The following is a 57,671-nucleotide window of genomic DNA, read 5'->3' as shown; positions in this document are numbered from 1 at the left end:
ATGGCCATTGGCGCTGCACGCCATTGGCGATGTCGCCATTGACCTGGCGATGGACCTCATCGAGGAGGCACAGGATAGGTACGGCCGCGGTGAGGCGCCCTGCCGCATTGAGCATTTCGGTATCGCCCGCCCGGACCAAGTCGAACGCGCCGGAATCCTTGGCATCGCAGTGGCCCCCCAGGCAGGATTCATTGGTCCCCTAGGCGATCAGATAGCCACTTTGGTTGGCCCTGAACGGGAATCCTGGCTGTACAGGGGCCGGTCCGTAATCGACGCAGGTGCCCTTCTTGCAGGGTCTTCTGACCTGCCGGTAGCAGATAACAACCTGCGCAGGGGCATGCAGTCAGCCGTTGACCGGCGGACGGACAAAGGCTTGCCCTTCGCCGCAGGAGAGGCCATCACACCTGAGGAAGCGCTTCGAACGCACACAGAGTGGGCTGCCCGCGCCACCGGTCAATTCCGAGACAAGGGAACGCTCGAACGCGGCAAACTCGCTGATTTCACGGTGTTCTCGGAATCGCCCCTGATTGCCCGCAATATCGCCCAGATCGACATCGTGGCCACGATACTTGGCGGCCGGCTGAGCTATGACGCAAGGGAAGCTCATAGGAACTCCACACCAGAGTTGCAGCTCCTGTCGGTCATCAACTGACGACCGAACATCCCAACCCAAATTCACACAACAAAGAGGATCTAACGGTGCATAAAGTAAGAAATCTAACGCGTTCGCTACCGGATGCAGACCCGGTCGAAGGGCCCGCACCGACGATCGCCGCGGATCTGGCCCTCGCGCGCGAGGGACAGGTGAGCTTTGACCGGCTAGTCCGCGATCTGGACCCCGAGAACCTTCAGGGCGAATCGCTCCTGCCCGGATGGACCCGAGCACACGTCATTGCGCACATCGGCTACAACGCCCGAGCACTTGCCCGGCTGGTCCAGTGGGCGCGGACAGGTATCGAGAATCCGATGTACAAGTCGGCTGAGTCACGGGCGGATGAGATCGACCTCGGATCGACACTCTCCCATACGGGTCTGACCCGACTCTCATCGCAGGAGGCTGCACTGCTCGAAAAAGCATGGACGAATCTGCCGGAGGATCGCTGGGCTTACAAGGTAAAGAACGCGCAGGGGCGCACGATTGCCATCTCCGAGACCATTTGGATGCGGGCCCGCGAACTATGGCTGCATGCCATCGATCTCAACAACGGGGCAACCGTCCAGGACATTCCACGGCCAGCCGCGGCCCGCATTGTGCAGGATGTTCTTACTACCTGGGAGGGTCGGGACGGCCATTACGTACGCTCTGTTGCAACAGACGCTCACGCGAACTTTCAGCCTGTTGGTGAAGGACCAAGCGAACCGGCAAGCGACATTCTGACAGTCTCCGGCACACTGACGGACCTCCTGACCTGGGCCACCGGACGTGGCCACCATGGCGTGGTGGAGATCAATGAAGATGGACGTGAGATCGGCCGCGCGCCGGCGGCGCACCGCTGGATCTAGTCACCACTGCCGAAGAAGCCCAACAGAGACTGCTCTCCGGATCAGGAACACCGCACGTGCGGGCATTCGGTGTGCATTGGCTGAAGCATCTGTCTCGTCCAGCCGGAAATTGCGCAGACGCCCCATGCATGTAGGCAATGACAAGTCTCCTCGACAACTCTTGAAAGAAGAGGTCAACCATGTCAGCTCCACCAATAATAGGCGGCCCCACTCTCCCACAGGTGCGGAAGCTCGTGAGCACTATCCCCGGCCCGAAATCGCAGGAACTGCTGGCCCGCAAGGAAGCGGCCGTCGCAACTGGTACTGGTGGGGTGCTCCCTATTTCAGTTGTAGCTGCTGGAGGAGGGGTGCTGATCGACGCAGACGGCAACTCCTTTATTGACCTCGGTTCCGGCATCGCCGTGACCGGTGTAGGAAATTCAGCTCCAGCTGTGGTGCGAGCGGTGCAGCGACAGGTCGAGCAGTTCACGCACAGTTGTTTCAGCCTCGCCCCCTATGACGGCTACGTCAAAGTCGCCGAGAAGCTCAACGCCATTACCCCTGGTGATCACGAAAAGCGCTCGGCGCTCTTCAGCACTGGTGCTGAAGCCCTTGAGAATGCGGTCAAAATCGCTCGCCACTACACCGGTAGGCAGGCGGTAGTTGTCTTTGACCACGCGTTTCATGGGCGAACAAACCTCACCATGGGAATGACCGCAAAGAACATGCCCTATAAAAACGGGTTTGGTCCTTTCGCCCCCGAGATCTACCGGGTTCCCGCTTCCTATAGCTACCGAGACGGTCTCACGGGGTCTGAGGCCGGTGCACGATCGATACTTCAAATCGAGAAGCAAATTGGTGCCGAAAATGTCGCTGCCGTCATCATCGAACCCATTCAGGGTGAAGGCGGCTTCATGGCCCCTGCGTACGGTTTTCTACCGGCCCTACAGGAATGGACATCCCAAAACGGCGTCATCTTCATCCTAGACGAAGTGCAGACCGGCTTTGCCCGTACCGGTGACATGTTCGCTGCGAACCATGAGGGAATAGTCCCGGACTTGATGACGTTCGGCAAGGGACTGGCCGGTGGCCTCCCTCTTTCAGCAGTCACTGGCCGTAAGGACATCATGAACTCCGCCGTGGAGGGCGGACTTGGGGGTACCTATGCAGGGAACCCCATCGCTTGTGCTGCCGCCCTGGCAACGATCGAAATCTATGAGCAGGAAAACCTGACGGAACGTGCACGGGAAATTGGTGCCATCATCACCGATTTCTTCGCCGGTCTCGGTGAGGACGATGACCGTATCGGCGATATCCGCGGCCGCGGCGCATGATGGGCATCGAGTTCGTCAAAGCTGGCACTCAGAGACCGGCCGCTGGGCTCACCTCTGCGATCGCGAAGAAGGCAGGCCAGGACGGCGTGCTGGTACTCACGTGCGGCACGTATGGCAATGTGCTCCGGTTCCTGCCGCCGTTGTCCATATCAAACGACCTGTTGCGCGAGGGCCTTCAGGTCGTGGCGAATGCCCTCCAAGCAAATGCTTAAACCACAGCAAACCAACTTACGTACTTAGAAGGACAGAAATGACTTTAGAGCCCCACGAGCAAGAACTGATCAACCAGGTGCAAACCGGTCTTGGCATCGGAGGGACGTGGCAGCCCTCTTCGGCCGGTGCGACATTTGACGTGCAAGACCCGGCAACCGGGGAAGTCATCAAAACGATCGCCGACGCGACAGTCGACGATGCCCTCAGGGCGCTCGAAGCTGCCGTAACCGCACAGGAGGCATGGGCTGAGACCTCTACGCGCGAACGCTCAAACATCCTGCGCCGAGCCTTCGACCTTCTAATAGATCGCCGCGAAGACTTTGCTTTGCTCATTAGCATCGAGATGGGCAAGCCCATCTCCGAAGCCCGCGCCGAAGTGACCTATGGAGGCGAGTTCCTGCGCTGGTTCTCGGAAGAGGCCGTCCGTGTCCGCGGCGACTATCGCCCTACTCCGGAGGGCGCTGGCAACATCGTCGTATCGCACCTCCCGGTCGGACCCACCTATTTCATCACGCCCTGGAACTTCCCATTGGCCATGGCAACCCGCAAGATAGCCCCGGCCCTGGCGGCCGGCTGCACGGTTATCATCAAACCCGCCGAACTGACTCCGCTAACGACCATCTTCTTGGTACAACTGCTCGAAGAAGCGGGCCTGCCTGCAGGAGTTGTAAATGTGGTTCCGACCACATCGCCGGCGGACCAGTCCAGCGCTCTGTTAAAGGATTCCCGCCTCAGGAAACTCAGCTTCACCGGTTCGACCCCTGTGGGTGTGAAACTCCTTGAAGCCGCAGCCCAGAATGTACTGCGAACGTCAATGGAGCTGGGTGGAAACGCCCCGTTCATCGTCTTCGAGGATGCAGATTTGGATCGAGCCGTTGAAGGCGTCCTATTAGCGAAGTTCCGCAATATCGGCCAGGCATGCACGGCGGCGAACCGCATCATTGTCCATGAATCCATCGCAGATGCTTTTGCCCAACGCGTGAGCAACCGAGTGGCGCAAATGAAGATCGGCAGGGGAGCTGAGGAAAGTACCGACATCGGCGCTTTGGTCGACGACCGTGCGGTCGCAAAGGCTGAGCGTCTGGTTGCTGACGCCGTAGCGACCGGCGCAACGGTCCTCACTGGAGGTAAGTCCATTGAAGGTCCGGGCAACTACTTCCAGCCAACGGTCCTGGACCGGCTCAGTCCCCACTCAGCTCTGATGTCTGAAGAAATCTTTGGACCTGTCCTTGGCATCATCCGATTCACTACTGAAGCGGAAGCAGTCAAAATCGCCAATGACACAGACTATGGACTTGTCAGCTATGTGTTCACCGAGAACGTTCATCGCGGACAACGCATGATTGAGAAACTGCAGACGGGAATGATGGGCTTGAACACCGGACTCATCTCCAACGCCGCAGCACCCTTTGGCGGTATAAAGCAATCCGGAATTGGCCGGGAAGGCGGTTTTGAGGGCATCAGCGAGTTCCTCTCGACCAAATACACCCTCATTCCGCGCTGACAAATGCAGCTGTACCGGTCCCACAGGACTCGTCGATAGCCACTGAAACTGACAGAAAATTGAGTGCCTCCACGTTCCGCAGTCCCTGGCTGGCGAGTGGGGGAGTGTTTGAAGGGGGCTCACGGCCGGTAAACGGAGTGCCTTCGCGGTCTTCGCCGCTAGTCTTCCTTCGTTTCTTCCAGGACGGCACGTGCGGCTGCGGCATCGTGAAGGTCCGACAGGTACTTTTCCTGCTCTTCGATCTTGCGCCGGTAGAAGTCGTGGGCGGCTTGTTTCGTGATCCCCAGCGCTTCGCCGATCTGGGCCCACGTCGCGCTGGCCTCGCGTGCGGATTTGATGACGTACCAGCGCCTGGCCGTGAGCAGCTCGACAGCCTTCGCGTTTGCACGCAGCGCCTCCAGCGCTGCGACTTCTCTTACCTCTGCGAGGAACTGCGCTGCGGCCACCCGGGCTGGGTCACTGCCGGTGGCAGAAACTTCGCGCCAGGTCTCGCCGCGGAATGACTAGGCAGGCATAGCATGGACGTCCCATGAGAAATGAGGTATTCGACGATCCGTTTCGGCGAGGGTCCTGGTTCCAATGTGCCGCCGTTCGGCTGATTCGAAGAAAGGCCAATGAGCCTCCCAAAGGTCTGAGTAAAAGTTGCGGAATACGAAGTCGACGAACCGCAGGGCATGCATTGGGGCGATACAACCGATGCGGCAACTAGTCGCATTCAGAGTCATATGTGTTGCGGGATGACCAGGCTTAGCGGCGGCTGGATCAAAATCAAAGCGAATCGGTGACCGTAGAACGGGGACCTGACCAATGTGTAGTTCCACGATGTCAGCTATCGGCTCTCCCTCAGCCAGCAGATCTAGGTCCAGTTCATATGGACAAGGGATATACGCCAAGCGGTGACCGCTGACCGCGCCTCCTGACACGTCATAGGTCAGTTGCAGCAGACTTCCATCAAAGAGGATGACGGAATAGGCCCCGGACTGTATCCAGGCAAGATACTGGTCCAGAGTTGGGTGAGCACGGCTTGTCAAGAAGTCTGCTGTTGGGTCGTAAACGTGGAAGGATACACGAGACGGACTCATTGACACTTCATTCGCAAATAGTGCCAGTTCCGCTTCGACTAGAAAATCAAGAATATTCTTTATGTCGTCGCGAACTGTCCTAGTAGTCGTCACTAGGACCGCCCTCCTGCACCTTCCTAGCGAGTCGTGTCCGGAGCGCGGGGGGAAGATCGTAGAAATCCAGGTCACCACGTTCGATCGCCTCTAGGAACGAAGCCAAGCCCTGAGTTGCTTTTTTCACCGCTTCTTCATCTCCTTCTGGCCTGTCTCTATGCACATGGCGCAGCGTCGCCAGTTCGTCGGCAGTCGGAATCGTGAAGTCTAGGTGATACTTCCTGTCCACTACTTCGGCGACTTCGGACACAATGGACTCCATTTGTTCCCCATGTCCCGTTATGCGCACCCATGCCCGGCTGCGCGTAATGGCAGTGAATAAACTGTTCCTTCGGGTGACGGCATTGAAATGTGAAGCGGCATGTTGTGTATCAACGGCATATACCATGGGCGCCTCATTACCTTTGGCTCGATATATATGCGCTAACGCCACTGAACCTGCTCTGAATACTTCATCCACACTCGTGTTGACACCCACCAGATGGGACGGAATTCCTCTGGCAGATAGTTCGCGCATAATTCTCGGGGCACGACTCTTAGCTCTATATGAGTCGGGGAGGACGACAAGGATGTCATCGTGCTCCAGTTCATCCACGTTCAAGTTGATTGCTATCTGATCGGCAACCCAAGCATCCTGCTTGTCTTCCGATTCAAAGGGCTTAAGAAGCACAGCATCGGCTGGATCTACAAGCTCCGTGAAGTAAGCAGGGTAACTGGAGTCTGAGCGCTCAAGGGAGACTGCGTCACCCTCTTCAAGGGACCCCCGTAAGACGTTATAGCCGATTTCCTTCCACAAGAGAGGTTCGTCGAAGTGCTGGAGAAGGCCTCCCTCACGATAGATACCGAAGCCCAATGCATGAGCGGTAGCAAGCGCCCAAGGCGTGTTTCGGTAACAAACGGGCAAGACAATGTCCCGGCGTGGCTCGTTTGGTCCAGATGCAAGACTAATTAGAGACTCGCCAGCCGGACCTGTCCCAAACAGCTCATCGGTTGACGGCATGGCTGCATCTGAAAGCTTCTGCAGCTCGTCGTACCCCCACACAATCCGCTTAGGTTCTTTTGTGAATAGATAAACGAGTTGAAAGAACTCAGGGGGCAAGTCCTGCGCTTCGTCTATCAGGACGGCATCGAATATCGGCCGTACATCCCGATTTCGAGCTACGGAAAGAAGTTCTCTGCAAACACCTTGAAAAGCGTCATCCCGTCCATACTTGCCGTGAGCATAAGACCAATCACGGGGTACCTCACCTAGTGAATTCGCAATAAGGCTATAGACACCTGCCTTCCCACTCGAGCCCCAAGAATGCATGATCTTTAGGTATTCAGGGTCAGGCCGATCATTCATATGCTCAAAGGCAAACCTCGTAACCAGGTCGTCGATTTGCTGATAAAGGGCACGAGAATGAAAAGTGAGTGCGATGTGCCATTCAGGGTGCTGAGCATGCCAGTAGGCAGCTTTGAGGGCCAAGACTACTGTCTTGCCGGAACCCGCCAGGCCCCGTATTCGCTGTGGTCCCTCTGGGCTTTCGATGGCGGCAGCCTTCTGCCACCGGTCAAGGTTGGCAATGCCCTTTTCAATCTTTTTGAGCACAGAACCGCGGGAAGAGGGCTTGACTACAGACGAGCGTTTCTTAGCAGGCTTGATCGTGGTGACTCGTTGTAGAGCAGCATGCAGAGCACGTTCTACTTGTTCTGAGACTGGGTCAAGGGAACTTAGCCAACCAGAAACAGCCTCTATGTCGCCAAAGAAGCCTTCTTCCTCTCCAGTCGGCAGATGCGGTGGAGGTGGTGAGGCGAATACTGTAGCGGTACTAGGAGTTGTGGCCAGTCGCCGTCCGGCTCGGAGTGCATCGTGCCTGCTCAAATGGCTCTCCAGGACGGCATACAGGCGATCTTGTTCTTCTACCTTGTCTGACCACTCCTCCTTAGTTTGAGGCAAGCTGTTCGAAAGGATGAAAGCCACGGCGCCATGTGCACGACTCACGAGTAGTGCGTCCACTTGAACCTTTTCATCAGCAGTCGCAAGTACCGGATACCCGAGGTAAACGGTCCCTTCATTTACACTTCGAGCGAGCTGGTCGGCTAGCGCCTTAGCAGCTGTTCGGTTGCGACTTTCGCCGTAAACGATGTCCAGAGTCATCTCGACCGGTCCTTTGGATAGCGTGCCTTACCCAGTCGACTCTAGCCGGAGAATTAGCGAGGCATTCACGCCTTTACACATGTGGAGTTAGTTGAATCGGTTGAGAGTGGGAGGCTGGCAGGTCTAACGATTGTCACCAGCAGCAGCGCCGGACTGCTTGCCTAGTTTGATTGACACATAAGTCGCCCTATGTCTGGACCTTGAGGAGTGGATGTGAGCTGCGCCAACACTAAGTCATCTGATCAGATACGTCGCTTGCGACATGACATGCAGTGGGATGACAACCGGCCGGCTGCCATGCTTCACAGGAAATTCGCAGGCTGACCCGCACATAATGGACCGGAGCTTCGTCAACCGCTATTTGACCCAAGCTTTCGCCAAATACAAGTGTCCAGGCAGGGGTGAAGCGGGCCCTAAACACGTGGCGAAACGCCGAAACTGACGCGGCCCCTGGCTGCAGCACGACGGCCGTTCCGAGAGGTTGAAGAGAGCCGTGGGGGAGCCCCTCTCAGCGCCAGGCTTTACATAACGTGGGTTATCGGCGTTCCTAGATGGGCGGGGGAGTGACCGAAAAGGGCTGCTCCTGGCCTCGGCCCGGATCGTTTCTTCGCCCCAAGTGCTGGGACCAGAACTGGGCAGCTTGGGCCCGGCCGTTAGAGCGAAGAGCTGAAGTTCCTGGCTACATCGCCTATCTCAGAACTGAGGTAGCAGACGGCCAAGCAACCTCATGCGGATCCAACTCATGGCGGACCCTCAGATAGCGCAGCGAATGCCTGAATGAGCCCACGGGACCAGGCGGCGTCGGCCGAGCTCTCCACGGCGGACAGCACTGAGGACCGGCCTGCTATCCGCAGCTGCCGATCGGCAGTCCACAACCACGGCGATGGGCTGGATCATGCTGCCCATCACAGCCGCGCACACAACGTCCAGGACATCGCGGTGCTTGACTCATTGGCCGCGCCCGCGGCAGCGTCATCGCGGCCGGCGGAGATGTTCCTATAGTCAAGGAAGTGGGGCAGGCGGCGTCCGGCTCCCAGATAGCGCCGGGCCAAAATTGCCCCATTCTGTTGTGGCGAGGGAGGGTACCGTCCGATGTTTGGTTTGGCCGTCCGTTCTCCGTTGGGAGTTAGAGGCTGTTCGGTTGTGGGTCCAGTCCGGAGGCCCAGACTCTTCCGTTGATGGCCAGTTCACGGAGGAATTCTGTGAGTTCCTGGTCGGTGTAGGGTGCGTCCTCGTCGACCCACCATGTGAGGATGCCGATGATTTCGCCGGCCCATGCCCGGGCGACAAAGTTTGTGGGCAGGCGGGGGGTCACGCCGGCGCGTGCTGCTCGTTCTTCGAATAGCTCTTCGGCTTGAGTGATGAGGAATTCCTTGAGTTCCCGTAAGGCCCGTCCGTTCCCTTCGCCGCGGAGAATGACGCGGTAGGCGTCTCTTTCGCGCCCTGCGTGTTCGAAGAGGTATTTCACTGGGAGCCCGGAGAACCCGAGTGGTTTGGCTTCTTCCACGGCGGGCAGCACGCGGTTTCTTTCGTCGGCGAGGTCGGCGACCACGTCGCTGAGGAGGCCGTCCTTGTCACGGTAGTGCGTGTAGAAGGTCGCCCGAGAAAGGTCTGCGGCGTTGATGATGTCTTCAATGGTGATGGCATTGAAGCCTCTTTCCAGAACCAAGGCGATGAAAGCACTACGGATCGCTCGCTTCGAGCGGCGGACGCGGCGGTCCTCGACTGTTTTCACCTGAATTCCTTCCAAACCATTGACCAAGTGCACCCTCACAGTATATTACTGTACAGATCATCCAGTACTGAACATCATGTCTAGGAAAGATTTCTTATGAACCTTGGAAGATTTGTGCGGGCATCAGCGGCGTATCAGCCTGATGCCGAGGCTGTTGTAGGCCCTGACTCGCGGCTGTCGTATGCACAGCTGGACGAAGGGAGTGACCGTCTGGCCGCTGCCCTGCAGGACCGATTCGGTCTTGGGCGGGGAGATGTGGTGGCGGTTCTTGGATGGAACTGCCCTGAGCTCGTGGTGGCGGAAGTCGCCCTTTACAAGGCGGGTCTGGTGCGTGCCCCGATCAACGCCCGGCTTGGGGCATCAGAGGTTGCGCACCTGTTGGCCGACTCCGGGGCGAAGGTCCTCATTACGGACACCGATCATGGGGATGTGGTTCGTGCCGCGACCGCGATCGCTGCTGTTGAGGCTGTGGTCACCATTGGCGGTGAAAGCGAGTTCGGTGCCTCTTTCACCTCCGTCCTGGACTCCGCGGAACGGAGGGCGGTCGATGTTGATTGCGCTGATTCCGATGTGGCAGTGCTTCACTTCACCTCGGGTTCGACGGGGAAGCTCAAGGCTGCGGTTCACACCTACGGAAACCGCATGGCGCTGGTGCGGAAGTCGCTGATGCACCCGGACGGTTATGTCGGGCCGGGGGGCCGGATCATTTTGGCCGGACCCATCACCCATGCATCCGGGATGCCGCTCATGGGAGTCTTCCGGGCCGGGGGTTGCGTGATTGTGATGCGAACGTGGGATCCTGCCGAGTTCCTGTCAACGATTGAGCGTGAACGCGCGACGCACGCTTTTGTGGTGCCGACCATGATCATGACTGTGTTAGGTGTCCCTGAGGCCAGGCGTTTTGATTTGACCAGCATGCAGCACCTGATTTACGGAGGGGCTCCTATGTCCCCGGCCCGAATCCGTGCTGCGTGGGACCTCTTCGGCCCTGTGCTGACCCAAGGCTTCGGCTGTGCGGAGACGACATCGGTCGTGATGCTCCTGAGCACGGAAGATCACCGGCGGGCCATTGAGGGCGGCGATGAGGAACTGCTGCTCAGTTGTGGCCGTGCCATTTTTGACGCGGAGGTGCGCGTCGTCGATGAAGACGGTGTCCCGGTGGGACTTGGTGAGATCGGGGAGCTGGCGGTTCGTGGCCCCGATGTAGTCAGCGAATATCACAATGAAGCGGACTTGAGCGCGGAGACATTTCGGGACGGCTGGTTCCATTCCGGGGACCTCGCCCGTTACCGGGAAGACGGGTTTATCTTCATCGTCGATCGTAAGAAGGACATGATCATTTCCGGCGGTTTCAACATCTACTCCGTCGAAGTTGAGGCCGTCCTACAGCAGCACCCTGCTGTCCTGGACGCTGCGGTGGTCGGTGTCCCTGACGAGGAGTGGGGCGAAGCTGTCAAGGCTGTCGTCGTTCTACGCAGCGGTTTAGAGCTTGATGAGCAGGAAATTATCGATTTCTGCGCGGCAAACCTGTCCCGCCTGAAAAAGCCACGCTCGGTCGACTTTGTCGATCACCTTCCCGTTAACCAGAACGGCAAAACCGACAGACGCGCCGTCCGTAACCGTTACTGGGCGCCAACCGGCCGTCGCGTCGCGTAACCCAAAGGATTTCGACATGACATTCACACTGGAACCCGACCACTCTGCCGAACCGGAACTGCACGAGCTGGTCATGAGCCTGCGTGCCTACCTGCTCGAGGAGCTCATTCCTTACGAGCAACGACTCGGGCTTTCCCCCGAGACCAAGCTCAGCCGGGCTGACCTCGAGCCCATATGGCAGCGAAGCCGCGAACTCGGCTTTTACGGCATCGCCCTCCCGCCGAAGCTGGGAGGACAGGGCCTCTCAACCCGAGAGCTGTGCGCCTTGAAAGAGGAACTCATGTCCCACGGTTCCGTGCTCGCGCACTCAGTGCTGGGCGATATGGGGGGACCACTGCGCGCAGGGTCCATCATGCAGTACGCCAGCACTTACCAGCTCGAAAAATACCTTATGCCAGTCATTCGTGGGGAAAGGGCGTGTTGCTTTTCCATCACCGAACCCGATGCCGGTTCAGACGTACGGCGTATGCGCACGACCGCCCGCCTCGAAGGCGACGAGTACATCCTTGACGGCGGTAAAGTCTTCAGCTCCGCGGCACCCTTCGCTGACTTTGCCATCGTCGTTGCCCGCATGGACGGCGAAGCCGAAGCCTATAGTGCGTTCCTTGTGGATTTGGACGCTCCAGGGGTCACAGTTCGGGATGGTGAGGTTCCAATGTCCGGGCAGCAGATCGAAGGGGACATCGACTTCGATGAGTGTCGCATACCGGTGGCAAACCTTCTCGGGGACGTCGGTCAGGGGCTGCGGATCGGTATTGGGCGAATCAACCTGAACCGGCTACTCCACAGTCCCTCAATCATCGGCGCCGCCCGCCGGGCATGGACCCTGTCCGTGGAGTATGCGAAATCGCGCATCGTCAACGGCCGGCCGCTGATTGAACTCCAAGCGATTCAACACAAACTCGCTGACATGGCCACGGACATCTACGCTGCACGGTCGATGGTGGCAGCGACGGCCGCGAAGGTCGACAGGGGGGAGGACGTTTCGGTCGAGGCGAACATGTGCAAGCTGTTCACGGCCGAAGCATGCTTCCGGGTCGTCGATGAGGCTGTGCAGATTCACGGCAAGGCAGGACTGACGAGGGGCAACGAAATTGAACAGCTCTTCCGATCCCTGCGGATGTACCGCATCGTCACCGGCACCAGCGAGATCCATCGAAACGCCATCGCCAAAGCGCTCACCTGAGAACCCTCTATCTCTCGGACCTATAACTCGTAAGCAACGTCGCTCACACTAGGAGAACCATGGACAGTTCACCCGCCCGATCCAAGGCCGTAGCGCCTATTCCCGCCGCGGCGCGGGGCATGATCGCGCTCCTGATCCTCTTGGAGTTCGTTGCCGGTCTCCTCCAAGGTTTCTATGACCCCCTGGCCAAACTTTTCGCCAAAACCTACGAGGTTTCAGACGGACACATCATCTGGTTCCACACACTCCAAGGCCTGTCTGCTGCGGTGATGGTGCCACTACTGGCCAAATTCGGGGACATGTTCGGGCACCGCAGGGTGCTCAGAATCGCCGTAGGTGTGGTGCTTGCCAGCACTCTGCTGACAGCCATGGCACCGAACTTCCCACTGCTCTTGGCTGCACGAGTGCTTGCAGGGCCCATCGCCGTTTGGCTGCCACTTGAAATCGCTCTGGTGCATCAGCGTATCGATCAAGCTGCCGCCCGCAGAGTGATCGGGATCTTGGTCTCGGTACTGGTGCTCGGAGCGGTCATAGGGAACATCGGTGGCGGCCTTTCGGTAGTTTTGATGCCTTTCTCAGCCGCGCTGCTCATCCCGCCTCTGCTGATGATCGGGGCCATAGTGGCAGTAATCCGAATCCCGGAATCTACTCTTCGGGCCGCCCCCGGCATCGACGGTTGGGGACTTTTAGGGATAGCGGTGGCAATGATCCTGTTACTCACAGGAATGAGCAGGCTCTCCGAAGAAGGCCTAGGGGATCCGCTGCCCTGGAGCCTCATCGCGGCTGCAGTCATTGTGTTCGCAGCCTGGGCCTGGTGGGAACTGGGGGTCAGCAACCCCGCAGTGGACGTCCGGATGCTCACCTCACATGCTCTCGCACCCTTATATATCGTGGGGTTCCTCTTCGGTTTTGTGCTGTTCGGGTTTCAAACACCGTTGGCGACTTTCGCAGCGTCCCACCCCGACACCGACGGATACGGGCTCGGCTTCACCACGTTCAGCCTGTCCTTGATCATCGCGACTTTCACTATCCTTACAGCCGTCGGCTCCGCAACTGTCAATGCACTCACACGCCGCTTCGGAACCAAGTCCGTGCTCGTGTTCGCCGCTGCCCTCTCCGCTGCAGGCTTCGGCTTCTTCGCGCTGCAGCACGCCGAAAAGTGGCACCTTCTAACAATGGCAGTACTAGCAGGCATCGGAATGGGCTTACTTATGGGAACCCTGCCTGCGCTGATAGCCGAAGAGGCCCCGGCAGACAGTACGGCCATAGCGACCGGCGTCTATAACTCCCTGCGGACCCTTGGCGGAGCTGTAGCCGGGGCCGGATTCTCGATCATCCTCATCTCATTCGCTCAGTCCTCCAGCGGCAATCCCGGTGACGGATACGCCATGATCTGGACGATCGCGGCGGGAGCATTCACCGTCGCAGCGATCGTCCTGGCCCTGAGCAAGACCACCAAAATACCCCGCCCCCTTCTCCCACCAACTCCCACCGGAACCGTCCCCCTGCTCAAGCCCGCCCCTAGGGAACGTTGAGCATCACCAGACCACCTGCAAAAAACGCTCTCAGAGCACTTGAAAGGACCAACTCATGAGCCAAACCACCATCCCGGAAACATCACAGGAAGCCTCTGACTCCAGCACCATCGACTTCCGGGCCGACGGCGCCGCGATCCTTCACGAGCTGGTAACACTCCGAAGAGAGCTGCACGCCGACCCCGAAATAGGCACAAACCTCCCACGAACACAGCGGCGGCTGCTGAACGCTTTGGAAGGTTTGCCACTGGAAATCACGCTCGGAGAACGGCTCACCTCGATTGTCGCGGTCCTCAGAGGCGAACTGCCCGGCCCCACAGTCCTTCTGCGAGGAGACATGGATGGCTTGCCTGTCACCGAAAAAACGGGCCTGCCCTATCGATCCGAGAACGGCGCAATGCATGCCTGCGGACACGACCTGCACATGGCAGGGCTCGTAGGGGCCGCTCGTCTCCTCAGCGCACACCGTTCTCAAATCCCCGGAAACGTCATCTTTATGTTCCAACCCGGGGAAGAAGTCCTGCTCGGGGCGAAGATGATGATTGATGAAGGGCTGCTCACTGCAGCCGGGGACATCCCCGTCGCCGCCTACGGACTACACGTCGCCCCGGGACCCTTCGGGAACTTCGCCCTTTCCGCCGGCACAGCAACAGCAGGATCCACCAGAATCAGCATCACCATTCACGGCAAGGGCGGCCATGGCTCACGGCCCCACGAAGCCGTCGACCCGGTGCCAATCCTGGCCGAAACCATCCTCGCCCTCCAAAGCCTGGTAACCCGACAACTGGACGCCCAAGACCCCGTGGTCCTCACCCTAACCGTGCTGGAAGCAGGAACAACCGGCAACGTCATTCCGGACACCGCCACAGCCAGGGGGACACTCCGGAACCTCAGTGATCAAGCTCTTACAAAGGCAAAAGACAAAATCGCCCGTCTCGTCCCAGCCATCGCTGAAGCACACGGCGCATCGGCGGAAATCGAAATGACCGAGGGATGCCCCGTGCTTGTAAACAGCACAGAGCTCACGGACCAGTCAGAATCTGTGCTGTCCACCGCATTCGGTGCAAACCGGGTCACCCGAAAAGACACAACATCAGTCATGGGCTCCGAAGACTTCTCCTTCGTAGCCCAGAAAGTCCCCGCCAGCTTCTTTAGGCTCCTGGTCTCACCGGCCGATCTGGACCCCAGCGAGACCAACTACAACCACTCGCCCCTAGTCCGCTTCGACGACGCCATCCTAGGAGACCACGCCGCCGCCCTTGCAGGTCTCGCCTTAAACCGTCTCCAACAGGGCTGACCCGCACCCAGTGCCGGTGCTCAGGGGTAAAGCCGGCACTGGGTGGTGAGCCAACCGCCACTGCATGGGCGGAACCCCAAGCCGCCCACTCATCGGTCATTCCGCTGGAGCGGCACGCCGCCGGCAAACCACTCCCCTACCTCACTTAACGAAATCTCGGTTATCGGCTCTTTACAAGGGTAGTGGGAGGAGCTCCGGAAGGGGCTTCGGAACTATCCTTCTGCGGTGTCCGGTTCGGCCCATTCGAGAGCCGCGACGAGGTGTCCCTCGTTCGGCAGGGCCTGCTGTTCCGCTGCAGGAAGCTTGTCATAGGTGTAGGCGGCGACGGCCATGGGCGATGTTGACCGGCCGAGGCTGTAGCGGACGCTGCGGTCGTTCTTGGTTCCGCAAATCAGGATGCCGACCGTTTCGTTGTGGTAATCCCGGCGGAGCATGTCATCGACGAGGGCAACATAGAAGTTGAGCTTTCCTGCGTATTCAGGCTGGAACTTGCCTGTCTTAAGTTCGATGACCACGTACCGGAGTTGCTCGATGTGGAAGAACAGCAGGTCGACGTAGTAGTCATCGCCATCGACGTCGAAGTGTACCTGGCGGCCCACGAACGAAAAGCCTGGGCCCAGCTCGCGGAGGGTTTCGGTGATGCGACTCGTCAGCGCGTTCTCCAGGTCGCGTTCGGCGATCTCACCGGACAGGCCGAGGAACTCGAAGTTGTAGGGGTCTTTTGCCATTTGCTGGGCAAGTTCAGAGTCCGGAGCCGCGAGCTGGCGGGTGAAGTTTGATGGCGCCGCACCGGTGCGTTCCATCGAATGATTCATCATCATGTTCAGCAGCACGTTTCGGGACCAGCCGTACTGAACGACCGCGGCCGCATACCAATCCCGTTCCTCGCCGGTGGCTGCCTTGTCCAAAATCGTGCGGATGTGCCCCCAGGGCAAATGTGCCACAAGCTGTGGCACATTTTCAGTTGTGTCCCAGGCCCGGACCATTGCGGTCATGTACTGCAGATTCCGGTACGACAGACCCTTCATATCGGGAAAGGAAATCGCGAGATCGGCGGCAAGCCGCCTGATGACTCCAGTCCCCCAGCCCTGGCTCGCCTGGCGGGCGATAATGTCCTTGCCCAATGACCAGTAAAGCTCGATTACCAGAGTGTTGACGGTTCGCTGCGCTTGGATTCGCGCACCAGCGATCCGGGTCTTCAGAGCTTCCAGCAGCTCCGCGTAGTCTGCCGGCAGTTCGATTTCTGAAGAGACCATGCGTCAACCCTATCTATCGGCAAATGTGCCACAGGCTGTGGCACATTTGTACCCGCCGGCAAAAAGACCAGGTTGACGAAAGGTCCATTATCAGCGTTTGGAAGTGACCGGGGGAGTGACTTTATTAGGCGTCAGGAGCTGGCTACCCAGGTTGTCCTGTCTCACCTAAGGTGAGGCAATCTCATCGAGGTCGAGGCATTAGGCCATTTTTTCTCACTACAGTTGAGGCACCGGGGGCAGATCCCGCGTGATTCCAAGGCTCTTGGACCATCAGCCATGCTGCGATTCTCCGATTTGCCTCAACTAAAGTGAGACAAACCCCGGCGTTCTGTCTCATCCAAGTTGAAGTAACCGCACCAAATTGCCACCGTCTGCCTCGAGTTAGGTGAGACGGGACACCGGTGGCCAAGTCGACAATGTTTCCGTCTAGCTACGGCTCGAGGGATTCTCGTGCGGGCTTGCTTCTCCCGCACCGCTGCCTCCTCGTTCGGGCTGGAGTGGGAGCTGCTTGGCTACGCAAATCCGGAAGCAACTATTCACTCAGCGTCGTAAGTGTTGGCGATGTACACGTCACAGGACGCGTTATGCGCCACGCTGTTGGCCACACTTCCGAGCACGCGGCCGATCCTCCGCATCCGTCGGTTGCCTACCACGATCATGTTTGCCTCGACCCGAGCAGCTTCCTTCAAAAGTGCATCAGCCGGTCTACCCCGGACAACTGAATGAGAGACCATCAGATCACCTGAACGCAGGCTGTCAGCGACACTCTTTGCTACCTTTTCAGCGTCGTTGGCAGCGGAGATGACACCTTTGTCGCTCCCGCTGCCGTACACCTCGGCGCGGTCGCTGTCGAATGCCGAGACGACCAGAAGCGGGGCGTTTAAGGCAAGGGCGAGATCGCGTGCTGATTCTGCCGCTTTACGCGCGGTGTTGCTGCCGTCGACGCCAACAATAATGGTTCCGGTCATGGTTACTTCCTTGTTTGGGCGGAGAGTACTCGTCCTCGGGAGTTAACGATCCGCTAATGGGCGTGGGCCAGGTGAGGCTGTCAACCGGACATGGTGGCGGTACTTTCACGTCACCATGGAGTTTCCTTCCAGGATGCCCACTTAAGCATTTGTGATGTTGGTCAGTTTCCGAATTCCCGGCGCAAGTCAGCCTTGCGGATTTTGCCGCTGGCGGTTCTTGGTAGCTCGTCGACAGTGACTACTGACTTTGGGATCTTGTAGCGTGCAATTCTTCCCTCGAGGTGCGCCCTAATGTCCTCTTCAGTCACGGAGTATCCTTCGCGGACCATGATGATGGCTTTGGGAACTTCCCCCCATTTCTGATCAGGAACGCCGATGACGGCGACACTTCCTACACCTTCGAGTTCGCTGATGATTTGTTCGATCTCGGCCGGGTAGATGTTTTCCCCGCCGGAAATGATCATGTCCTTGAGCCGGTCCGAGATGTAGACGAATCCCTCTTCGTCGGTGTAGCCCATGTCACCGGACCGGAACCAACCGCCGTTGGAGTAGCTGCTTTCGGTGGCATCGGGCCTGTCCCAGTATTCGTGGATGACGTTGGGTCCCTTGATCTGTATCTCTCCCACTGCGTGGGCACCCAAGACTTCTCCTTGGGGATTCACAATCCGCACGTCGGTGAAGAAGTGCGGCAGGCCTACGGACCCCATCTTCTCCCGGCTCCTGCTGGGCTGCATGCTCGTGGCTCCCGGCGCGGTTTCAGTCATGCCGTAGCCACCGGAGAAGGACAGACCACGCCTTTCATATGCTTCCATGACGCGGACTGGAACAGCCGAACCGCCGCAGGTGAGCTTCTGCAGGGAGCTGATGTCTGTCGATTCCCATGCTTCGTGTTCGATGAGCATCTGGTAGGTGGTGGGGACGCCGCTGAGCATGGTTGCCTTGTACTTTTGGATCAACGATAGTGCCCGTCCTGGTACGAAGCCTGGCTCCAGCAGGACAGTTCCACCCTTGAGCAGGACGGGAAGGACGGCCATTCCCAAGGACGCGACATGGAACATCGGTGATATGACCAGGGCGACGTCGGTGCTGGTGACGTCGTAGTCCACCAGCACGTTGAAGGAATTCCAGGTGATGTTGCCGTGGGTCAGTGCTGCACCCTTGGGCCGGCCTGTGGTGCCTGAGGTGTAAAGGATGATGGCGACATCGTCCAGCGACACCGGAACGTCGATGCGGTTTGATGAGGCGGCAGCCAGTACTTGCGCGTAGTCCTCTGCATCATCGGGGCGCCCGCCCGGGGCTCCTTGCCCGTCAATGATGATGCGGTTGCGCACGGAGGTCCCTTTCGAACCTGCCGCGGCCAGCCCTTCAAGGGAAGCGGCGTTTATAAGTGCCATTGAGCCTGAGTCCTGCAGCGCGAACTGGATCTCTGGTGGTGCCAGCCGTGTGTTGAGCGGGACAAAGATTGCGCCGAGCGTCCCGGCAGCAAACAGTGTCTCCAGGAATGCGGGCTCGTTTTCCCCTAGGTAGGCGACCCTATCCCCTCGGCTGATTCCACGATCGCGCAGGGCATTGGCCAGTCGGTTCACACGGTCTGCCAGCTCTCCGTAGCTAATTTCGCAGTCGCGGTAGACCAGTGCGGCCTTGCTCGAGGATTTGGCCCTCCGCCGTTGCAGCCAGGATCCCAGTCCTTGGTTATCCATCATGGAAGCCTTCCTATGTTGAGAGAACATGGTCCGCCGGCAGCTTCATCGCCCGCCGACGGACCACGGCTGCCTGTTAGGCGTAGAAACGGTAAAGGGAATGGGCGATGACCGCTGGTTTCGTGCCGCCTTCGACCTCGATTGCCTGGTCGACGCCGATCTGGTAGCCACCGGGAACTTCAGTGACGCTGGCGATCTTCGCGGACATCCTGACCTTTGAACCGACTTTGACCGGGGAAGGGAAGCGGACCTTGTCCAGCCCGTAGTTGACCTTCGTTTTCACGCCGGTGACGTCCAGCAGTTCGGTCCAGAACGGGATCGCCAGTGAGAGGGTAAGGAAGCCGTGGGCGATGGGGGCGCCGAAGGGGCCGTCCTTGGCTTTTTCCGGGTCTGTGTGGATCCACTGATGGTCACCGGTCGCGTCAGCGAAGGTGTTGATCTGTTCCTGCGACACCTCGATGTAATCGGTGTAGCCCAGGTCACGGCCTTCCAGCCCGGCAAGTTCTTCAAAAGATACGGTGGTAGTACTCATGGTGCTCCTTAGTTGTTGTTTTTGATTTTGTGCTCAGCGAAATGCGCTAAGACCGGTTAGGGCACGCCCGACTATGAGGGCGTTGATTTCGTGGGTGCCTTCGTAGGAATAGACGGCTTCAGCGTCGGCGAAGAACCGGCCCACATCATGGTCCAGAATGATTCCGTTTCCTCCACAGATTTCCCTGGCGAGGGCTACGGTTTCCCTCGCCCGGGCGGCGCACCACATTTTGGCCAGGGCGGAATTTTCGTCCTTGTAGATGCCCTCTGCCTGCTGCTGGCTCAGGCGGACCACCATGCCCAGGGACGCGGTGACATTGCCCAGCATTGCGGCAAGCTTCTCCTGGACCAGCTGGAAACCGCCCAGCGGCCGACCGAACTGCTCGCGTTCCGTTACGTAGCGAAGCGCAGCTTCGTACGCGCCGGCCTGCAGCCCGGCGGCAATCCAAGCGACGTCGGAGCGCATGTTGCGAAGCAGCGCGGCAACATCGCCGAAGCCGTTGATGTTTTGCAGCCGGTGTTCCTCGCTTACCTCAACGTCAGTGAGGGTGATATCTGCATTCTGCATAATGCGCAGGGACATTTTGCCTACTATTTTGCGGAGAGAGACGCCGGGACTGTCCGTGCGCACCAGAAATGCCTTGACCTGGTGATCGGCCTGGTCCCGGGCAAAAACTGCCAGGTACTGAGCCGTTGCAGCGCCTCCGATCCAGCGCTTGGCACCGTTGATCAACCACGTCCCGCCGTGGCGTACGGCTGTGGTTTCCAAGCCACCGGCGATGTCCGACCCGTGGTCCGGTTCGGTGAGTGCAAAAACTCCAGTCATCTGGAATCTTATGATCAGGGGATCCCACGTGGCGGCCTGCTCAGGGCTTCCGCCCATCTTGATTGTGGTGCGGAAGAGCCCGGACTGGGCGTTGTAGAAGGTCGCCAGCGACGCATCCATCCGCGCGAGTTCGAAGTTCCTAAAGCCTTCGTACAGAGCATCAGGGACGGCGCTGTCCCCTGTCAGTTCGGGAGGATCCATGAGGTTAAGATCAACCAGGGGCTGGATGATCTGATGGGGAAATTCGCCCCTCTCCCAGTACTCAGCCAGGACCGGACGGACGTGTTCCTCCAGCACCGCGCGCAGGCGCGCCAGTACGCTCAGCTCCTCGTCCCTGAGGAGAGTCGAATAGCCGTACTGATCGGAGGGATAAAACAGTGTCACTAGCCGGTTGCTGCAGCGAGGCCCAGCAGCCGGACCGCGTTGCCCTTGATGATTTTCGGCCGCACCTCATCCTTCATGACGAGCTTGTCGAAGTCGGTCATCCAACGGTCCGGGGTGATGAGGGGGAAGTCCGAGCCGAACAGAACTTTGTCCTGCAACACAGTGTTGGCCTGACGTACCAGGATCTCCGGGAAATACTTCGGCGACCAGCCCGACAGATCAATCCAGACGTTGGCCTTGTGGGTAGCCACCGCAATCGCTTCCTCCTGCCAGGGCACCGAAGGGTGGGCCATGATGATCTGCAGTTCCGGGAAGTCCGCGGCAACGGCATCCAGCAGCATCGGGTTGGACAGCCCCAGTTTCAGCCCGAATCCCCCAGGCATGCCGGAACCGATACCGGTCTGGCCAGTGTGGAAGATAACCGGCAGGCCCAGGGACTGGATGAGTTCCCAAAGCGGATAGAACTGCTGGTCCGACGGATCGAAATTCTGCACAGTGGGGTGGAATTTGAACCCCCTGACGCCGTAATCGCCTGCCAGTTTCCGTGCCTTGTCCATGGCTTCAGCACCCGTGGTGGGATCGACGGAACCAAAGGGTATCAGCACGTCATTGTTGCGGGCTGCCCCAAGAGCAATTTCCTCGCTGCTGTTGGGCCGATGGCTTAGGGACCGGCGGGCGTCAACCGTGAAAACCACGGCAGCCATTTTCCGCTCACGGTAGAGCTCTGCAATGTGGTCCAAGCCCGGGCGAGGACCGGCGGTTTTGAAGTATTTGCTGGCCGCGTCTACCAGTTCCTGCGGCAACGCGTTGTGGCCGTGATCGTCCACTTCCACGTGGACATGCATGTCGATGGCGGTGAGGGCATCAACATCCAGTGCGGATACGTAGCTCACGGCGCCTACTTCGCCGAGGCGGCTTCGGGGCGCAGTTCCGGGGGCAGTTCGGGGAACTCTTCTCCGACGCTTTGCAGTTTGTCGCCGAAGAGGTTCTGGAACGAGGCTTGAAGATCCTCATAGCCCCAGCCGCCCTCGTGATACTCGGTGGCCACTGCTTCGGGGTGTGACCACAGCTGCAGGCGGTCGCCACCTACCCCGATGGCCTGTCCGGTGATGTTGGCCGCCGCGTCTGAAGCCAGGAAAGCTACCAGGCCGGCAACATCGTTAGCTGTACCGAAACCCAGTTCCTTGCGGAAGAATTCCGGCATCGCTTCCCCACGTGCAGTAGCCTGGACGGCCCTTTCGAAGAACGGGATGGTTTCGGTCATTGCTGTGGCAGCGACGGGAATGACGACGTTGGCGGTAACACCGGCGCGCTTCATTTCCAACGCCCAAGTTCGCACCATGCCAACGATGCCCGCCTTGGCTGCCGCGTAATTGGTTTGCCCGAAGTTTCCACGCTGTCCCGTCGGGGAGCCGATGGTAATGATGCGTCCGGGGACGTTGTTCTCCTTGAAGTAGGCGAATGCCTCGCGAACGCAGGTGAACGTCCCCCGCAGGTGTACGTTGATGACAAGGTCGAAATCCTCATCAGTCATCTTCAGCAGCGACTTATCGCGCAGAACGCCAGCATTGGTGACCAAAATGTCCAGGCGACCAAAGGCCTCGACAGCGGCTTCAATCAGTTTTTTGGCGGTCTCTGTGGAACCTACTGCGGCTGTGACGGCAACGGCCCGGCCACCCTTTGCCGTAATGGAGTCCACGGCCTCCGACGAAACCGCGGGGTCGACGTCATTGATTACTACTGCGGCCCCGCGCCGTGCCAGCTCCTGGGCATAGGCCAGGCCGAGTCCGCGTCCGCTGCCCGTGACGATTGCTACTTTTCCTTTGAGATCCATGTCCAGCTCCTTGGTAGTAGTTTCGTCAACGATGACGAATACCTTCACGAATGAAAACCATAATAGTTGTATTATTCAATTATTGTCTAGGGGTATCGTTATTTGAATGACGAGCCTCCGGCCGTCTGGTTTAGTCCCCTGTCGCCGATAGAAGGAGCAACGCCGATGGACAACCCACTGGCCCCGCCGCACTGCACGTACCTGGCTACGCTGACCGTGCGCGTGGCGACCCCCATTGAAGTGGGAATGACTCCCAGCGGAGTTCGGCGCATCATTCCAATAACGGGCGGAACGGTGACCGGTCCGGACCTCAATGGGGTGGTGCTTCCCGGAGGTGCTGATTTTCAGCTGCTCAAGACGGACACCCTCACTGAGATGGATGCGAAGTACGCCATCGAGACCACAGAGGGGGAGAGGATTTTTGTGGACAACTTCGCCATCAGGACAGGATCCAAGGAGGATATCGCGCAGCTGGTGAGGGGCGAGGCTGTCGATCCTAAACGGATCTACTTCCGCTGCACCCCCCGGCTTAGTTCGGCCGGCACCCGGTGGGCTTGGCTCAGTTCCCGCATCCTCATTGGCACGGGCGAGCGAATGCCGGACACGGTTAAGCTGAGCCTGTTTGTCGTGGATTAGCAGGCCCTGACCCAAGCGGTCGGTTCACACCAACCAGGGCAGGGGTGTTGGCTAGCGGATAGTGCTTGCCAGATCCTATTCTTGATAAGATCAATGGTTTCATTGGTTATGCCGCCGAAAAGGACCTCCCTTGCCTCTACAGCCCGAACTCCAGACAAAAACCGGTCCTTCCAGTACAGGACTGATGGGGAGCGACCTTTCCAATGAGGTCGAGTTCCTCCTGGCCAAAGCAAGCGGTGCATGCTCGGAGTCAGCAAACTCCCTGCTCCGCGATTACGATCTCAAGGTTCGCTCCTACTCGGTGCTGTCCCTGGCCTGCAGCAACTCAAGCCCATCACAGCGGGAACTTGCTGAATTTCTTCGCCTGGACCCCAGTCAGATAGTCGCTTTGGTAGATGACCTTGAGCGGAGGGGCGCCGTTGTGCGGCAGCCGGACCCCCAGGATCGCCGTTCAAACGTCATTGTTGCCACAGACGAGGGACGTCGCCTGTTTGAGCGGGCGGCCGCGGCGACGCAGGAAGCGCGGCGAAAGTCCCTGTCGGGGCTGAGCAATGCTGAGGTCGAAACCCTGCGCGACATGCTCCGAAAAATAGCGCTGCCCTAGTCCTGCCTCCCGGCGCAGCCTGCCCTTGCACCGACCGCTGCACTTAGACCCCAAAATTCGGCCGGCACCAAGATGCTGGTGCCCTGAATCGCCCTGGGGCGACGACCCCCACGGCCCATAGTCTGCTCGTAGCCTAGTATCACGCCCGATGTCGACCTCTTCGCCCCAACTGCGGGCATACTCCATAAGCCTGTTGTCTACCTCACATTCAGGTGGTACTTTAGTTGTAATCTACAACTATGCAGATCCCCAATCGTTTCTGATTGGCTACTATTCTTCGTGCAACAGCCAAAGGTGACTGAACATGGCACAAACGCTTAGGCATTTTTCGAAGCCCGTCCTGGCTGACATTCTGGGCAGACGGGCGATGTCAGCTATCGTCCTGGCAGTCGTTGCTCTCTATATCCTGCCCGTGGCCATGCTCATTTACGGGGCCTTCCGGGACGCTCCTCCTGGCCAGCCAGGAGCCCTGAGCTTTGAAGGTTTTGCCGCAACCTTCAGCTCGCCGGCTACCTACACGTCCCTGGGCAACTCTTTGTGGCTCGCCACTGTTGTATCCATCGGAAGCACCGTCATCGGGGTCACTTCAGCCTGGATAGCGACAAATACCAACACGAGGCTCGCGCGGTTCATGACGCCTCTCGCAGTGATCGGTCTGGCAACACCGCCGCTCTTCTTCGCCTTGGCTTGGAGCCTGCTGGGAACACCACGTCTGGGGCTGCTGAGTAAGTTTTTCGGATTCTTCGGATTCGAGGACTTTTCCATACAAGGAGCGTGGGGAACGGCGTTCATCCTGAGCCTCAAGGTCTCGACGCTGGCCTACTTTATTGTTCTGGGAGCGTTCGGCTCAATGGACCACCGGATGGAAGAGGCCGCCCTCATTTCGGGGGCAACACCCAGGAGAACATTCTTCACAGTGACGTTGCCGATGATGGCACCGTCCGTTATCGGCGCGATGATTCTCGCCTTCATTATCGGGCTGACAGCGTTCGACATCCCTTTGCTCATCGGCGGGTCAGGGGCGTTCCCGGTAGTGGCGACCCAGATTTTCTCCATGCTCAATGAGCAGGTTCCGCCGAACTATAGTGCGGCAAGTTCGCTGGCACTGGTTCTCATGTTCCTGGTTGTTGCACTGGTGTCCGCCAAGTGGTGGCTCCTGGACCGCCGACAGTTTTCAACCATCGGCGGGAAAAGCGGCACCAAGTTCCGTTGGGACATGGGCAAATGGGGAGTGCTGACGACCACATGGATCGTCTTGTACGCCCTGGCCATGGTCATCCTTCCGTCACTCCAAGTCGTTCTGGGCTCAATGCAGCGAGTCTTCGGCGCCGCGGGAGAGCTCACGCTTCGTAACTACACGGAACTGCTGTCCTCCACGGCGATAGCGCCCGCTTTACGGAACTCTTTCCTCCTCGCGGCAGTGGGTGGCCTCATCGCGACCATCATCTCGCTGGCCTTGGGGATGATAGGAAGGCACGCAACGAAGTCGATCCGACGCGGACTGGAGCTGACGACCTGGCTGCCTTGGGCCGCCAACGGAATTTTGCTGGGCCTGGGCCTTGTCTGGGGCTTCCTGACTGTTCCTTTCCTTACGCCATTGTTTGGCACCATCTGGATTGTCCTGATAGGACTCGTCATCTCCACGACGCCTTTGGCGGCCAGAGCAATCGACGGCGCCTTGGCACAAATCGGTAAGGAGCTGGAGGAGTCTGCCCGAGTATCCGGCGCGTCGGCGCTGCGCGTCGCCAGCGGGATTGTGTTTCGGCTGTTGTTGCCGTCATTCCTGGCGTCATGGCTGCTCTGCGCAATCCATATTGTCGGCAATCTGGAAGTCCCGGTCCTCCTCTCGCTTCCCACCAACAAAACCATGGCCGTCGAGGTATACAAGCTCTACGGCAGTGGTGAAAGCTCCATGGCAGCCGCGCTGTTCGTGCTGGCCTTCCTTATCTGCGGAGTCATCGCGGCAATTGTTCTTCTTATCCGCTGGCTGGCCGTAACTGTTAACCGCCGGAAACGGGAAGGAGAGGCCGCCATGGTGGACTCAGCAAATCCGCCCAGTACTCCCGCGAGCAGCGCGCTCCCGGAGCAGGACAACACGAATCCCTCAGACCAAACCAGGAGCCATCATGTCCTCAGTCGTGATTAAGGATCTGACAAAAAACTACGGAGCCAACACAGTCGTAGATGGAATAAGCCTCGACATCGCCGACGGTGAGTTCCTAACCCTCCTAGGACCGAGCGGCTGTGGCAAGACCACGACGCTTCGATGCATCGCCGGGTTGGAAAACCCGGACGGGGGACGAATCACCATAGGCGACGCCACCGTCGTAGATGGCACCTTCAGGGTTCCCCCGAACAGGAGGGACGCAGGCATGGTGTTTCAAAGCTATGCCCTGTGGCCACACATGACCGTCGCCGGGAACGTCTCCTACCCCTTGAAAATGCGCAAAATCAAAGGCGCAGAGATCAGCAAAAGGGTCAACGAAGCCCTTGAAGTTGTAGGCCTCGGGCACATGTACAACAGATCAGTTGGGTCGCTGTCCGGTGGCCAGCAGCAACGGGTCGCCCTGGCACGGGCGTTCGTCGCCCACCCTGCCCTGCTGCTCTTCGACGAACCGCTCTCCAATCTGGACGCAAAGCTTCGGGGAACGATGCGGACGGAGCTGAAACAGCTCCACCGGCGCATCGGCACAACGTCCGTCTACGTAACGCACGACCAGGTCGAAGCGCTCACGATGTCCGACCGGATCGCCGTCATGAACGGCGGACACATCCAACAGATAGGAACCCCCGACGAGGTCTACTCCACCCCCCGAAATGCCTTCGTGGCCGATTTCCTGGGATATGAAAACATCCTCAGCGGCACTGTCCTCGGCAGGGACGGGGAGCGCACTGTCGTCGATGTGGATGACGTAGGAGCGATCACGTGCAGCTCGGCAGCAGTTACAGCCGCGACCGGGGACCGGGCGAAAGTTGCCATCAGGGCCACAGCCGTAAAGCTGCACGAGGAGGACACGGACAGGATCAACACCTTCCCGGCCCACCGGGCCAACGTCATCTTCCTCGGTGACCAGATTGAACACATCATCAAAGCCGGCCCATTCGAACTCAAAGTCCGGACTAACACCGCGGACTACCACGCAAGTACCGAACGCACCGCAGTCCAGGTTGAGTTTCCCCCCGCCTCCGTTGTCCTACTCGAGGCCTGAAAGTTTCCTAAGGAGCATCATGATGAAGAAAACCTATCTTCCGGCCCTGGCAGCGGTGTCTGCCCTGCTGCTCACCGGCTGCGCGGATCTGGCCCAACCCGAGGAAAACACGCAGGGAGGCGATACTGACCTGGGCTCACAGGAGGTCCAGGACAAGCTCGCGGAGCTCTACGAGAAAGCCAAAACCAGCGGCGAGAAATCGCTGGTCACCTATGGTCCCGCCGAAGAGACTTACGGCGACGCCTACAAGGTTTTCATGAAGCGCTACCCGGAAATTACCATTGAAAACGAATACATCTTTGGCGCTGAGCTCGCCACCCGACTGGACCAGGAGTTCGCCAGCGGAAAGCATGTGGGCAACATTCAAAACGGCGGGCCGACAGTCACCTACCTCACCTACAATGCCGATCGTTGCCAGGCCTACGAACCCTTCGCTATCTCCGATGACAACATCGGAGCGGAGCAGGTTTCACCTGATAAGGAAATTCGAGCCCTGTCCCTGTTCCCCTTTGGTATCGCCTATAACAAGGACAGGATCAAAGAAGAAGATGTACCGGACTCCCTCGCTGCCCTGACCGAGGACAAGTGGAAGGGCCAGCTTCTGATCAATGACCCTCTGCGCGTGAACGGTTTCACCAACTCGTTGGCGGCAATGATCGCATCCGGGAAGTTCGATGCGAGCTGGGCCCAGGGAATTGCTGACAACGAGCCCAAAATCACCAGCAACTCAGCGTTGGCTGCGCAGTCAATTGCAACGGGAGAAAGCTCCATCGATGTCTTGGCCCAGTACACCCAGTACAAGGACCTGATCGATGACGGGCTTCCGGTCGGCTTTAAGTTCCCCACGGAGGACGCCGCCCGCGCTGAGTATCACTACAGCTGCATCCTCAAAGACAACCCTGCCCCGGCTGCCACCGAGCTGCTGTACAACTGGCTTTACACCAAGGAAGGCCAGGACGCGTTGGCCTCAACCGGCGTTTACGGAGTCCGCCCGGACAGCGCCCCTGCAGAGGGTCTGCCCCCGTTCGCTGACGTCAAGGACAAGCTGCTGCCTCAAGTTCCGGTAGAGGACGCCGCAAAAGCCACCACAGACGTGATCAACCAGACTAAGCAGATTTTCCAGTAGAACCAACGAGGACCCCGGGCACGCGCTGCGGGGATTCAAGATCAAGACTTGGATCCCCGCCGCTGCTCTTTCCGGCTGTCGGGCCATTTGCGCCCGACCAAAGCTGTTGCTTCCGTCGACCGCCATTTACAAGGAGCCAGTCCCCCATGTCAGGAATAATTCAGTCGGGTGAGTACCCGGTACGCGGCTATACAGGTTTCAACGGCGAAATAGCTGAGCGGGCGTCTGAATCGGTTCCCGCCTGGCCAGCGCAAGCAACAGCAGCGTCCGGGGCCCCGAACGTGATCCTCATGCTCATGGATGACATGGGCTACAGCGACATTTCGCCGTTCGGGGCTGAAATCGATACGCCCACCCTGGCTGAAATCGCCGAAGAGGGCTACCTTCTCAGCAACTACCAGACCCCACCGATGTGCGCCCCCGCCAGGGCTGCTTTAGTGACGGGACTCAATCCCCACCGGGCGGGATTCGCGTTCGTTCCCCACATGGACCCGGGATATCCGAACGCGTCGATGCAGCTCCCGGAGTCGGCCCCAACGCTGGCTGAAAACTTCCGGGCCGGCGGGTACGCCACCTTCATGGTCGGTAAATGGCATCTCACTGTTGAGTCTAAGATGCACGATGCAGCGGAAAAAAGCAGCTGGCCCGTCCAGCGAGGCTTCGACCGATACTACGGCTGCATGGACGGATTCACGTCCCTCCTCCATCCCCACCGCATAGTCAGAGACAACAGCCAAGTCGTCGTAGATGAGTACGCCGATGACTACTACCTGACCAATGACCTGACCGACCAGGCGCTGGAGATGCTTGGAAGCCTCAGGGCCAACGATCCTGAAAAGCCGTTCTTCCTCTACTACGCCCACGTAGCCGTGCACGGACCAATACAGGCGCTGCCCAAAGACCTGGAAAAATATCGGGGACGCTACGACGCCGGCTGGGACCACATCCGGTCTGAACGCTTCGACCGGCAAATCCGCCAAGGGCTTTTCCCTGCAGGGACCGTCTGCTCCCCGCGAGACAGCACGGGAGGCTTCGCCGTCCCGCCCTGGGAGTCACTCAGCCAGGACCAAAAGGAAATTTTTGCCCGGTACATGGAGGTCTACGCAGCTGTCATCGACAACGTGGACCAGAACCTCAAACGCCTCACCGACTACCTCAAGTCGATTGGTGAGTACGAGAACACAATCATTGTATTTACGTCGGATAACGGAGGAACGGCAGAAGGCGGCGAGACGGGGACGCGTAGCTACTTCAGCAGGTTCGGCGCTCAAAGGACCCCACTTCCCCCCGAGTGGGTGACGGACGTCCCCCGCCCGGTAGAGCTCATCGGCGGGCCACAGACGTATGTCCACTACCCGCAAGGCTGGGCCAACGTATCAAACACCCCGTTCCGGCTCTACAAAACGCACACCTACGCCGGGGGCGTCCGCGTCCCGATGATCCTGTCCTGGCCCGCAGGCCTTCCCCGGCCCAGCGGCGACACGGGAGTCAGGGACCAATACGCCTACGCCACCGATGTCGGAGCAACCCTGATGGAACTGGCAGGTGTTACCCCGCTGGAACGCCGCAATGGAGCTGTGTCACCGGAGGTGGATGGCAAATCCTTCCACGAGTGGCTATCTGATGGATCGCTGCCCACCCGCCACCTCGAACAATACGTTGAACTCAACGGCCGCCGGGCGTTCCTGGACGGAAGCTGGAAAGCTATAGCCCCTCAACAGAACGGTCCGCAATGGCAAGAGGACGACTGGGAACTGTACGATCTGTCCGCTGACCCGACAGAAACAACGAACATCGCAGACCAGCATCCCGGCAGGGTAAAAGACATGGCCGAAAGATGGAAGACCTCCGCATGGCAGAACCAAGTCTTTCCCCTCAACGATGACGGCTCATTCAGCCGCAACAGACCCTCGACCGAACTCGCACTGGAACAACCAGTCCTCCTGTCGCCAGGGTCGCCCACCCTGGAACGTTACCGGTCAAGCAAACTGACCAGGATGCGCTCGTTTGAGATAGACATTGACCTCGCCTACAGCAGCGGTGACGAAGGAGTTCTGGTAGCCCACGGAGATCAGGGCGGGGGCTACGTCGCGTACGTGGAATCCGACGTCATCCACCTGAGCTACAACCAGTACGGACAGGTTTTCCGGGTACAAGCACCAATACCCGACGGCCGACAGAACATCAATATAAGCTTTGACGCCCTCCCCAATCTGAAATGGGCTGTCCGAATGACCATCGGGGGGCAACCAGCCGCCGAACTCGACCAGGTCCTGCAACTCACCGGGATGTGCCCCTTCACAGGTATCAGCGTGGGGCTTGATCGAGGCGGTCCCGTCGACTGGGACCTTCACCTCAGGCACGGCTGCTACCCCTACTCAGGACACCTGATCTCCGTGCAATATACGCCAGGACCAAAAGCACCCTACAACCCAGAACGAATCCTCGACCTGCAAGAGGGCAGCAGGCAAACCGTCCACTGAAGGGAAGGCGGACAGGAGAAGCCTCCCCTACTGATTTATTCGAAATAGACATTGGTATTCAAAGGAGAATCCATGCTTCCCTGGATCGAGTTCAACTACGGGCGCATCCTGCACGGAAAAAGATTCCATAGAGTAAGCGCCCTGGTCCCCGGCCGCGGGCCAGCCCGTGTAGATCTCCACCAGGTAGTCCATGTCATGCCGTAAAGCGTTGTACAGCCAGAAAACTCGGTCCGGCAGTTACTGATACATCTTCGAAGTCCCACAAGACAGCCACGGGCTACGAGTGTGCACGTCGTGAAGGGAAAGTGATGAATCAGGCCGCAATTGGGCTGGTCCCGGCAATACCTTTTTCCAAAGTGTTGCTGGAGCGCGAGAACCTGTGCCGAAGCACGGGCTGGAATAATGGAAGAAGTGACTGAAGCTCAGCTGCGAAAATGCACGAACCTGCTTCGCCAAGGTGAGGAAGCCTTCTACCGGTCTTTGTACCAGCTAGTGAACGATCAAAAAGAAAAAGGACTGACAGCTTCCGTGAATGAAACAGGTTCCCTGCCACCAGCGAATTGTTGCTCACCTGCGCGTAGTGCTGCTGCAGCGCCGCAGTTGCAGCAGGTGGTTGGGCCGGAGGGAAGAGCGGCAAAACATGAGGATATCCTGATCCCTGCGGGGACTTTCCTGATGGGTGACAGCTTCGCAGAGGGATATCCTGCCGACGGGGAAGTCCCAGTCCATCCGGTGGAACTTGAGGCTTTCCGGATTGATGCGACGGCGGTGACCAATACCCAGTTCGCCGCATTTGTTGACGCCACCGGCTACCGGACTGAAGCGGAGAAGTATGGCACCTCTGCGGTATTCCACCTCGTCGTGCGGGCCGAGAGAAAAGACATTCTGGGCACAGTTGCTGGTTCGCCCTGGTGGGTGAATGTCAAAGGTGCTGATTGGGCACACCCCACGGGTCCGGGACAGCACTGGTCCGAAATTCCTGACCATCCTGTTGTCCAGGTCTCCCATGACGATGCCCTCGCTTATTGCCGGTGGGCTGGCCGGCGCCTGCCGACCGAGGCTGAGTGGGAATACGCCGCCCGCGGCGGCCTGGAACAACAACGCTACCCTTGGGGCAACGAACTGGATGCGGCCGACGGCACCCACAACTGCAACATCTGGCAAGGCACCTTCCCAGAAGCCAATACCAGTGCGGACGGGTACCTGGCGACGGCCCCGGTCCGCAGCTTTCCTCCGAATGGTTACGGACTGTACGAGGTCAGCGGCAACGTCTGGGAATGGTGTGCCGACTGGTTCCTGCCCAAGTACTACCGCAACTCACCCACCTCCAACCCACAAGGGCCCACCATCGGAAGGGGCCGGGTCATGCGGGGCGGTTCCTACCTGTGTCATGACTCCTACTGCAACCGCTACCGGGTCGCGGCCAGAAACTCCAACACCCCCGACTCATCCAGCAGCAACTGCGGATTCCGAACGGCCGCCGATTAAGTGGCCACCGACAAGAGGCCCGCCACCGATCCCGTTCCCCCGCCACGAGGGAAGATCGCCGAACGCCTGCTGCCCGGCGGTACCGAACCCGATCCCCGCTTCACACTCGCAAACGAGCGCACCTTTCTGGCCTGGATCCGCACCTCCCTGGCACTCCTCGCCGGCGGCATCGCTATTGAGGCGTTCACAGCGGACCTGTTCCTGGAACCCGTCCGCAAAGGCCTCGCCGCGGCCCTGCTCGCCCTCGGCATGCTCCTCAGCGCCGGCTCGGCTGTCCGATGGATCCGCGTGGAGCGCAGCATGCGCAATAAAGTTCCACTGCCGCTGCCGCTGATCGTGCCAATACTGGCCGGAGCAGGCGCGCTGGCGGCCGCCACCATCATGGTTGTCATCCTCTGGCGCTAAGATCATGACGCCCAACCGCCAGCCAGCGCCCATGCACAGCGACACCGGTCTGCAGCCGGAACGAACTACACTCGCCTGGGGCAGAACCATGATGGCACTGGTGACAGTCAGCGTCATCTTCCTCCGATGGCTCCCCCACCACGGATTCCCCATCTTGGCACTGTTCGCCGTGGCAATAGCAGCGGCCGTTGGCATCTACCTCACGCAGCGCCGCCGGTACAAGACCAGTTCCCACGGCATCTCCGAGGAAAAGGTCAGTGCCGAAACAAGCGCAGTGCTGTGGACTGCCTTCGCTGCAGTCGCGCTGGGAGGACTCGGCATTGCCGTCGTCCTCACCGGCTAGGAGCCGGAGGTCGTTTAAAGAACGGTCCACCCTACTGGCACGCTTAGATATTCGATTTCGAACTATTCGAACCGTCTGAACAACACTATAGGAACCACTCTGACCAAAGTTGTGTGGCGAACGGCCTCGTGGGCAGCCGGCGTCGTGAAGCCCGGACCTGGCTCGCCTGCCAAGGTACGTCCAGTTAGAGAACACCCCAATCTGACGTCAAGGCGCCTGATAAGGGCAAATGTCGCCTACGCCCGGGGCTACGGGCTTGTTCTCAGGAGCCCGCGAGTCACAACAGGTGACATCACCACTGCACACTCCAAGCGGACCTCAATCGGTCCAGGTTCCTTGGATTATGTCGACGTATCTCGGGGCACGCACCCTGGTTTCCTGTCCCCTCTGACTGTCAGGGTTGGATCTGAGAACATCATGAGCTGGTGTCAATAATGCGGAAATTAACGTCATTCTGACGCCAATCCGCGAAGTTGGAACTCGAATCCTAGGTGTGCTTTGACGGGTCAATCGGATGCGAGGGGCTCCCTAAGCGGAGGAGTAAACACCGCGGTATCGCGAGACGGCACAGTTCATCCTGGGCGGCTGACGGCTGACCGTCATCCGCGCCCTCCCTGTTAGGGGCCAGCCACCCCCGCATCGGTGCAACAGGTGGTTCTACGCTGCGAAGGGGTATTCGCCTGTTCTGCCGGTCCCGTTCGTCAAGCGTCGGCGAGGCGGACCAGAAGTTCAGCGTCGTGGCCCAGGACGTACTTGAGCCCCTCGTCGATAGTTTGACGCCGCGATACTTTCTGGCTGCCGGGGCAAAGATCGTTGTCTTTGCGGTGCTCTTTGCCGGGGTTTTGCCGTGAGTGATCCGGGCCCTGGGGTGCTGGATCAGGACTCTTTGTGGCCATCCCCTATGGTAAGTCAGCTTTTCTGCTGACTACGGGTTCGCTTGGGCGTAGCCTGTCTTCGTGGCCAGTATTGTTACCCGCGCCCGTTGGGATGGGAGTACCGCTGTCTCGGTGCGGTGGCGGGACTACAGTTCCGGGCGTCAACGCCGTCTGACCCTAAGGACGGAGCAGGAAGCCCTCAGCCTTGTGCGATGCCTAAATGACAACGGGCAAATGCCGGAGTTGTCTGGGTCTGCCGGCCAACTGGGGAAACAGGGCGTTCCCACCGTCGCGGAAGTTGTTCAGGAACATATTGACTTGCTGGTTCGTCCCTCCCCCGGGACTATCGGAACGTACCAGCGGATTCTCGACCTGCGGATTCGGAACACGATCGGTCAGATACCAGTTGACGAGTTCGGGTACCGGGACGTCATGCGTTGGGTCAAGGGCCTTTCCGTCGACGGTGTTGCACCTAAAAGCATCAAGAACATGCACGGGCTGCTGTCAGCTGCAATGAAGACCGCCGAGTTGCTCGGGTACATTTCCCGCAGTCCCTGCCGCGGCGTCCCCCTCCCCACGGTTGAAAGGGCAGAGGACGATGCTCTGTTCCTCACCCATGCCGAGTTCAGCTTGCTCAGTGAAGGCCTGCACGCGCAGTACAAGACTTTGGCGCAATTCCTGGTCATGACAGGGGCCAGGTTCGGCGAGGCAACCGCACTCAAGGTCGCCAATATCGATCTACTCTCCAAGCCGCCCACCGCACGCATCACCAAGGCGTGGAAACGCGACGGGCAATCCAACTACTACATCGGGCCGACCAAAACCAGGGCAGGAAAGCGCACTATCGGGCTCAACCCCGCCCTGGTCGACCTGCTCATTCCCCTCGTTGCAAGCCGCCCGGGCAGCGAGCTGCTGTTCACAACGCCCGACGGCCAGCGAATCGCCCACAAACCCTTCTGGCAACACCACTGGGTGTCAGCTGTCCATGCCGCGCAAGCGCAGGGCCTGACGAAAACCCCGCGAATCCACGACCTGCGCCACACACATGCCTCCTGGCTCATCCAAGACGGTGGGATTTCCCTCTTCGCGTTATCACGACGCTTAGGCCATGCATCCGTTCGGACTACCGAGCAGGTGTACGGACATCTCATGCCCCAGGCGCTGCAGGATGGCGCCGACGCGACCGAACGGTCCGTCAGAGGCCTCATGCACTAGATTCCGGTGGTCCGTTTTCAGTTTTCTCTTCTACCGAGCCCGGCACTATTCACTGCCCTAAGTCGATTTCACGTCAAGGCCGCCTCCGCACGGCGGTGGCGGACCCTGCTCCAGCCTCGGGAACAACCTGTGCGGGTTCCTTGGAGGAGGCATTTCCCACGGCCCGTCAGTCCCCGATTCTCCTCGTGCGGCGGAGACGCTATCGGCGTGCGTGGACTACCTCAAGCCCAACCAGCATTCGCACACTATGATGGATTTATCCGACATGGAAGTGTGATTGACGTGAAGAAAATCCAGGACGCGCGGGATTTTGGCGAGCAGGTGAGAAGTCACCGGCTCCATGCTGGTCTGTCTCAGGAGGCACTTGCCCGTACAACCGGTATCAGCCGTTCAACCCTCATTGATCTCGAGCAGGGCCGGAACGTCTCCATCAGCACCGCGCTGAAGATTCTTGCCCAGCTGGGCGCCGGGCTGGCCATCGAGGAGGGCCCTCGGGAACCGGAGCTTTACTGGACCGCGGAAACGGCAGCCCGTGAGATCAAGCGGGAGCTGCGCAACGGCGATCCGGATTTTGCCATGCGCGTGCTTTCCATGGCCTCCAGTTATTTCGACGACCTCAATCCAGCTGACCGCCGACGATTCCTCCGCGCCCGGCCCTCGTCGACTGGACGGAAGCGCTGGGACGCCCTCCTGGCCAGGACTTTCGCCTATAAGTGCCATCAGCACGGACTGAAAGAGCCGGACTGGACGAGCACTTCCCCGCTGGAGTCGAAATGGTATGCCACCCCGCGCAAACATGTCTCGCCTGCCTGGAAGCAACGAATGGCAGAACGAACGCCCGTTGAATTCGCTGAAGCGAACATCGTCTTCGATGCCGCCAACCTGGCCGCAGCATGAGAGCGGGGCGCCGCGCATCTTACGGACGCGATGACATCCGGGAACTTCTCGCAGAACTGTCCCGCCGCCTACAGGCCAGAGGCGCCGGGGCAGAAATCTATCTCGTCGGCGGAGCGGCGATCGCCATCGAGTTCGACTCCCGACGCTCCACGACAGACATTGATGCCCTGTACCACCCCGAGCAGACGGTGCAGGACATAGCCACCGCCATGGCAAAAGAAATGGGTCTGGACCCGCGGTGGCTGAACAACGCCGCCCGGGCCTACATCCCGGACGGACAGGACACGGAGGCGGCGGAAGTGACAATTTCTGACAACCTCATGTTGCGAGTCGCCTCACCAAGATTCCTCTTGGCAATGAAGCTCGCTGCCGGCCGCGACCGAGACATCCCTGACATCGCGGTACTCTGCCGTGCCCTAAACATCAGCACCGCCGAAGCGGCCGTAAATGTGGCGGTCGAACTGTACGGTGAGCACTCAATGCAACTCAGTAACCGCGACGACTTGCTCCTGGTCGCCCAAGAGGCCCTGGACAGCACCAGCAACTGAACCCTGCCGGGATCGACTGTCCAGAGCTTCACCCCGTCTGAACACTGGCTTTGGGCATCGGTTCCACCGAGGGCTGCCGGCGACGATTTCGAGGGCCGCCCGAATCCAGACGTGGGCTTTGCCGGGGGCACATACCTGGCGGGAGCGGGCGTGGGTTCACGGCGGCGACGTTCAGTTGGTCCGGTTCGAAAGGGTCGTCGCCTGCCAGTGGCCGCTGCCGCCCACGCGTTCAACGACTGGTGCAGCCAGCCTGACGGAAGGCCCGTTATCGGCATTCAAACCGGCGGGAGCAGCAGTAAGTGCGAGAGCTCCCGCCCTTTGGCGGATCTGCGGCCCACGCTATTGCCACGCCGAGGGCGGCAATCCAGAGCCTGACGTTGTGAGCCTGAACCAGTTCCGACCCTTTGGGGCGGCTTTCAGTGCTAGACATGAAAAAATATGCATTCGCAGAGTATTGACTTTTCGTACTATGCGAGTGCAGAGTTTAGGTAAGTGATGCGCGCTAATGCCGCATTCGTAACGAAGCAAGACTGCCCCCAGCCATTCTTGGAGGACTCTAAAGATGACAAGAGAAGAAGCCTACGCACGTTGCTCCGCCGACTCCTATGTTGAGTTCTACGGCGGCCAGTGGCTTGTTGTCCCCTTTGCCCCTGTGGAGCAACCTTCCTTCTTTGTCTGTTCGCCGACTTGTATCGAACCAACTTTTGGCCTCCACTGATGCTTGCGGTATCGATAATCGGAAACAAAGGCCATCGTTCTCGGCCACTCGACCAAGTATTGGCCACCATGGACGCCTGAGGCCTGTGGTCGTGACCACGCAGGTCGGCTCTAAGGTGTCCCGGCCCTGAAGGCACCATAGCCTTCCGGGCCGGGTCTTGTATTTAGAAAAGGTGACCATTCCAGTACCGACACACGTCAGGGAACAAGATCAGGGGACGGCAGTTTTCCTGCCGCCTCGTCCCTGCGCCGATGAGGGCACCAGACCTAGGTCTTGCATGCACGACCTGCTCCTCCGGCCCCACCGCCTCTTCTGCCATGCTGGGGTTCAGCTACCTGAGGATGAGTGTTGCCCATCGCTGGCTGCTACTTCGGGCGCATTGCGGGACGAACGAAAAAGCACTGCAAACGTGCGATCGAGTGGTACAACTCGAGGGCGGTCATCCCATCCCACCAGTGAATCAATCCAATCAAGGCCGAGCACTGTTGACCACCATCAAACAGGGCTACACGCATGTGCATCGACCAGATCCTTGCCTCGGGCGCTACAGCACCGGCGTAGCGCAAACGATGTCTCGACCCGCTAAAGATGGGCAGGACGCCTGATCCCGAAGCTCCTCACGGTTTGGCCTGAGCCTGAGCGCGACGTCCTTACGCTTTAAACAACAGCCGTTCTCCTGCAAACAGGAGAACGGCTGTTGACTAGAGTGAAGAGGTTTATGCCATCCCCCGGCCTGAGTCAGCACGTCGTGCCTTGAGAACCTCGAAGGCAATGCCCACGAAAAAACATAGCGGAACTATCGCCAGGATAATCGCCACGGTATTTTGACCGCCTCCAGTCAGCTGACTGAAATTAGCCACCACAAGGGCTAGCAGTCCTAGCAGTAGGACGACAGCAACGGAGGGGGCCACGAGAGTCTGCCACATCCCACGTTCCTGCCAAGTTCTGCGGAAGTAGACGATGACGGCCAACGACGTAAGCGTATACACCACCAACAAGGCGGCCACAGAGAGGCCACCACCCCAGGAAAACAAAGTAAGCACAGGATCCAGCCCGAGCAGCGCGAACGGCGCGACGACCAATAGCGTCAGCCCCGATTGCGCGATGGCGGCCGACGACGGTGCCAGATGCCGGTTAGTGCGAGCCAGAGCCCGCGGGAGCGTTCCATGCAACGCGAGGGAATGAAAGTAGCGGTTCACGCTGTTGTGCAAAGCCATGACACCGGCCAGGAGTGAGGTCAGCAGGAGTACCCGACCTACAACCGCGGCCCATGGCCCCAAGGTGTCGACCAGCGCGCCGAACACGAACGATGTCGAGTCCCCAGACTCCAACGCCGTCAGGGCTGCACTCTGAACAGCGCTGGCCCCGTAGTAGCTGGTGATCATCCATGTCATGAATGCGAAAAACACTGTGATGCTGAAGACAGAAAAGTAGGTTGCGCGTGCCACCGTCCGTTTCGGGTCCTTTGCCTCTGTTGAGTAGATTGCAGTGGATTCGAAGCCGTACATGGAAGCAACCGCGAAAACGATCGCCACCCCCGGAGCCCCGGAAATGACAGCCTCCGGCGCGAAACTTCCCATGAAATCAAGACCTTCAGGACCTCCCCCGGTCAAAAGCACTTTGAAGCCGAATGCCAGGGCGATAAGCAGCTCAAGCCCCACCAGCACCGCGAGCACCCGTGTTCCGAGCTCGATGTTTCTGGTGCCCATAAAATGAACCAGTGCCACGGTTGCCAGCACGATGAGCCACCAAGGGACCTCGACGCCAAAGCCCGCCAGCAACGCGGAGAATGATGCTCCATACAGTCCGTACATTGCTGCCTGAACCGAAACGTAGGTCAGCACCGCGAGCCAGGCGGCACCTCCGCCCAAGGGCCTGCCCATGGCAGCTGACACATAGGCGTAGAAACCGCCATGAGTGTCGACCTTGCGGCTCATTGCCACGAATCCCACGGCAAAGACCATGATGACTAGACCAACAAGAAGGTAGGCTCCCGGCGCGCCGGCACCATTGCCAAGGCCGAACGCCAGGGAGGTCGCTCCGGCGACGCCAGTCAAGGGCGCCTGTGCCGAGAAGACAAAAAACATGATACCCAGTACGCCAATAGTGCCGCTGCGCAGGGAAGTGGACCCCTTGTCAGCTGACTTGGTTTGTGTGACCGTTTCAGTGTTGCTCATGACCGCTCATTTCTTGGTTTTTGGCCGGCCCCCAGCATTACGACTCGATTTTCAATGCGTTGGAAATCTTCATGGAAGCCTGCAGGCCGCTTTCGATGGCTCCGTCGATGAATCCGCCCCAGCCGCTGGCATAGTCCGATCCGGCCAGGTAGATATCTCCTTCCGGCCGTTGCAGTTCAGTGAGGCTCTCGGAGAGGAAGCCGGTCCGGTGCATCGCCCACGTCTGCTGCGCGAACTCGTCGTCAACCCAACTGTGGCCCGCGACCTCCAACACCTCGATGTCCGGGATCCATCGACGGAGCAATTCCTGGGCAGCGGTGGCGTCTTCAGGATCTACGGCCGAACCGTCCGGCCCAAAGGCGACGAGAGTGGTGGTGTCCACATCCAGGTATTCGGCCTGAACGAAGTTCAGCGGCCAATCTGCGGGCCCCATCGCAACGAAGCGCTCATGCCGACCCTTCACCTTGATCCACAGCTTCGCCCCCATCCCGATCTGTCCCAGCCTGGCAGCCGCGCGTTTTCCGGATGAAAGCTCGGGATAAAAGCGGACGCTTTCGAGCGCGCCCAAAGGCAGGGTGACCAGCAGCTTCTTTGCCCGGTACTCGTTGCCAGCCCGGTCCAGAGCGACCACTCCGGAATCAGTTTGACGGACTTCTGCCACTGGCGCATTCAATACCAGCTCAGCGTTGGAATCAGCCGCGATGGCCTCGGCAAGCGCCGCTGTTCCACCCTGGATTTTGTAGGCGGAACAAACTTCGAACATCAGGAGCCAGTCGTGACATGCAGCCGAGCACCAGCGCAGGGCTTGAGTAAATGCCGCATCATCTAGGCGGCCATTGAAATTCAAGGCCCAGAAGCTGCGCATGAGTTCCTCAGACATCGGATCCAAATTCAATGCATTAATGCGTTCCGAAATCGTCTGCTGATCAGCGGCCTTTACAGCGGGATTGCTAAGCGGCTCGTACGGAAGGGGGATCAGGGCTCTGGATGGGGCCAGTAGTTCCCGGTTGGGTCCGTCGAGCAGAGCCATCAGCTCATCCGGAGAGCCCTGGAAGGACTGGCCGTCAGCGTGCCAGTAGGCTTTCTCATAATCTGCGGGAGGGACCACGCCGATGGCGTAGCGCGTGAGCTCCGCCCAGACATGGGGCTGGGCCCAGTGCACCCACGTGCCACCCAACTCAAGGTTTCGGCCTAATTTAGCGTCCAGCCACGTTCGGCCGGCTATCCGATCCCGGGCCTCGATGATCTGCACGGTATAGCCTTTATTGCTCAGCTCCCGTGACGCCGTTAGGCCGGCGAAACCAGCCCCAATGACGAGTACGTCGGTTGTCACCGTCCTACCCTCAGCTGTAAACGAAGAATTCGACGGTGGGCTTGAGGATGGTCCAACGGGTCTTGGCGCCCTTATTGAAGGATGCCATCGAGCCGTCGGTGAGATCGAAGGTTTCTCCTCCGATGACTTCGATCCGCAAATGGCCCGAGATGATATACAACGACTCGTCCTGGTGCATGACCAGGTCAACCGGGCCTGGTGCTTCCTCGGGAGTGACAGTCCAGATACCGCACGAGAGTTCGGAACGCCCTCCGTCAGTAGGCCTCCTCAGCCACTGAACCTGACCGGCTTCGAACGGCACTGCCAGCTCAAGATTTGTTTCTGCGTAAAAAACGGGGACAGACATAAAGGTTCCTTAGCAAGAAAGATGCACTCGTGGCGCGCATCACGTCCCTAGACTCTGCACGCGCATAGGCTGGAATGTCAATACTCTGCATGCGCAGATTCCTAAATTTCTTCGGTAAGGTTTAGTTATGGGTGATACCAATGAGCGCAAGTGGGGCAACGGGCGGGAGGCTCTCGTCCGGGCCGCTATCGACGTCGTTGCCGAAGAGGGCTTGGATGCACTTAGTTTCCGCAAGGTTGCCTTACGCGCCGGAGTTAACAACACCCTAATCACGCACCATTTCGGCTCTAAGGATGCCCTCCTTGAAGCTGCTGCCGAATGGGCCACCGAGAAGTCCCAGCAGTTTTCAGAACTGACAAACATCGCCTCACCCATCGATGAAGAGTTCGCCGCCGGCCTGGTCGGTCTCGTTACCGACGATCCGAACCTCCAGGTTTTTCAGTACTACATGGCATTGGCCGCGCGACGAAGCCCCCAGCTCCAGAAAATCGCCGAAACACTGCACGAAAGCTATATCGAGGGAATCGCTCGCACCCTTGAGCACTACGGCTACAAGGGCGACCGTGCTGCCGCTCACGCTGTTTATGCCGCCCTGGATGGGCTCGTGTTCCATCAGCTCACCGTCCCCCGGATTGTTGACACTAAGGCTGCAATAGTCCGGCTGGGGAACATGCTGCAACGTCACTAATGTTGCCCCTCCTTGCCCAGAGCCCCTCTCGGGGAATTTGGAAGCGAACCCTTGACCCAAGGGCTATGCAGCTGCATAGTTATGCAAACGCATAATCTCTAACCGCGGGAGCGCAACCATGGAAACGTACGACACCCTGCTGTCCTCTATCACATCGGCCGAAGGGCCGACCCGGACTATCTTGAACCCCGCTACGGGCGAACCGGTTGGTGAGGCCCCTGTCCATACAGTGGAACATCTCAACCAAGCGATTGAGGGGGCCGCGGCCACCCAGCCAGCGTGGGCAGCACTGGGACATAAGGGCCGAAGTGAGGCCCTGCTGAAAGCGGCCGACGCTATCGAGCGCTCCGCCGAGGAACTCGCCCAGCTGCTTTCCCGTGAACAGGGCAAACCGCTGAACGGTCCCAATGCCCGCTTCGAAGTCGGAGCCTGCGCCACATGGCTGCGCGTCGCCGCGACCACCGTCCTCGAGCCAGAAACGGTCGTCGACGACGGCCAAACCCGCGCTGAACTGCACTACAAGCCCATCGGCCTCGTCGGTGCGATCGGTCCATGGAACTGGCCGATGCTGATTACGGTCTGGCAGATCGGCCCCGCGCTTCGGATGGGCAACGCCGTAGTTGTAAAACCGTCGGAGTACACGCCGTTGAGCGTGCTGGCGTTAATCAGCGTCATCAATCAGGAACTCCCGGATGGACTACTGACGGTCATTTCCGGTGGCCGGGAGGTTGGCGCCCGGCTCTCGGAGCATCCCGCCATCAGCAAGATTATGTTCACCGGCTCCACAGCCACCGGCAAGGCCATCATCAAGTCCTCTGCCGGCACCGTTAAGCGCCTCACCCTGGAGTTGGGTGGTAACGACGCCGGTATCATCCTGCCCGATGCGGACCCCAAAGCGATCGCGCAGGACCTGTTCTGGGGCGCCTTTATCAACACCGGCCAGACGTGCGCGGCCCTGAAGCGGCTTTATGTGCACGACGATATTTACGATGCCGTCTGCGAGGAACTCACCGCGGTCGCGGCCGCCATGCCAATGGGCAACGGGCTCGATGAAAATAACGTCCTGGGACCGCTGCAGAACAAGGCCCAGTTCGACATTGTCGATCGGCTGGTGACATCGGCAAAGGAATCCGGTGCCCGGGTCCTGCTGGGCGGCAACCCGGATTACGACCAACCAGGCAACTTCTATCCCACCACCTTGGTGGCCGACATTGACAATGACAACCCCTTGGTAGCTGAAGAACAATTCGGCCCAGCCCTTCCGATCATCAGGTACAGCAGCCTGGACGAAGCTGTGGAAAAGGCAAATGGACTCGACGTGGGTCTTGGCGCTTCAGTTTGGTCGCCCAACTTGGACGCCGCCCGCGAAGTGGCTGCCCGCATCGATGCCGGCACCGTCTGGATCAACTCCCATGGCATGGTCAACCCCCTGATCCCGTTCGGCGGTTCCAAGCAGTCCGGCTACGGGCTCGAGTTCGGCGTTGAGGGCCTCAAAGCTTTGGGCTTACCTCAGGTCATCAACGGTTAGGAACCGCCCCGGAGCCAGCTCGCCCAGGGAATCTGAAGCATCGTCGGCAGGTACAGGAACATTCACTTGTTTCCTGTGCCTGCCGAGCTGCATGGTCTTACGGATGCCTACCTTTGGGTGGAATACTCGTCAACGGTTAGCGGTAGCTCGAAGGTGAAGGATGCCCCTCGCGATTCGTTTTCTTCAGCCCACAGGCGGCCGTGCTGCCTTGTGATGATGCGTGGCTAAGGGCGATTCCAGTGCAATCTCCTCGGTGCACCAACTCTCCCTTGTTGTATCGAAACTCGTCGCTTACTGGCCGCCAACATTCTGCAGTTGGCCCCGCCCCCGCAGCCGAGCTATCAGTGTCGCGGCAAGCATCGCGGTCAAAATTTCCAGTCCAATAATCAACAGCAGTTCGGTGCCACCAGATGCGTCGGCAGTACCGATCTTCTCTCCACTGCCGTGAGAGTGCTTGGCACCGCCCGCCCCGAACAGCAGGGCTGCGTGCAGGGCAACCATGGCCAGTGCAGCAAGCGCGACCTGGTGGAGTGCACCGACGCGGCTGTAGAGCCAGATATGGACCGTGCAGGGAACGCAGACTGCTGCGAGGGCGATCATGAGGATGCCGACCCAGAAACCATGGTGTCCGGAGGCTGCCAGCCACAGGTGCACCACACATGAGGCGGCCGTCATGGTCGCGCAGATTCGCGTGTGCAGGACGGGCCCGGCTGTCCGGACCCGTCCTTTCAACAGCGCCATCGTCGGATATCTAAACGGGCTTAATGGCAGTGTCCTGGGACATCCTCAGGACCAGAGCCCTGGGCCGGTTCTTCGGTGTGGCAGGACGCTGAACCGGCAGCGTTTGCTGGCACGTCCAGAACTGGGCTGCGGTCAAAGAAGCCCTCGGGCCGGAGCTTGAAGCCGACGGTGTCCACGGGCATGATGGGCCAGTCCTCCACGCGGGGGAAGTGGGTGAGGCCGAAGGTGTGCCACACCACGATGTCCTGGCCATCAATGTCGCGGTCCTGAGCGATGTACGTCGGCAGCCCGGCCCCGCCGGAGTGCTCGTTGACGAAGTCGCCGGTCGGGTAGCGCTCCTCGTCGCCGGAGTAGCGTGTTACCCAGACGTCCTTTGTGGCAAACGCAGCCCGACGGGCGATAGAGGACCCGGGGTCGGCCAGCAGAGTGGGCTGGTTCTGGCTGTGCAGCTTGTAGCCCACAGGCTCGCCCAGCCGGTTCTTCGACTCCGGATTGGAGATGATCCAGGTCCGGCCTGCCCGGGCGTCGGCCTCACGGACGGCCTCAGATTCACGGGTGAACAATGTGCGCCTGCGGGAGAAGGCGTTGCCACGCTCATTGCCCGGACCCATGGGCTGGCGGACCACGTCCTCCTCTTCCACCCGGTTCGTGAAGCCGTCGATGGCCATATCCAGCCGGGCACTGAAGAGGTGCTGGTGGAAGGGTGCGCCCAGGCCGGGTGCCAGCTGGGAAATGTTGTCCGAGCCGCCCTCGGGAAACGCACTGGTGAAAACCACACCCGTGGCTTTGGCTTCGAACTCGATGGTGCCGTCAAGGTAGAGGTACCAGTAGAAGCCGTAGTCGTAGTTGCCGATGGTGGTGAAGAAGGAGATCACCAGGCGGCGGTTGCGGCGGGTGTAGTTGATGCCTGTCCAGAGGTCGCTGTGCTTGGACAGGATGCCCCAGTCCTCCTCGTGCATGCAAATGCCGTTGCGGATCTCCCGGGGGTTGCCGAAGGCGTCACTGATCACCGGGCTGATATACGTGATGTCGCCCAGGCAGTCGCAGCCCAGCTCCAGGGAGTTGGCGTACTGGCCCACCAGGTATTCGCCGGTGTCGAAGTAGTTCTGCCAGGACCGGATCGGAGAGGGATCACCGTAGGGCACCACCATCTCGGCGATAGACGCGCGGTTGATGATAGGCCGCACCCGGTCCCCGTCACGGAAGCCGAGGTTGTGCAGCACCACGCCCTCCCGCGCGTCGAAACCAACGTCCAGGCTCCACTTTTCCCACTCCACATGGTTTCCGCCCGTCACGGTGAAACTCGGGCCCTCGGGCTGGGTGATACTGATGGGCTTCTGCGTGGTCCGCAACGGCCCGGTCAGTTCCGGATCCGTGTAGTTGCCGTGCTCGGCCGGGATCGGCAACACGCCGAGGTCGATGACCTGGGTGACTTCCTTGCTGACGACATCAACATAGGCCACGAGCCCGTCGACGGGATGAGCCCAGGCGCTATCTTCAGGGAAATTCTGCACAAACGCCAGGCCACGCAGCATGCGCCGGCCCTTCTCCTCCGGGTATTCAAAGAAGCCAGCGGACAGTGGAGCAACCCGTACCTTGGCGACGTCCAGATCACGTGCGGCGAGGGCGGCAAGCCAACGCTCGTCCGTGGAAAGAAGCATTTCCACCAGCTCAAACTCCTCCTCAAGCACCGGCAGTTCGCCGGTGACTGTGGTGTCCAGTTCAGTGGCCGAGAGGACCTCCCCGCGGGTCAGGGACACAATGGCGTCCACCGGCGCCGCGCCGGAGACGTCATGGATGAAGACCCGAAACCGGCGGTCCTGTCCCTCCTGGCCCCGTGCAGGATCCAAGAGCCCAAGATAGGCAATCCGGTTCTCGGGGCCGAGAAGGCCGCTTGAACCCAGCAGGGATTGGACTGCAGTGATTTCGTCGGGGCTGGCCAATGGGTGGACGGATGCTGTCTGCAGTACGGGAGTAGTCATGGGTCCTCTTCGCATAAAGGTCGGAATGTGTTTTTCTATGACTGTAGAGAATACGGCATTGTGATTACGGCCACAAGGCTCGGCCAGACACAAAAGTTTTTTTCGCCAATTGTGGAAAAAAGAATGACAAGGGCGGGAAACGCCGTCTACTGTGTGTTCTGTCACACGTCATGCAAGCAGTTGAGCCCATGACGGCAAGAGCGTCCTCCACCACGACCGAGCCGCGCGTGCCCATCATGCCGCCCCTCAGTCCCCCTGTGAACCCACCCCAGCAAAAGGAGCACGATGAGCATCAGCACAGCCCCAGGTATCACGGAACGACCATCTTCGCCGGCAAAATCAAGGACAATCTTTGACCCGGCGACCGGCGAGCCGGTCGGGGACGCCCCGGTGCATACCGTCGAAGACCTGGAAGTCGCCGTTGAAGGCGCCGCTGCGGCACAGCCGGAGTGGGCCGCTTTGGGCCACGAAGCGAGGTCCGCGGCACTCATGAAGGCCGCCGACGCCGTCGAACGCTCTGCGGAAGAGCTCGCCCACCTGCTCTCCCGGGAGCAGGGCAAACCCCTCAACGGCCCCAATGCCCGCTTCGAGGTCGGCGCATGCGCTGCCTGGCTGCGCGCCACGGCCGCTACCCCCCTCAACCCCGAGACCGTGGTCGATGATGGGGAAACCCGGGCAGAACTCCACTATCGGCCCATCGGGATCGTTGGTGCCATTGGTCCCTGGAACTGGCCGATGCTGATCACCATCTGGCAGATCGCCCCCGCACTCCGCATGGGAAACGCCGTCGTGGTCAAACCCTCCGAGTACACTCCGTTGTCTGTGTTGGCCCTGATCAAGGTCATCAACGAGCAACTGCCAGAAGGCCTGCTGTCGGTGGTCAGCGGCGGCCGGGACGTCGGTGCCCGATTGGCCGAGCATCCTGCGATCGGAAAGATCATGTTCACCGGCTCCACCTCGACGGGCAAGGCGATCATCAGGTCCTCGGCGGAGACCGTCAAGCGGCTGACCCTTGAACTGGGTGGCAACGACGCCGGGATTGTGCTGCCCGACGCCGATCCCAAGGCCATCGCCGAAGGCTTGTTCTGGGGCGCGTTTATCAATACCGGGCAGACCTGCGCCGCGCTAAAGCGCCTCTATGTGCACGACGACATCTATGACGCCGTCTGTAGGGAGCTGACCGCCGTTGCGGCTGCCATGCCAATGGGCATCGGTCTGGATGAAAACAACGTTTTAGGTCCGCTGCAGAATCGGCAGCAGTTCGACATCGTCGCCCGGTTGGTGGAGGCAGCGAAGGAATCCGGCGCCCGGGTGCTGCTCGGCGGAAACCCGGACACCGATCAGCCAGGCAACTTCTATCCCACCACCCTCGTGGCCGACATCGACAATGACAACCCCCTTGTCGCTGAAGAGCAGTTTGGCCCGGCCTTGCCGATCATCCGCTACAGCTCCGTTGACGAGGCCGTTGCCATGGCAAACGGGCTCGAGGTCGGATTGGGCGCCTCGGTCTGGTCGGCTGACCCCGCCGCAGCCCGCGAAGTCGCATCACGCATCCAGGCAGGAACTGTGTGGATCAACTCCCACGGAATGGTCAATCCCTTGATTCCTTTCGGAGGATCCAAGCAGTCCGGTTACGGCCTTGAATTCGGCGTTGAAGGTCTCAAAGCCTTGGGAGTTCCCCAGGTCATCAACGGCTAGAAAGCCACCGGCTTGCGAACACCCCCCCTCGGCTCTCATCAACCTTTCGGAGGCTGACATGTCCCACCAAACCATAAACACTCCGGCCAGCGCGGACCCCCCTGGACTAAGCCGGCGCACGCTCGGAGTGCCCGCGCTCGTCTTTATGACCATAGCCGCCTCGGCTCCGCTGACTGTCGTCGCCGGAGGCTACCCCAGCAACTTCGCGGTAAACGGCGTGATAGGCGTACCACTGTCGTTCATTGTGCTGGGTGTGGCCCTTACCCTGTTCACGGTCGGCTACGCCGCCATGAGCACAAAAATCCGAAACGCCGGCGCCTTTTACGCATACATTGCCCAAGGGCTGGGAAAGCGAACGGGCGTCGCAGCCTCGTTCCTTGCCCTCACTGCCTACAACTGCATCCAAGTGGCAGTTTATGGTCTCTTCGGGTTCGCCTCGGCAGCGTTCATCAACGCCAAAACCGGATCGGAGATCCCCTGGTGGGCAACGGCCGCCGTCGCCTTCGTGGTTGTAGGTTGGCTCGGCGTGAACAAGGTGGACCTCTCTGTCCGTGTCGTAGCGGTAATGGTCGGGCTGGAGTTTCTGGCAGTCATCATCTTTGACGTGGCCGCGTTTGTTGTGCAGCCCGAAGGAGTAGCGACAGCAGGGCTGCTGCCGGGCGACCTTTTCACCGCCGGTGTGGGGGGCGTACTGGCGTTCAGCATCGCCTCGTTCATGGGGTTTGAATCCGCGGCCATCTACAGCGAGGAGACGAAAAACCCCACCCGCTCCATTGCCAGAGCCACCTACATCTCCGTCGCTGTCATCGCCGCCTTTTATGCTTTTTCTGCCTGGGCCATGATGATCGCGACCGGTCCGAGCCAGATCGTGGCAGCTTCACAGGAGATGGGACCTGAACTCATGTTCGCCTTTATCGGCCAAAATGTCGGCACGATCATGGCCGACATAGCCCAAGTACTCTTCCTGACAAGCCTCTTTGCAGCTCTGCTTGCCTTCCACAACGCCGTGGCCCGATACATATTCTCCCTGGCCCGGGAAAGTGTCCTTCCCCAACGGCTCGCTTACGTCAACGGTCGCACCCATGCCCCGGTCGCCGGCTCACTCACCCAATCCGCCATAGCCCTGATTGCCATAGTGATCTTCGCCGTCGCAGGTACAGGCTCCGAACTCGGCCCACTCTTCCCCGTCCTGACTCTCTTCACCTGGCTTTCAAATACAGCCGCCCTCGGACTGGTGTTCCTGATGGTTCTGGTTTCCCTCTCCGTCTGGGGCTACTTCCGTACCAACCATCACGGGCACTCAACCTGGACGCGGCTCGTGGCCCCACTGCTCAGCGCCCTGGCACTGGGACTCGTCTGCGTACTCATCTTCGTGAACTTTGACGTACTCATCGGCTCTTCGGGCTCCTCACCCCTTTCCTGGATCCTCCCTGCCATTGCTCTCCTGCCAGGAGCCGCTGGACTGTGGTGGGGCCACCACCTTAAGTCCAAAAAACCCGCCGTCTATGACGGCATCGGACACGGCGGCGAAGGCGATCCGGGCGACGAACAACCGTCGGGCCACGAGACACGGCAAAGCGAAGTGCCGCAGGTACGCCAGCGGTAACACTCCAACCATGGCGGTCCCGGCGCCTGTGGACGGCCGGGACTGCCGGTCCTTTGTAAGGCCTGTCCAGCCTTCAGCGGCGGCCAACCGACAGCTGAACCATAGGCCCGCCAGTAAGCTTGCATCATGAGCCTAAGCAGCTGAACTCGACGGTCTGTGGGCAGGTGAACCGCCCATGGCTATCTTTAGCTAATCGTTGGAGGAGAAGGTACCTTGCCAAAAGTTGTTGACCACGATCAGCGAAGAGTCGAACTCGTCGGAGCCACATGGAGGCTCATTGCACGTGACGGCCTCAACGGGGCTACCATGCGGGAGATCGCGGCAGAGGCAGGGTTCGCCAATGGTGCACTAAAGCCCTACTTCGGCAGTAAGGCACAACTGCTCACCTTCGCCTTCGAGCACGTCTTTAACGAAACGAACAAAAGAATAGACAAAGCTACCGGGAGCAAGAAGGGCTTGGCTGCTCTCCGCATCTTCTGCCACGAGGTGCTCCCGTTAGATGAGGAGAAGCAGAGCGAAGCTCGTATCGTCATAGCGTTCTGGCAACACGCACTGGCCGATGCCTCCAAGTCCGCCCTGCACGAACAATCAGTTCAACAGTGGCGCCAAAAAATTCTCACCCATCTAAGCGACGCCAGAAAATCTGAGGAAACTGATGCTGCCATAAATGATGAAGAGTTCGCCGGGATCCTGCTGAATATGCTTCTTGGCGCCCAAATCGGCACTACCTTCGCACCCGGCACGTGCACTCCGGCCCAGCTAATGGCCGAACTGGAAACCCTCCTCCGGCTCATTCACACCCCATAGCCGCCGCACGGAGGCGAATCATTTTCCCTGCCAGTCGTCTTCGGCCGTAGCGAGCGGGAGCTCAAACGCAAATGAGGCCCCCCGCGATTCGTTTTCTTCCGCCCACAGACGCCCCTGCTGCCTAGTAATAATGCGGTGGCTCAAGGCGAGGCCAATGCCGCTTCCTGTCGACTTGGACGTAAAGGCACCGTCAAAAATACGCCCATCCGGGATATGGGAGAGCCCCTTGCCCCGATCTGCGACGCGGAAGACACCGGAAACATCCGTCGCGTAGGTGGTAATGGTTACGTGCCGTTCCTTCGGCGGCCACCCCGACATCTCGTCAATGGCGTTATGACAGAGATTCAGTATCACCTGCCCGGTGAGGACCTTCTCGCATCGGATCCAGATGGGAAGGTCGCTCTTAACGACCTGGATCTCCGTATCGTGCTGCTGCGCCCGCAGCATGATGAAGTAAAGGCACTCTTCAAGGATGTCGTTAAGATCCACGATCTGTTCGGATTGCTCAAGCTGGACGACAAAAGCGCGAAGACTCGAAACAATTTGGTTGGCTCTATTGATCTGCTTCTTTGCATTATCCAGTCCGTATTCAAGGTCTGCGCTGCTGCTTGCCGGATTGCCCAGCCTGCGGGTCACGCCGTCGATGAAATTGGTTGCTGCGGCCAGCGGCTGACCGAGTTCGTGGGCAATGGCCATAGCCATATCCCCCATCGCGTTGTACCGGCCCAGATAGTTAAGGTGCTCCAGGTCCCGTCGGTGCTGCTTTTCAGCTTCCACCTGCTCAGATATATCGTGAAGCAGCACGAGTGTGCCGGTCAGGTCGTGCTCCAGGGCAATATACTGGCAACTCGCCCCGAACCAGGCCGTGCTTCCGTCAGCGCGGGCAATTTCCAAACGAAGGCTGACCGGGGAACCTTCCGGGTGAGGGTTGGCAAGGGCCGTTTGCAGCACCGGCTTGGACTGCACCGAACAAAGACCAAGAAGCTTAGTGCCGATCAGTTGGTCTGCATCAGTGCCAAGCTGCTCACCCCCGGCAACGCTCGCATAACTGATGACCGAGTCCTGGTCCACGACCAGGATTCCTTCCGCCATGTGCCGCAGGAAGGCCTGCAACCTACCCTCAGTGCGCTGCAGGTCAGACTTCAGCAACTCTTCTTTTTCGATATCACGGAACTGAACCATGATGACCGGCCGCCGGCGCAGATCCACCCGTACTGCGATCGCTTCTGTAAGGAATTCCCTGCCAGTCTTGGATTTGTACATCCACTCGATGCGGCTCATCCCATGATCAGCGGCGTCCTGCAGCCAATGCCTGCCAATGGAGCGCCTGAATCTCGGATCGGCGCTGCTCATGTCCGGGGCTTTAAGAGGCTTCAGTTCATCAAGGCTGAATCCCAGCATGTCGCATGCTGCCTGGTTGGCCCACAGAATGTCTTTCGTCTCGGCGTCATGGATGAGGATGCAGTACGTCAGTGACTGCATCAGGCTGGTGTAGTCCCCCACCTCAGGAAAGGGAAGCTCGCCGGCCGAAGAGGAGTTGCGCACAAGGAATCTTACGCCTGGATGGCCGGCTTCCGGCATAGGTGAATTCTTTAGCAAAACGAGGAAATGCTGTGCCAGCCCGGGAAGAATCTCCAATTGTTGCGTCATCGGCGCCCCCATAGCTTTGAAGCAGACAAATTCAATGCTGAACCCTGTGGGAGCCACACATGACAGAAGTCCTAAACCCGACTTCAAGCGCCACCTTAGACGAGGTGCTGAAGACGGTAGAGCGTCGCCGCGAAGAATTCGGTGAGCAGAAGTCGGTACCCGTTGACGTGATTGCCGAGTTCAAGAAGGCCGGAATCTACCGCACAGCAACTCCCAAACAATTCGGAGGCGACGCCCTGCCTCCCGCTGAATTTCTGAGGATCATTGAGCGCATCTCCGCCGTTGACGCCTCGGCAGGTTGGGTCGCGAGTTTCGGTTCTGCTGTCTATCTGGCAGCCCTGCCGCTGGAAACCCAGGCGAAGCTTTATGCCGAAGGCCCGGACGTTGTATTCGCAGGCGGGCTCTTCCCCGTCCAAAAGGCGGACCGTCTCCCGGGTGGATGGAGCATCACCGGGGAATGGAAGTTCTCAAGCGGCTGCCGCGGTGCGGACATCATCGGCGTCGGGCTGGCAGGCGGAGACGACAGCAACGGAAAGCCCCTCACAGCCCTGCTGCGGCCTGACCAGGTTCAGATTGTCGAAAATTGGGATGTCATCGGACTCAAAGGCACCGGCAGCAACGACTTGCGCGTGCAGGGAGAGTTCGTACCGGATGAGTGGACGTTCATACGGGGCGGCGAACCGACCGTCGATGAGCCGCTCTACCGCTACCCGGCAATTGCCTATGCTGCCCAGGTTCTTGCGGCCGTAAATCTCGGCACAGGCCGGGCAGCGCTCGACTACGCCACCCGCGTAGGCAGTGGACGCAGCGGGATCACCGGCGCCCCTAAACTGGCAGACCGGGCCTACTACCGCATCGACATCGCCAAAGCCGAAGCGTCCTTGCTGTCGGCCCGTGCCTTCTTCTACGACATCTCTGAAGAAGTGTTCGCCACTGTCACTGCAGGCCACCCGGTAACGGACAAGCAAAAAGCTCTTCTACGCCTGGCCTCCACGCATGTGGCAAAGGTAGGAGCAGCAGCAGTCCAAAGCGCCTACACCTTATCCGGAACCGCTGCTATCTACGATTCCAACCCAATGCAGCGATACCTCCGGGACGCCTCCGTGGTCACCCAGCACGCCTTCCTCGGAGACGGTATATACGACGGCGCAGGCGCAGTACTCATGGACACCCCGCCATCCATCCCGGCATTCATCTAGGACACTGCACCAAGGAGCTAATGTGACGACCCCCAGCGAACCCCTGCGAGTGCTTTTCTGCATCGGAATCAACCAGAACTTTTTCGACCTTCCCAAGAGTGAAATCGGCAGTGTCTGGACCGCATTCTCAGGAATGATGACGGAGATGGCCCGAATGCAAGGCGTGCACGTCATCGGCAACATGGACGACGACTCCCACATGGTGGGCCCCTCCACAGGATGGCCTTGGACCTGCTACATCCTGGCCGACGTTGATACCCAAGAGACCGTTAAGGCCGCCTGCAACCTTTTCCGGACCACCATGATCGGCGAGCACGCCCTCTGGCACTACGCAACAGTCGAGGCCCGCATCGGACGCGCCCTCGTGATCCGCGACGACGTCGCCCCGGCAGGATAAGCCATGGCAGCCGTATCAACCGCTGTGCTTTCGCGGCGGCTGACCGGACAGGAACACCGGGAAGCGGCCCGGCTAACCATCGCCAGGTACATGGACCTCTGCGATGTTCCCCGGCCAAGCGCCCCTGGCCAGGAACTGGCAGCGCTGTTCACCCCGGACGCGGTGTGGGAAGGCGTCGGGCCGGAATACTCGGGAAAGTTTGGAAGGGTCGAGGGTCGTGAGCGCATCCTCAGGATGCTCAAGTCGTTCCTTCCGCCAACGACCCACTTCAGGACAAACATCCACCTCCTGGGAGAGGGAAAAATCCTATTCGGCGACGCCAGCACGACAGGGCAGTGGATTATGCAGCAAATTTCCGAGTACGACGATGGGCGGCGTGAACTGATCATCGCCCGCCTCAACGTCGACTTCGTGGTCGAGGGCGAAATTGCCCTCATTAGCCACTTTCAGACAGAAAAGCTCTTTGTCCACGCATTGGGCACTGAGACCAAGATCCAACCACTACTTGACCCGCAATTGAAGGAGTACCGATGACTGTCCCAACTACAGACCGGTCAGGCGGATTCGCCGGGCTGGCGGACGACGACCGAGTTGCTGCCCGGCTCTACACCGACCCTGAAATTTTTGACTGGGAGATGGAGAAGATCTTCTACAGCACCTGGGTGTGGGTCGCGCACGAGAGCGAAATTCCCGATGCGGGAAGTTTCAAAATGACCCACTTGGGTCTGCAGCCGGTCGTGGTCAACCGGGACCGTAAGGGCAACTTCAACGTTCTGCTCAACCGCTGCCGGCACCGCGGCGCCAGCGTCTGCGAGGTCCCCAAGGGCAAGGCCAACGGGTTCACCTGCCCTTACCACTCCTGGTCGTACTCACTCGAGGGAAACCTCAGGGGCATTCCGTACCCGGACGGCTACGAGGGGGTCATCGAAAAGCAGCAGCTGTCCCTCCAAAAGCTGCGGGTGGAGTCCTACAACGGCCTCATCTTCGCCACCTTCAAAACGGACATCGAGCCTCTCGAGGAATTCCTCGGTGACGCGAAGATATGGATTGACCGGTTCATGAAGCAGGGCGCAGGCTTCCCGGTGAAGGTCCAGGGCGAACACAAGTTCCGGTTCGACGGCAATTGGAAGATCCAGCTGGAAAACACCACTGATGGATATCACTTCCCGATCGTGCACCGATCCTGGATGGCGTCTGTTGATGCAGAGACCGCTGACATGCTCTCGTTCATGACCGACGAGAAGGCAGTCACCCATGCTTTGGGCAACGGGCACAGCGTCGCTGTTATGGTTCCCGAACACGTTGATCTCGAGGAGGATGACGGTTCCGAGGAACTCCAGGAACGGTTCCGACACATCATCGATGAACTCTCCGAAACCATGCCCCAGGAACAGGTGCGCCGCATAGTCCGTACTATGCACGGCGCGGGCTACAACCTGAACCTGTTCCCCAACCTCTCACTGTCCATGTCTTTCTTCCGTGTGCTGCGCCCCATCTCCGTCACTGAAACGGAAATCCAGCACATGGCACTAGGCCTGGACGGCGGACCCGAAAGCGTCAACCGGGAACGCCTCCGCATCCACGAACATTTCCAGGGCCCCTTCGGTTTTGGCACCTCCGATGACTCCGAGGCATGGGACCGGGTTCAGCGCGGAGCAGTAGCCAACCCGGATATGCCGATCCTGGTCAACCGCGGACTTGGACGTGAGGAAACCGTTGACGAAGGCTGGAAGACCTCGCACGTGACCGATGAGACCGGCATGCGCGAATCGTACGCAATGTGGAAAAGGATGATGAGCGATGACAACTGAGGCCGCCGAAGAAGTGGAATTGATCGACAACCGCCCAGCCCGTGAGCCCTTTGAACTGGGTCTTGGCAACCTGGCCGATCCCCGTGTCATCCGTGCAATGGAACTTATCTGGCTTGAAGCGCAACTTCTCGACGATAAGGACTACGAAGCCTGGCAGACCCTCTACACGGACGATGCCAAGTACGTCATCCCCGTTGATCCGAACGTTACCGACTTCGAATCGTCCCTGAATATGGTTTACGACGACGCCCGGATGCGTCACATGCGCGTCACCCGCCTGGTACAGGGCTACTCCATGTCAGCCGTCGCGGCGGCGCGCACGTCCCGGACAGTTTCACGCTTCACCGTCCAGGAAATCACGGAGGACACCGTCACCTTACGTTCGGCGCAGGTACTCGTGGGCTTCAAGCGCGACAAGTTCCAAATGCTAGGCGCCGACCTCACCCACCGGATCAGGATCACGGGCGAGGATGCACGGATCGACCTCAAGGTCATCCGCCTGGTCAACTCCGACTCAGCTGTCAATGCCTCCGGCTTCCTCCTCTAGGAGCACCATGAACAACGTCGCACTGATTACAGGGGCCGCCCGCGGCCTCGGTGAAGTCATCGCCAGGACCCTGCACAAGGAGGGATTCAAGGTAGCAATCACCGGCACCACCATCGAATCCGTCCAGCCGGTCGCGGACAGCCTTGACCCCTCAGGAGACACAGTCTGGGCCGGCGCACTGGACATCCGCCGAAAGGAGGATTTCGAAGCGGTACGGGACGCCCTGGCCCAAAAATGGGGAGGGACCGACGTCCTGGTCAACAACGCGGGGCGCTCAAAGGTCGCCCCCCTGCTGGAGATAACCCCGGAAGACTTCTCCGCCAACGTCGAGATCAATCTCAAAGGGACGTTCCTCGGCTGCCAGGTGTTCGCACCGCATTTCCGGGACCGGGGCTACGGCCGGATCATCAACATCCACTCCCTCGCAGGACATAACGGCGGGACCGCAACCGGCGCACACTACGCCGCCTCCAAAGGCGGCGTTTCCACCCTGACAAAGGTCTTCGCCAGGGAGTTCGCATCGGCAGGAGTCACCGTTAACGCGGTTTCCCCAGGGCCCTTGGAGCTTCCGGTCGTCTACGAAACGGTGGATCCCAGCAAACTGGACGCCATCAAGGCGAACATCCCGGTAGGCCGGTTCGGTGATGCAGAATTCATCGCCGACACAGTTGCCCTGCTCGCCTCCCCCGGCGCCTCGTCGGTGACCGGAGCCTGCTGGGACATCAACGGCGGAATCTACATGCGCTAAGCACAGCGCGAATAACCGCCGAAACCAAGAAACCTGTAAACCAGAAAGGAGCGTTGCCGCATGGGTATGTTCAAGGTACGAGTGGCTGAAGTATTGGAAGAGACGAACAACATCAAATCCTTCCGCCTCCAGCGCACGGATGGGGCACCGTTCGACCGCTACCCGGCGGGCGCCCACATCGACATCGTCGGACCCACAGCCGTGGTCCGCCAATACTCTCTGTGCAGCCCGCCGGACTCCACGGAGGACTACGTTATCGCCGTCAAACTGGAGCCGGAGTCCCGGGGCGGTTCAGCCGCCCTCCACGACCAGGTGACAGTCGGCCACGAACTGGAGATCAGCGCCCCACGCAATCTCCTCGCGGTCGCGCCCCACGCTGACCGTCACATACTCGTGGCCGCAGGCATCGGCGTCACACCCATGCTCAGCATCGCCTACCACCTGCATCGCGCCGGACAGGACTTCGATCTGCATTACTTTGCCCGGTCACGCGACGAGGCGGCGTTCTGCGACCTGCTGAGCGAAAAGAGTGGATTTGGGGAACGCGTTCATTTCCACTTCGGTCTCAAACGCGAGGACCAACCATCCGCTCTGGACAAAGCCTTTCTCGGCCTCACACCTGCTTCGCATGTTTACACCTGCGGACCAGAGGGTTTCATGAACCGCGTTCAAGAGCACGCCTCTGCGGTGATTCCAGAAGACAACGTGCACATCGAGCATTTCCAGGCCGGCGAACCTGTGGATACTGACAGCGACACCCTCTTTGAGATCGAGCTGGAGGGTGAGGTTTACGAGGTTCCTGTGGGGAAGTCCATCGTGCAGGTTCTGGCAGAAAACGATGTCGAAGTCGACACCACATGCCAGGAAGGCATCTGCGGTACCTGCATCATGGGGGTCTTGGCGGGGCAGCCTGACCATCGTGACCAATGCATGTCCAGCAGCGAGAAGAAGGCCAATGACCAGATCGCTGCCTGCGTTTCGAGAGCCAAGAGTTCACGACTAGTCTTGGAAATCTTCTAGCAAAGGGCTTTCGGGCTCGTGCAGAGAACTTTCGGGCTGGTGCAGAAAACTAGTAAGACGCAGCGAGGCCGGCCCTTGGGCCGGCCTCGC

General features: G+C 59.5%; 50 protein-coding genes and 1 pseudogene (1 of these 51 running past the window's edge). 33 read left to right on the top strand and 18 right to left on the bottom strand.

The window, feature by feature from the left end:
- From ACLKOZ_RS15650 to ACLKOZ_RS15635, 4 genes and pseudogenes are all read left to right on the top strand, one after another.
- A protein-coding gene (locus ACLKOZ_RS15650) for an amidohydrolase (protein WP_436476322.1) crosses the window boundary here: on the top strand, positions 1-652 show its end. Its footprint begins 1,040 nt before the window's first position; 652 of the gene's 1,692 nt are visible here — the last part of the coding sequence; its start codon lies beyond the left edge, outside the window; its stop codon occupies positions 650-652.
- Between the two features lie 47 nt (positions 653-699).
- Positions 700-1,503 (top strand): maleylpyruvate isomerase family mycothiol-dependent enzyme, encoded by an 804-nt coding sequence (locus tag ACLKOZ_RS15645; RefSeq protein ID WP_436476320.1) that lies wholly within the window; start codon positions 700-702, stop codon positions 1,501-1,503.
- A gap of 179 nt (positions 1,504-1,682) precedes the next feature.
- A pseudogene (gene gabT / locus ACLKOZ_RS15640) lies at positions 1,683-3,028 on the top strand (4-aminobutyrate--2-oxoglutarate transaminase).
- Positions 3,029-3,066: 38 nt separating this feature from the next.
- Positions 3,067-4,533, top strand: coding sequence for an NAD-dependent succinate-semialdehyde dehydrogenase (locus tag ACLKOZ_RS15635; RefSeq protein ID WP_436476318.1), 1,467 nt, complete (start codon positions 3,067-3,069; stop codon positions 4,531-4,533).
- 158 nt (positions 4,534-4,691) lie between these two features.
- On the opposite strand, the gene ACLKOZ_RS15630 is transcribed toward ACLKOZ_RS15635, so the two are convergent.
- The 3 genes from ACLKOZ_RS15630 to ACLKOZ_RS15620 all read right to left on the bottom strand — a co-directional run bounded on the left by ACLKOZ_RS15630 (position 4,692) and on the right by ACLKOZ_RS15620 (position 7,848).
- Entirely contained in the window at positions 4,692-4,979 is a 288-nt protein-coding gene (locus ACLKOZ_RS15630) for a hypothetical protein (RefSeq protein WP_436476316.1), read from the bottom strand.
- A 57-nt stretch (positions 4,980-5,036) separates the two neighbouring features.
- Positions 5,037-5,615, bottom strand: coding sequence for a DUF2290 domain-containing protein (locus ACLKOZ_RS15625; RefSeq protein ID WP_436476449.1), 579 nt, complete (start codon positions 5,613-5,615; stop codon positions 5,037-5,039).
- A gap of 79 nt (positions 5,616-5,694) precedes the next feature.
- Positions 5,695-7,848 (bottom strand): DEAD/DEAH box helicase, encoded by a 2,154-nt coding sequence (locus tag ACLKOZ_RS15620; RefSeq protein ID WP_436476314.1) that lies wholly within the window; start codon positions 7,846-7,848, stop codon positions 5,695-5,697.
- A 777-nt stretch (positions 7,849-8,625) separates the two neighbouring features.
- Here ACLKOZ_RS15620 and ACLKOZ_RS15615 point away from each other — a divergent pair.
- Positions 8,626-8,850 carry a hypothetical protein gene (locus ACLKOZ_RS15615; protein WP_436476312.1) on the top strand — a complete coding sequence of 75 codons (225 nt, stop codon included), beginning with the start codon at positions 8,626-8,628 and terminating at the stop codon, positions 8,848-8,850.
- Between the two features lie 124 nt (positions 8,851-8,974).
- On the opposite strand, the gene ACLKOZ_RS15610 is transcribed toward ACLKOZ_RS15615, so the two are convergent.
- Positions 8,975-9,583 carry a TetR/AcrR family transcriptional regulator gene (locus tag ACLKOZ_RS15610; RefSeq protein ID WP_436476310.1) on the bottom strand — a complete coding sequence of 203 codons (609 nt, stop codon included), beginning with the start codon at positions 9,581-9,583 and terminating at the stop codon, positions 8,975-8,977.
- A 96-nt stretch (positions 9,584-9,679) separates the two neighbouring features.
- Between ACLKOZ_RS15610 and ACLKOZ_RS15605 the strand changes: the two genes are divergently transcribed.
- The 4 genes from ACLKOZ_RS15605 to ACLKOZ_RS15590 are packed head-to-tail and all read left to right on the top strand — an operon-like array spanning position 9,680 to position 15,257.
- Positions 9,680-11,239 (top strand): acyl-CoA synthetase, encoded by a 1,560-nt coding sequence (locus ACLKOZ_RS15605; RefSeq protein WP_436476308.1) that lies wholly within the window; start codon positions 9,680-9,682, stop codon positions 11,237-11,239.
- Positions 11,240-11,255: 16 nt separating this feature from the next.
- The gene (locus ACLKOZ_RS15600) at positions 11,256-12,425 is read left to right on the top strand and encodes an acyl-CoA dehydrogenase family protein (RefSeq protein WP_436476306.1); all 1,170 of its coding nucleotides are present in this window, start codon (positions 11,256-11,258) and stop codon (positions 12,423-12,425) included.
- 59 nt (positions 12,426-12,484) lie between these two features.
- Entirely contained in the window at positions 12,485-13,960 is a 1,476-nt protein-coding gene (locus ACLKOZ_RS15595; RefSeq protein WP_436476304.1) for an MFS transporter, read from the top strand.
- 55 nt (positions 13,961-14,015) lie between these two features.
- Positions 14,016-15,257: a M20 metallopeptidase family protein gene (locus ACLKOZ_RS15590; RefSeq protein ID WP_436476302.1), complete on the top strand. Its 1,242-nt coding sequence runs from the start codon at positions 14,016-14,018 to the stop codon at positions 15,255-15,257.
- 212 nt (positions 15,258-15,469) lie between these two features.
- Here the strand turns inward: ACLKOZ_RS15590 and ACLKOZ_RS15585 are convergent, their stop codons facing one another.
- From ACLKOZ_RS15585 to ACLKOZ_RS15555, 7 genes are all read right to left on the bottom strand, one after another.
- Positions 15,470-16,513 carry a PDDEXK nuclease domain-containing protein gene (locus tag ACLKOZ_RS15585; RefSeq protein ID WP_436476300.1) on the bottom strand — a complete coding sequence of 348 codons (1,044 nt, stop codon included), beginning with the start codon at positions 16,511-16,513 and terminating at the stop codon, positions 15,470-15,472.
- A 536-nt stretch (positions 16,514-17,049) separates the two neighbouring features.
- Complete coding sequence (locus tag ACLKOZ_RS15580; RefSeq protein WP_436476298.1) at positions 17,050-17,481, bottom strand: universal stress protein; 432 nt, start codon at positions 17,479-17,481, stop codon at positions 17,050-17,052.
- A gap of 161 nt (positions 17,482-17,642) precedes the next feature.
- Positions 17,643-19,181, bottom strand: a complete 1,539-nt coding sequence (gene menE, locus ACLKOZ_RS15575) for an o-succinylbenzoate--CoA ligase (RefSeq protein ID WP_436476447.1) — start codon at positions 19,179-19,181, stop codon at positions 17,643-17,645.
- Between the two features lie 76 nt (positions 19,182-19,257).
- The gene (locus ACLKOZ_RS15570) at positions 19,258-19,713 is read right to left on the bottom strand and encodes a MaoC family dehydratase (RefSeq protein WP_436476296.1); all 456 of its coding nucleotides are present in this window, start codon (positions 19,711-19,713) and stop codon (positions 19,258-19,260) included.
- A 33-nt stretch (positions 19,714-19,746) separates the two neighbouring features.
- The gene (locus ACLKOZ_RS15565) at positions 19,747-20,922 is read right to left on the bottom strand and encodes an acyl-CoA dehydrogenase family protein (protein WP_436476294.1); all 1,176 of its coding nucleotides are present in this window, start codon (positions 20,920-20,922) and stop codon (positions 19,747-19,749) included.
- Positions 20,922-21,767: an amidohydrolase family protein gene (locus tag ACLKOZ_RS15560; protein WP_436476445.1), complete on the bottom strand. Its 846-nt coding sequence runs from the start codon at positions 21,765-21,767 to the stop codon at positions 20,922-20,924. Before ACLKOZ_RS15560 ends, ACLKOZ_RS15565 begins: the two co-directional genes overlap by 1 nt.
- Positions 21,768-21,820: 53 nt before the next feature.
- Positions 21,821-22,756 carry an SDR family NAD(P)-dependent oxidoreductase gene (locus ACLKOZ_RS15555; protein WP_436476443.1) on the bottom strand — a complete coding sequence of 312 codons (936 nt, stop codon included), beginning with the start codon at positions 22,754-22,756 and terminating at the stop codon, positions 21,821-21,823.
- Between the two features lie 165 nt (positions 22,757-22,921).
- Here ACLKOZ_RS15555 and ACLKOZ_RS15550 point away from each other — a divergent pair, with 165 nt between their 5' ends.
- From ACLKOZ_RS15550 to ACLKOZ_RS15510, 9 genes are all read left to right on the top strand, one after another.
- On the top strand, positions 22,922-23,392 hold the full coding sequence (locus ACLKOZ_RS15550; RefSeq protein WP_436476292.1) for a DUF3237 domain-containing protein: 471 nt from the start codon (positions 22,922-22,924) through the stop codon (positions 23,390-23,392).
- A gap of 184 nt (positions 23,393-23,576) precedes the next feature.
- Entirely contained in the window at positions 23,577-23,996 is a 420-nt protein-coding gene (locus ACLKOZ_RS15545) for a MarR family winged helix-turn-helix transcriptional regulator (protein WP_436476290.1), read from the top strand.
- 304 nt (positions 23,997-24,300) lie between these two features.
- Positions 24,301-26,142: an ABC transporter permease gene (locus tag ACLKOZ_RS15540; RefSeq protein ID WP_436476288.1), complete on the top strand. Its 1,842-nt coding sequence runs from the start codon at positions 24,301-24,303 to the stop codon at positions 26,140-26,142.
- On the top strand, positions 26,123-27,205 hold the full coding sequence (locus ACLKOZ_RS15535; RefSeq protein ID WP_436476286.1) for an ABC transporter ATP-binding protein: 1,083 nt from the start codon (positions 26,123-26,125) through the stop codon (positions 27,203-27,205). The genes ACLKOZ_RS15540 and ACLKOZ_RS15535 overlap by 20 nt, the downstream gene beginning before the upstream one ends.
- A 19-nt stretch (positions 27,206-27,224) precedes the next feature.
- Positions 27,225-28,331 carry an ABC transporter substrate-binding protein gene (locus ACLKOZ_RS15530; RefSeq protein ID WP_436476284.1) on the top strand — a complete coding sequence of 369 codons (1,107 nt, stop codon included), beginning with the start codon at positions 27,225-27,227 and terminating at the stop codon, positions 28,329-28,331.
- 146 nt (positions 28,332-28,477) lie between these two features.
- Positions 28,478-30,814 (top strand): arylsulfatase, encoded by a 2,337-nt coding sequence (locus ACLKOZ_RS15525; protein ID WP_436476282.1) that lies wholly within the window; start codon positions 28,478-28,480, stop codon positions 30,812-30,814.
- Between the two features lie 600 nt (positions 30,815-31,414).
- Positions 31,415-32,302, top strand: coding sequence for a formylglycine-generating enzyme family protein (locus ACLKOZ_RS15520; protein WP_436476441.1), 888 nt, complete (start codon positions 31,415-31,417; stop codon positions 32,300-32,302).
- Positions 32,303-32,707 carry a YidH family protein gene (locus ACLKOZ_RS15515; protein WP_436476280.1) on the top strand — a complete coding sequence of 135 codons (405 nt, stop codon included), beginning with the start codon at positions 32,303-32,305 and terminating at the stop codon, positions 32,705-32,707. It abuts the gene before it with no gap.
- Positions 32,708-32,711: 4 nt separating this feature from the next.
- A complete protein-coding gene (locus tag ACLKOZ_RS15510) occupies positions 32,712-33,050 on the top strand; it encodes a DUF202 domain-containing protein (protein WP_436476279.1) in 339 nt (112 codons plus the stop codon).
- 701 nt (positions 33,051-33,751) lie between these two features.
- On the opposite strand, the gene ACLKOZ_RS15505 is transcribed toward ACLKOZ_RS15510, so the two are convergent.
- Positions 33,752-33,946, bottom strand: a complete 195-nt coding sequence (locus ACLKOZ_RS15505; protein ID WP_436476277.1) for a hypothetical protein — start codon at positions 33,944-33,946, stop codon at positions 33,752-33,754.
- Positions 33,947-34,243: 297 nt separating this feature from the next.
- Between ACLKOZ_RS15505 and ACLKOZ_RS15500 the strand changes: the two genes are divergently transcribed.
- The 3 genes from ACLKOZ_RS15500 (at position 34,244) to ACLKOZ_RS15490 (ending at position 36,585) form a co-directional block, all read left to right on the top strand.
- Positions 34,244-35,140 carry a tyrosine-type recombinase/integrase gene (locus tag ACLKOZ_RS15500; RefSeq protein WP_436476275.1) on the top strand — a complete coding sequence of 299 codons (897 nt, stop codon included), beginning with the start codon at positions 34,244-34,246 and terminating at the stop codon, positions 35,138-35,140.
- Positions 35,141-35,422: 282 nt separating this feature from the next.
- Positions 35,423-36,037, top strand: a complete 615-nt coding sequence (locus tag ACLKOZ_RS15495) for a helix-turn-helix transcriptional regulator (protein WP_436476273.1) — start codon at positions 35,423-35,425, stop codon at positions 36,035-36,037.
- Complete coding sequence (locus ACLKOZ_RS15490) at positions 36,034-36,585, top strand: DUF6036 family nucleotidyltransferase (RefSeq protein ID WP_436476271.1); 552 nt, start codon at positions 36,034-36,036, stop codon at positions 36,583-36,585. The genes ACLKOZ_RS15495 and ACLKOZ_RS15490 overlap by 4 nt, the downstream gene beginning before the upstream one ends.
- Positions 36,586-38,019: 1,434 nt before the next feature.
- Here ACLKOZ_RS15490 and ACLKOZ_RS15485 read toward each other — a convergent pair.
- The 3 genes from ACLKOZ_RS15485 to ACLKOZ_RS15475 are packed head-to-tail and all read right to left on the bottom strand — an operon-like array spanning position 38,020 to position 41,159.
- Positions 38,020-39,480: an APC family permease gene (locus tag ACLKOZ_RS15485; RefSeq protein ID WP_436476270.1), complete on the bottom strand. Its 1,461-nt coding sequence runs from the start codon at positions 39,478-39,480 to the stop codon at positions 38,020-38,022.
- A gap of 37 nt (positions 39,481-39,517) precedes the next feature.
- Positions 39,518-40,813 carry a flavin monoamine oxidase family protein gene (locus ACLKOZ_RS15480; RefSeq protein WP_436476268.1) on the bottom strand — a complete coding sequence of 432 codons (1,296 nt, stop codon included), beginning with the start codon at positions 40,811-40,813 and terminating at the stop codon, positions 39,518-39,520.
- Between the two features lie 10 nt (positions 40,814-40,823).
- Positions 40,824-41,159 (bottom strand): cupin domain-containing protein, encoded by a 336-nt coding sequence (locus tag ACLKOZ_RS15475; RefSeq protein WP_436476266.1) that lies wholly within the window; start codon positions 41,157-41,159, stop codon positions 40,824-40,826.
- A gap of 127 nt (positions 41,160-41,286) precedes the next feature.
- On the opposite strand from ACLKOZ_RS15475, the gene ACLKOZ_RS15470 reads away from it, so the two are divergent.
- Positions 41,287-41,847, top strand: coding sequence for a TetR/AcrR family transcriptional regulator (locus ACLKOZ_RS15470; protein ID WP_436476264.1), 561 nt, complete (start codon positions 41,287-41,289; stop codon positions 41,845-41,847).
- Between the two features lie 118 nt (positions 41,848-41,965).
- Positions 41,966-43,375: an aldehyde dehydrogenase family protein gene (locus ACLKOZ_RS15465; protein WP_436476262.1), complete on the top strand. Its 1,410-nt coding sequence runs from the start codon at positions 41,966-41,968 to the stop codon at positions 43,373-43,375.
- Positions 43,376-43,666: 291 nt separating this feature from the next.
- On the opposite strand, the gene ACLKOZ_RS15460 is transcribed toward ACLKOZ_RS15465, so the two are convergent.
- Both ACLKOZ_RS15460 and ACLKOZ_RS15455 read right to left on the bottom strand, forming a co-directional pair.
- Entirely contained in the window at positions 43,667-44,050 is a 384-nt protein-coding gene (locus ACLKOZ_RS15460; RefSeq protein WP_436476260.1) for a hypothetical protein, read from the bottom strand.
- Between the two features lie 86 nt (positions 44,051-44,136).
- Positions 44,137-46,098, bottom strand: a complete 1,962-nt coding sequence (locus ACLKOZ_RS15455; protein ID WP_436476258.1) for a primary-amine oxidase — start codon at positions 46,096-46,098, stop codon at positions 44,137-44,139.
- A gap of 285 nt (positions 46,099-46,383) precedes the next feature.
- On the opposite strand from ACLKOZ_RS15455, the gene ACLKOZ_RS15450 reads away from it, so the two are divergent.
- The 3 genes from ACLKOZ_RS15450 to ACLKOZ_RS15440 all read left to right on the top strand — a co-directional run bounded on the left by ACLKOZ_RS15450 (position 46,384) and on the right by ACLKOZ_RS15440 (position 50,209).
- Positions 46,384-47,796, top strand: coding sequence for an aldehyde dehydrogenase family protein (locus ACLKOZ_RS15450; RefSeq protein WP_436476256.1), 1,413 nt, complete (start codon positions 46,384-46,386; stop codon positions 47,794-47,796).
- Positions 47,797-47,854: 58 nt separating this feature from the next.
- Entirely contained in the window at positions 47,855-49,402 is a 1,548-nt protein-coding gene (locus tag ACLKOZ_RS15445; protein ID WP_436476254.1) for an APC family permease, read from the top strand.
- A gap of 213 nt (positions 49,403-49,615) precedes the next feature.
- Entirely contained in the window at positions 49,616-50,209 is a 594-nt protein-coding gene (locus tag ACLKOZ_RS15440) for a TetR/AcrR family transcriptional regulator (protein ID WP_436476252.1), read from the top strand.
- A gap of 18 nt (positions 50,210-50,227) precedes the next feature.
- Here ACLKOZ_RS15440 and ACLKOZ_RS15435 read toward each other — a convergent pair whose 3' ends face one another.
- Complete coding sequence (locus ACLKOZ_RS15435) at positions 50,228-51,859, bottom strand: PAS domain S-box protein (protein ID WP_436476250.1); 1,632 nt, start codon at positions 51,857-51,859, stop codon at positions 50,228-50,230.
- A 59-nt stretch (positions 51,860-51,918) separates the two neighbouring features.
- Here ACLKOZ_RS15435 and ACLKOZ_RS15430 point away from each other — a divergent pair, with 59 nt between their 5' ends.
- The 7 genes from ACLKOZ_RS15430 to ACLKOZ_RS15400 are packed head-to-tail and all read left to right on the top strand — an operon-like array spanning position 51,919 to position 57,581.
- Complete coding sequence (locus ACLKOZ_RS15430) at positions 51,919-53,058, top strand: acyl-CoA dehydrogenase family protein (protein WP_436476248.1); 1,140 nt, start codon at positions 51,919-51,921, stop codon at positions 53,056-53,058.
- A 22-nt stretch (positions 53,059-53,080) separates the two neighbouring features.
- Positions 53,081-53,455, top strand: a complete 375-nt coding sequence (locus ACLKOZ_RS15425) for a hypothetical protein (protein ID WP_436476246.1) — start codon at positions 53,081-53,083, stop codon at positions 53,453-53,455.
- 3 nt (positions 53,456-53,458) lie between these two features.
- Positions 53,459-53,989, top strand: coding sequence for a nuclear transport factor 2 family protein (locus ACLKOZ_RS15420; RefSeq protein WP_436476244.1), 531 nt, complete (start codon positions 53,459-53,461; stop codon positions 53,987-53,989).
- Complete coding sequence (locus ACLKOZ_RS15415; RefSeq protein ID WP_436476242.1) at positions 53,986-55,266, top strand: aromatic ring-hydroxylating oxygenase subunit alpha; 1,281 nt, start codon at positions 53,986-53,988, stop codon at positions 55,264-55,266. Before ACLKOZ_RS15420 ends, ACLKOZ_RS15415 begins: the two co-directional genes overlap by 4 nt.
- Positions 55,256-55,813, top strand: a complete 558-nt coding sequence (locus ACLKOZ_RS15410) for an aromatic-ring-hydroxylating dioxygenase subunit beta (RefSeq protein WP_436476240.1) — start codon at positions 55,256-55,258, stop codon at positions 55,811-55,813. The genes ACLKOZ_RS15415 and ACLKOZ_RS15410 overlap by 11 nt, the downstream gene beginning before the upstream one ends.
- A 7-nt stretch (positions 55,814-55,820) precedes the next feature.
- Positions 55,821-56,561: an SDR family NAD(P)-dependent oxidoreductase gene (locus tag ACLKOZ_RS15405; RefSeq protein ID WP_436476238.1), complete on the top strand. Its 741-nt coding sequence runs from the start codon at positions 55,821-55,823 to the stop codon at positions 56,559-56,561.
- A 60-nt stretch (positions 56,562-56,621) separates the two neighbouring features.
- A complete protein-coding gene (locus ACLKOZ_RS15400) occupies positions 56,622-57,581 on the top strand; it encodes a PDR/VanB family oxidoreductase (protein ID WP_436476236.1) in 960 nt (319 codons plus the stop codon).
- Positions 57,582-57,671: the final 90 nt, after the last annotated feature.

Source organism: Arthrobacter sp. R4 (genome assembly GCF_051365025.1).
Lineage (GTDB): Bacteria > Actinomycetota > Actinomycetes > Actinomycetales > Micrococcaceae > Arthrobacter.
This window is presented reverse-complemented; position numbering and strand designations above follow the sequence as displayed.

Excerpts from the sequence above, each read along its gene's own strand:
- ACLKOZ_RS15635 (WP_436476318.1), top strand. The coding sequence starts at position 3,067 with ATGACTTTAGAGCCCCACGAGCAAGAACTGATCAACCAGGTGCAAACC.
- ACLKOZ_RS15625 (WP_436476449.1), bottom strand. The coding sequence starts at position 5,615 with ATGAGTCCGTCTCGTGTATCCTTCCACGTTTACGACCCAACAGCAGAC.
- ACLKOZ_RS15620 (WP_436476314.1), bottom strand. The coding sequence starts at position 7,848 with ATGACTCTGGACATCGTTTACGGCGAAAGTCGCAACCGAACAGCTGCT.
- ACLKOZ_RS15615 (WP_436476312.1), top strand. The coding sequence starts at position 8,626 with ATGAGCCCACGGGACCAGGCGGCGTCGGCCGAGCTCTCCACGGCGGAC.
- ACLKOZ_RS15605 (WP_436476308.1), top strand. The coding sequence starts at position 9,680 with ATGAACCTTGGAAGATTTGTGCGGGCATCAGCGGCGTATCAGCCTGAT.
- ACLKOZ_RS15600 (WP_436476306.1), top strand. The coding sequence starts at position 11,256 with ATGACATTCACACTGGAACCCGACCACTCTGCCGAACCGGAACTGCAC.
- ACLKOZ_RS15595 (WP_436476304.1), top strand. The coding sequence starts at position 12,485 with ATGGACAGTTCACCCGCCCGATCCAAGGCCGTAGCGCCTATTCCCGCC.
- ACLKOZ_RS15590 (WP_436476302.1), top strand. The coding sequence starts at position 14,016 with ATGAGCCAAACCACCATCCCGGAAACATCACAGGAAGCCTCTGACTCC.
- ACLKOZ_RS15585 (WP_436476300.1), bottom strand. The coding sequence starts at position 16,513 with ATGGTCTCTTCAGAAATCGAACTGCCGGCAGACTACGCGGAGCTGCTG.
- ACLKOZ_RS15580 (WP_436476298.1), bottom strand. The coding sequence starts at position 17,481 with ATGACCGGAACCATTATTGTTGGCGTCGACGGCAGCAACACCGCGCGT.
- menE (WP_436476447.1), bottom strand. The coding sequence starts at position 19,181 with ATGGATAACCAAGGACTGGGATCCTGGCTGCAACGGCGGAGGGCCAAA.
- ACLKOZ_RS15570 (WP_436476296.1), bottom strand. The coding sequence starts at position 19,713 with ATGAGTACTACCACCGTATCTTTTGAAGAACTTGCCGGGCTGGAAGGC.
- ACLKOZ_RS15560 (WP_436476445.1), bottom strand. The coding sequence starts at position 21,767 with ATGCATGTCCACGTGGAAGTGGACGATCACGGCCACAACGCGTTGCCG.
- ACLKOZ_RS15555 (WP_436476443.1), bottom strand. The coding sequence starts at position 22,756 with ATGGATCTCAAAGGAAAAGTAGCAATCGTCACGGGCAGCGGACGCGGA.
- ACLKOZ_RS15550 (WP_436476292.1), top strand. The coding sequence starts at position 22,922 with ATGGACAACCCACTGGCCCCGCCGCACTGCACGTACCTGGCTACGCTG.
- ACLKOZ_RS15545 (WP_436476290.1), top strand. The coding sequence starts at position 23,577 with ATGGGGAGCGACCTTTCCAATGAGGTCGAGTTCCTCCTGGCCAAAGCA.
- ACLKOZ_RS15540 (WP_436476288.1), top strand. The coding sequence starts at position 24,301 with ATGGCACAAACGCTTAGGCATTTTTCGAAGCCCGTCCTGGCTGACATT.
- ACLKOZ_RS15535 (WP_436476286.1), top strand. The coding sequence starts at position 26,123 with ATGTCCTCAGTCGTGATTAAGGATCTGACAAAAAACTACGGAGCCAAC.
- ACLKOZ_RS15530 (WP_436476284.1), top strand. The coding sequence starts at position 27,225 with ATGATGAAGAAAACCTATCTTCCGGCCCTGGCAGCGGTGTCTGCCCTG.
- ACLKOZ_RS15525 (WP_436476282.1), top strand. The coding sequence starts at position 28,478 with ATGTCAGGAATAATTCAGTCGGGTGAGTACCCGGTACGCGGCTATACA.
- ACLKOZ_RS15510 (WP_436476279.1), top strand. The coding sequence starts at position 32,712 with ATGACGCCCAACCGCCAGCCAGCGCCCATGCACAGCGACACCGGTCTG.
- ACLKOZ_RS15505 (WP_436476277.1), bottom strand. The coding sequence starts at position 33,946 with ATGGCCACAAAGAGTCCTGATCCAGCACCCCAGGGCCCGGATCACTCA.
- ACLKOZ_RS15490 (WP_436476271.1), top strand. The coding sequence starts at position 36,034 with ATGAGAGCGGGGCGCCGCGCATCTTACGGACGCGATGACATCCGGGAA.
- ACLKOZ_RS15485 (WP_436476270.1), bottom strand. The coding sequence starts at position 39,480 with ATGAGCAACACTGAAACGGTCACACAAACCAAGTCAGCTGACAAGGGG.
- ACLKOZ_RS15475 (WP_436476266.1), bottom strand. The coding sequence starts at position 41,159 with ATGTCTGTCCCCGTTTTTTACGCAGAAACAAATCTTGAGCTGGCAGTG.
- ACLKOZ_RS15470 (WP_436476264.1), top strand. The coding sequence starts at position 41,287 with ATGGGTGATACCAATGAGCGCAAGTGGGGCAACGGGCGGGAGGCTCTC.
- ACLKOZ_RS15465 (WP_436476262.1), top strand. The coding sequence starts at position 41,966 with ATGGAAACGTACGACACCCTGCTGTCCTCTATCACATCGGCCGAAGGG.
- ACLKOZ_RS15460 (WP_436476260.1), bottom strand. The coding sequence starts at position 44,050 with ATGACGGCCGCCTCATGTGTGGTGCACCTGTGGCTGGCAGCCTCCGGA.
- ACLKOZ_RS15455 (WP_436476258.1), bottom strand. The coding sequence starts at position 46,098 with ATGACTACTCCCGTACTGCAGACAGCATCCGTCCACCCATTGGCCAGC.
- ACLKOZ_RS15450 (WP_436476256.1), top strand. The coding sequence starts at position 46,384 with ATGAGCATCAGCACAGCCCCAGGTATCACGGAACGACCATCTTCGCCG.
- ACLKOZ_RS15445 (WP_436476254.1), top strand. The coding sequence starts at position 47,855 with ATGTCCCACCAAACCATAAACACTCCGGCCAGCGCGGACCCCCCTGGA.
- ACLKOZ_RS15435 (WP_436476250.1), bottom strand. The coding sequence starts at position 51,859 with ATGACGCAACAATTGGAGATTCTTCCCGGGCTGGCACAGCATTTCCTC.
- ACLKOZ_RS15430 (WP_436476248.1), top strand. The coding sequence starts at position 51,919 with ATGACAGAAGTCCTAAACCCGACTTCAAGCGCCACCTTAGACGAGGTG.
- ACLKOZ_RS15420 (WP_436476244.1), top strand. The coding sequence starts at position 53,459 with ATGGCAGCCGTATCAACCGCTGTGCTTTCGCGGCGGCTGACCGGACAG.
- ACLKOZ_RS15415 (WP_436476242.1), top strand. The coding sequence starts at position 53,986 with ATGACTGTCCCAACTACAGACCGGTCAGGCGGATTCGCCGGGCTGGCG.
- ACLKOZ_RS15410 (WP_436476240.1), top strand. The coding sequence starts at position 55,256 with ATGACAACTGAGGCCGCCGAAGAAGTGGAATTGATCGACAACCGCCCA.
- ACLKOZ_RS15405 (WP_436476238.1), top strand. The coding sequence starts at position 55,821 with ATGAACAACGTCGCACTGATTACAGGGGCCGCCCGCGGCCTCGGTGAA.
- ACLKOZ_RS15400 (WP_436476236.1), top strand. The coding sequence starts at position 56,622 with ATGGGTATGTTCAAGGTACGAGTGGCTGAAGTATTGGAAGAGACGAAC.